The following is a 54773-nucleotide window of genomic DNA, read 5'->3' on the forward strand; positions in this document are numbered from 1 at the left end:
ATGATCTCCTCCTCGTCCGTCAGGCTGGTGCGGTCATACACCGTCAGCTCGCCCAGCTTCTCCAGCTCGCCCCAGCTCAGGTCCCCGGGGTTCTCCGTATAGCCGTCCAAAATCACGATCTTCATGGGTTGTTCCTCCTAACTTGGTTGTCCCCCGGCCGTATAGGGCCGGGGGACGGTGTGGGTCTCTGTCTCAGCACTTCTGCAGCAGATCCATGGAGACGCCGTACTTTCCGGCCAGTTCCTGGAACTCCTTCTCGATGGCGGGGCTGATATCGATGCCCTCTGCCTCCGCCTTCTGGGTAGAGCGGTACTCGATCTCGCCGGGGATCATGATCTCCTGGAACCCCGGGGCCGCCGGGGCGGCCTTCAGCTCATCGTACATGGCGTCAGTCCGGGCCTTGAAGGTCTCCAGATCCACAAAGCGGCCGATGTCGATGGCGCCCATGAAGTAGCCCACGCCGGAGGGCTCCTTGGGGTCCTCGAACATCCGGGGGATCTGCCGGCTGTTGTTGCCGCCGCAGAGGCAGCAGCAGATCACGTCGATGATCAGGGCCAGGGCGTAGCCCTTGGCGCCGCCCAGCGGGGTCAGGGCGCCCTTGTTGGCCACGACGGGATCCGTGGTGGGGCTGCCGTCCGGGGCCAGGGCCCAGTTGTCCGGAATGGACTTGCCCTCTTTCATGGCCAGGGCGATCTTGCCCTTGGCCACGGTGCTGGTGGCCATGTCCAGCACCAGATCCGGGTACTTGCCGGAGGGCACCGCCACCGTCATGGGGTTGGTGCCCAGCATGGCGGTGGCGCCGCCGAAGGGGGCCACCAGGGCGGGCGAATTGCAGATATTGAAGCCGATCATGCCCTCCGCCGCGGCCTGCATGGCGTAGAAGCCGCCGAAGCCGTAGTGGGAGGCGTGATTCACGGTGCAGAAGCTGACGCCGTACTCCTTGGCCCGCCGGATGCACTCCTGCATGGCGGCGGTGCCGATGGTGGAGCCCATGCCGTTGTTTCCATCCATAGAGAAGACCGCGCCGCTGTCCATGGTGATGGTGGGCTGGGCCGTGGCGGAAGTGCAGCCCCGCTCGATGCGGGTCACGTAGCCGCCCAGCCGGGTCATGCCGTGAGAGCGGACGCCCCGCATATCGCTGAGCAGCAGGTTTTTCAGCAGCGTCTCAGCATCCTGGTGGGACATGCCCACCTTTTCCGCCACCTGGATACCGAACTGCCGCAGGGATTCGACTGTGTATTTCATGGGAAAGACCTCCTTCAATCTGCGTTTGGTTTATCTCTGGGGTGCGATGGCCGCCCGGCGGCGCTGCATCTCGCCCCGCCACTCCATGATCTGCTTGGCCGTGACCTTTTCCCCCCGGGCGATGGCGGCCTGGCAGGGCCCCTTCAGGGCCTCCTCGGCATCCATGGCCCGGACGCAGGCCTCCGCCAGCTGTCCGGCGATCTCCTGGGGGATGACGATGGCCCCATGGGCGTCCGCGTGGATCAGATCCCCGGGGCGGACGGTCATGCCGCAGATGTCCACCGCCGTGCCGGCCTCCACCATGTGGATGTAGGCGTGGGAGATCAGCACCTCTTTGGAGAACAGATAGAACCCGACCTTCTTTACCTCTTCGATGTCCCGGACGCCGCCGTCGGTGATGACGCCGATGCAGCCCAGGGCCCGGTGGACCGTGGCCTGCACGTCGCCCCAGAAGGAGCCCACCGGCACCCGGTCCAGATCCTGGATGGCCGCCACCATGGGCAGGTCAAAGTCCTCATACTGGCGGTAATACGCCTCCATCACGGCGCTGTGGGCCGGCGTGGCCGGCTGCCGGGCGGAGATGACGCCGGTGCGGGCGTAGCCCACCATGGCCTTGTCGCTCATGGCGGCGCGCATCCGCAGCTCCGGCCGGGTGAAGCCCTCAGTCCGGCTCCGGACGCCGAAGCCCTCAATGGCGTTGCAGATAGTGGGGGTGTCGAACTGGGCCAGGGCGTCCAGCTGTTCCCGTGTCAGCAGCTCCATCTCAATACGCCCTCTCCAGCTGGTCCAGGATGGTGTGGGAGGTCTGCATCACGTTCTTGGCGCCGCTGACGATGTAGTTGAAGTCGAAGTTCATGCACATGAAGTTGACGCCCCGGCGGGTCCAGTCCCGGATGAACTTCTCGCTGCAGGCGCCGGACACGCCGAAGAGCTTGCCGGTGCCGGCCAGGGCCTCGCCGATCTTGTCGAACTGCTCCAGCACCTCGGGGTCATTGACGGTGTAGGTCCGCTCCGGGGTGTTCATGCTCATGGTGAAGTCGTTGGGGCCCACCACGAAGCCGCTGATGCCAGGCAGCTTGGCGATCTCCGGCAGGTCCTTCACCACATCGATATGCTCGATCTGGACGATGGTGAGGATGTACTTGTCCGTGTCGGCCACGTACGCGTTCTTGTCCCAGATGCCGTAGTTGACCGCCCGGCGGGTGCCCATGCCCCGGATGCCGGCGGGGGGATAGTGGGTGGCGGCGGCAGCCTGCTTGGCCTCTTCCAGGGAACAGACCATAGGCACCACGATGCCGTCTGCGCCCATGTCCAGGATGGCCTTGATGATGACGGGGTCGTTCCAGGGCACCCGGACGATACCGGCGGCACCGGCAGCCCGGCAGGCCATCAGGTGGTTCTGGATGTCCTTGCGGTCGATGGCGCTGTGCTCGCCGTCGATCCAGATAAAGTCAAAGCCGCAGCCGGCGATCATCTCCGTGACGAAGGGACTGTCGAAGCCCACATGGGAACCCAGCGCCAGCTTGCCGGCGGCTACCTTGTCAGTGATCTTGTGTGCGTTATACATGGAAATTCCTCCTTGTTGAACGATATAGGGGTAGAAGAACGGCAGGCCCGGCCGGTTTTCGGCCGGACCTGCCGCCGAGGGGAAAGCTGGTCAGAGTGTCTTACTTGAAGTAGTCGGCGTAGGCCATCATCTTCTCGTTCTCTTCCTGGATGTAGGCGATGGACTCCTCGGTGTCCATGAAGAGCGGGGTCTGGTTGTAGGCGGTCTTGATGGCCTCTGCATATTCAGGCATCTCAGAAACCGTCTTGAAGGCTTCCGCAAACTTCTCAGTGATTGCAGGATCCACGCCCTTCGGGAACAGCACATAATAGGTCAGGTCATAGGACATATTCACGCCCTGCTCCAGGCAGGTAGGAACGTCGGGCAGATAGTCCAGCCGCTCGGAGGTGGTGACGCCCAGATACTTGAAGTCGCCGGAGGTCACATAGTCCTGAACGGTGCCGATGGGGTTGATGATAACATCCACATGGCCGCCCAGCAGAGAGGCGACGCGCTCGGCGGAGGAAGAGGCGTTGACGATGTTCAGCTGGGCATCCTCCTCCACGTTCAGCACGACGGAGGCCCAGTGAGAGGTGGCGCCGGTGTTGGCGGCGATCTTCACGGTCTGCGGATGTGCCTGAGAATATTCAATCAACTCCTCCATGGTGTCATAGGGGGCGTCGGCGCGGACCACAACGGCCTCGCCGGAGCTCTCGCCAACGACAGCGACGACGTCGAATGCCTCGGAGCCGTAGTCGGCGATGCCGGTAGCCTGGTTGATATTCAGGCAGGTGTGATAGAACAGGCAGGTATAACCGTCGGGAGCGGCATTTTTCACTTCCTCGGAGCCCAGGGCGCCGCCGTTGCCGGTGATGTTGGTAACGGCCACGGTCTCTCCCAACACATCCTCCAGATACATTGCATACGTACGAGCATTAAAGTCCGTGTCGCCGCCGGCGCCCATGGGCACGATCATATTGATGGACTTGGTGGGCCAGTCGGTGCCGCCCTCGTCCGTGGAGGCACCGCCGTCATCCGTCGTGTCAGAGCCGCCATTGCAGCCCGCCAGGAGCGTGCACATCATTGCTATGGCAGAGAGAAGGGCAAACAATTTCTTCCAGTTTTTCATTTCGAGACTTCCTTTCTTTTCATGTTTGAACAGCATCTGCCGTGTATCCAAATCAGGAATTGGCGGCGGCCTTGCGATCCTTCAGCTGCTTGCGGACCGTCAGTACGATGGAGATGGCGGCCATCACCAGGAACACGCAGGAAATGGGGGACGTGATGAAGATGCTGGGATCGTTGTTGGAGTACATCAGAGCGCGGCGCAGATTGGTCTCCACTGTCTCGCCCAGCACGAAGCTCATGATCATGGGAGGCAGCGGGATATCCAGCTTGCCCATGGCATAGCCCACCAGGCCGAAGAAGATGATGGACCAGCAGTCGAACATCCGGTTGTTCAGAGCGAAAGCGCCGATGATGCACAGTACGATGATGATGGGCATCAGATAGTACTTGGGCACCTTCAGGACCTTGGCAAACAGCCGCAGGCCGAACATCTGGATAACGATCATCATGACGGAGGCGACGCACATAGAGGCGAAGATACTGTAGACCACGTCGGGGTGAGAAGTGAACAGCAGGGGTCCGGGCTGCACGCCGTGGACGATCAGGCCGCCCAGCAGCATGGCGGTGGCTGCGTCGCCGGGGATGCCCAGGGTCAGCAGGGGGACCATGGCGCCGCCGATGGTGGCGTTGTTGGCAGTCTCGGAGGCCACGACGCCGTCGATGATGCCGGTGCCGAACTTCTCGGGATACTTGGACTTGTTCTTGATGACAGAGTAGGCCAGGATGTTGGAGGTGGCGCCGCCGATGCCGGGCAGGATGCCGATGCCCACGCCGATCAGGGCCGCGATGAGGAAGTTGACCTTCTGGCTCAGGAATTCCTTCAGGGTGAAGCCGAAGCCCTTGCCCTTAAACTGCATCACCTGGCCGGAGCCGGCGATGAGCTGCTTCTTGTTGGCGGCGGTGCTGAGGATCTCTGAGATGGCGTACAGCCCCACCAGGACCGTCAGGATGTCGAAGCCGCCCCGCATGCCGGAGAAGCCGAAGGTATAGCGGTCCACCGCGTCGATGGGAGCCGCGCCCACAGTGACGAACACGATGCCCAGCGCCGCGGAGATCAGGCCCTTGACCAGGGACTTGCCGGACAGGCTGGAGATCAGCGTCAGGGAGAAAATCGCCACGGCAAAATACTCCGCGGGGCCGAACTTCAGAGCGAAGTCCGCGATGATCGGAGAGACAAAGACCAGCACCAGGATGCCGAAGATCGTGCCCAGGAAGGAGAACACCGTGCCGACGCCCAGCGCTTTATAGGCCTGACCTTTTCTGGCAAGGGGGCTTCCGTCGAAGCAGGTGGCCACCGAGGCCGGCGTGCCGGGGATGTTGATGAGGATCGCCGCGATCAGGCCGCCGGACACGGCGCCGATGTAGATGGCGATCAGCAGGGCCATGCCCTTGATGGGGCCCAGGCTGTAGGTCACCGGCAGGAACAGGGCGATGCCGGTCACTGCCGTCAGGCCGGGAACAGAGCCGAAGATGATGCCGACAATCGTTCCCAAAATCATCAGCACCAGGGTTTCCGGCGATGCGATCGCCGCAAGACCGTCAATAAAAAGTTCCATTTATCACGCCCTCCTTTATCCGATGATACCGGTCGGCAGGACCATATCCAGGCCGTACACGAACAGGTAATAGACGCCGACGGCCACCACAACAGAGAGAATGATGATGACCGGCAGCTTCCGCTTCTGCTTCGGCGTCAGCAGCATCATGGTGGCAAACAGGAACAGCGCCGAGGAGATCATGAAGCCCAAAACAGACATGAGCGCCATGTAGACGATCAGGATCAGGAAGATCGCCACCAGGGCCTTGGTGTCGGCGTTCCGGTTGGCGGCATCGTCGTCCCAGTCCTCCACCTTGAATTCGCCGTTCTCATCAGCCGTCTCCGCGGGCGCGGCGGGGGCCTCTGCCGCAGGGGCGCTCTTGCTGGTTCTGGAAGCAAAGACCAGCTGCAAAACGCTCAGAAGGATCAGCAGCACACCCACTACCTTGGGCAGGAACGAGGAGTCCACTACAGAGGACCCACCGTAAGCGTCATAGCTTGGGATCGTGAAAGCCAGCGCGAAATACGCGATGCCGACCACCAGGAAGATGACACCCACCAACATTTCTTTGTTTTGCATGAGTTTTTTCATCCGTTCTCACCTCCGAAATCTGTTTACACCCTCGGTCCCTTGGGCACCACCACCGGCCAGGTGGGCTGCTTGCCGGAGAGTACCTCGTCGATGCCCATGGCAGCGTGCAGGCCCATGCGGTCCGTGGTCTCAATGGTCAGCGCCGCGTTGTGAGGCGTCACCACCACGTTGGGCAGCTGGAACAGCGGGTCCTCCGGGCTGGGAGGCTCGGCGGGATACACGTCCAGCCCCGCGCCGGCGATGGCGTTGTTCTTCAGTGCCTCGATCAGGTCCTCCTCCCGGATCAGGTCGCCCCGGGCCGCATTGATGAGATAGGCCGTGGGCTTCATCATGCCGATCAGCCGAGCGTCCACGCTGTTGCGGGTCTCCGGTGTGGAGGGCATGTGGATGGACACGATATCGCTGCCGGAGAAGATCTCCTCCATGGTCTCACAGCGCCGGACCTCCGGGTCCCACCGGTCCGCCGGCAGGAAGGGGTCATATCCCAGCACCTTCATGCCGAAGCCGTTGATGGCCTTCTTTGCCACCATGTGGCCGATCTTGCCCAGGCCCAGCAGGCCCAGGGTCTTGCCCTCCAGATCCATGCCCTTGACCCGGTTGCGGATCTCGTAATCCCCGTTCCGAATGGCCTTGTCAAAAAGGACCAGCTTTTTGGCGCAGGCCAGGATCAGCATCATGGTGTGCTCCGCCACCGCCACCGTATTGGACAGGGGGCCGTTGGTCACCCAGATGTTCAGGTCTCTCGCCGCGTCCAGATCGATCTTGTCCAGGCCGACGCCGTGCTTGCTGATGACCTTCAGATGAGGCGCCGCCTCCATGATCCCACGTGTGATATGCTCGTTCCGGGCCAGCAGCGCATCGCAGTCTGCAGCGTCTTCCATAATGGTCTGTTCATCGATCCCCCGGCCCATTTTGATGACGTACCCGCGTTCCCGCAGATAGTCCTTTCCCGGCTGGGAAATGTCCGAAGGGATCAGGACCTTCTGTTCCATGTGGTCACATCCTCTCTGTCTGTTTGCCCGTCTATAGAGCAACTTTCGTGCCAATCCCGGCGATCCGGCATATTTTAAAATTCTTTTTTCATATTGCTTAAATTTGGGGAAAGTGTTTTTGAATGTTCGCCGAAAGTATCGTCAAATTCCAGTCAATGTTTTTGGCGGTTTCGTCAAATATTGTTTCAAGTGTTTAAAATATCGTTTAACCCGTTTAATTTTGTTTTATACACAGCGATTTTTCCCTCTTGACGGCCAAAAATGTGTTTGCTATGATCGTTCTATAGAACAGTCAGAAACAGGAGGGGTGTTATGGTTCGGATCGCCATCGTCATTCCATATGCCAGCATGGCGTCGTTGGCACAGGAGGTGTTTCAGGAGCACACCGCTCAGATGCGGCTGCAGCAGCGGGACTCCACAGACTACTCTCTGGAGATCATCGTGGCGCCCACCACCCAGGAGCTGCTGCCTCAGATGCCGGACTGCGACGCCATGATCGTCCGGGGCGCCACCTATCTGGATCTGTGCCGGAACGCGCTCTCCGTCCCGGTGATCGAATTGATCATCAACGGCACGGACATCGTGAACATGCTGCTGCAGCTGCGGCAGAAATACGGCTCGGTGCCGGCGGCTGTCCTGGGCACCCAGAACATGATCCTGGGCGTGGAAAAGCTGGCCCGGCAGCTGAATGTGGATGTGACGCCCTACTGCTTCCCGGAAAACTCCGTGCCGGAGATCCGCAAATGCGTGGAGCAGGCCGCCCGGGACGGCAAGAAAGTCGTCATCGGCGGAAGCACCGGCTGCCGTCTGGCAGAGGAGATGGGCCTGACCTCCATGCTGATCTCCTCCGGGCGGGAGGCCTTCTGGAACGCCATCTCCGAGGCCAAACAGCAGGCCAAGATCAGCATCGTGGAGCGGGAGAAGGCCCTGAGCCTTCAGACCATGCTGGACAACGCCTATGAGGGGCTGGTGGCCATCGACCGCAACCGGCAGATCTCCTTTTTGAATATGGCGGCCATCCAGATCCTCCAGCTCTCCCAGCGGGAGCAGTACCTGGGCAAGCCGGCCTCCACCGTGTTCTCCACACCCACGCTGAATCGGATCGTTTCTGCGGCGGAGAACACGGATGAGATCATCGAATACAAAAACACCCACCTGTCCGTCAAGACCCGCAGCCTGACCATGCACGGCGCTCCCGTGGGCCGGGTCGTCTCTCTGCTGAATGCCGCCCAGATCCAGACCACGGAGGATCAGCTGCGGAAGAAGCTCCACTACAAGGGGCATCAGGCAAAATACTCCTTTGACCACCTGATCACCCGCAGCCCCCGGATGCTGGAGTGTATTCAGGAGGCCAAGGCCTACGCCCTGACGGATTCCAACATCGTGGTGGTGGGCGAGACGGGCACCGGCAAGGAGCTCATCAGCCAGAGCATCCATGCCTTCAGCCACCGGGCCGAGAACAATTTCGTGGCTCTGAACTGCGCGGCCCTGCCGGAAAATCTGCTGGAGAGCGAGCTGTTCGGCTATGTGGAAGGTGCCTTCACCGGTGCCGCCAAGGGCGGAAAGCCCGGCCTGTTCGAGATCGCCCACAACGGCACCATCTTCCTGGACGAGATCTCGGAGATCCCCCTGGGCCTCCAGGGCCGCCTGCTGCGGGTCCTGCAGGAGCGGGAGATCATGCGCCTGGGCGACAACCGCATCATCCCCATCAACATCCGGGTCATCGCGGCCACCAACAAGAATCTGGAGGACCTGGTCCATGCCGGAAAGTTCCGCAGCGATCTGTACTACCGCCTGTACGTGCTGCAGCTGAATCTCCCCGCCCTGCGGGAGCGGCGGGAGGACATCCCCCTGCTGGTGCAGGGCTTCATCCGCCAGTTCCAGGCCCGGGAGGGGCTCACCACGCCGCTGGAGCTGAGCGAGGCCGACTTCCGCCTGCTGCAGGACCGCCCATGGCGCGGCAACATCCGGGAGCTGCGGAACTTCTGTGAGCGGCTGGTGGTCCTCTATCAGCCCGGGACCTCCGTGTCCGACCTTCTGGCCCACCTGCTGGACACCTCCTGCTCTCCGGATCCGGAGCCTCAGGTGGCCATCCCTCTTCCCGGATCCTCCCACGCCAGGATCGACCTTCCCTATGAAACGCTGCGTGCGGTGCTGCAGGAGTGCCGCGGGAACCGGACCCAGGCGGCGGCAAAGCTGGGGATCAGCCGGGGAACGCTCTGGCGCATGCTGAAGAAGTATCAGTCCCAGGATTGAGGCACTGTGCCCGCCGGCTCCGCAGCGGCTGTCCGGCCTCCGCAGCCGCAGGTCCCGCTCCGGGGATGCACTCTCCCGGCAGCTGTCCCCGCAGGCGGGGCGTCCTGATCCTGCGCCCGGGCGGCTCTGTCCGGCGCACATCTGCGGTCCCGGCGGCCGTCCGATTTTTTTCATTTTTTTAGAAAGAATCTCTTGACAATGGAGGCCCCGTTCTGGTATAGTAATTTGTGCCCGTTCGGGTTAGCTATTCGGCGGCATAGCTCAGTTGGCTAGAGCATGCGGTTCATACCCGCAGTGTCCCCGGTTCAAATCCAGGTGCCGCTACCAGAGAATCCCATGAAGCGCTTCGGCGCTTCGTGGTTTCTCCAACCGGCCCGTTGGTCAAGTGGTTAAGACACGGCCCTTTCACGGCTGTAACATGGGTTCGAATCCCGTACGGGTCACCATCCCATAGGACGCCGTCGTGCGGCGTCTTATGGGACCTCAAAAATCACATATCCGTATGGAGGCTTAGCTCAGCTGGTTAGAGCGCCTGCTTCACACGCAGGAGGTCACTGGTTCGAGTCCAGTAGTCTCCACCATCTGAACCCCCTGGAACCGTAAGGTTCCAGGGGGTTTCTCGTTCTTCTGATACACACCAAAGTACACACTTTTATTTTTTGGCGAGGATTGACTTGATGGCCTGTCCCGTGTAATCTGCGGCTTTCTGCAGGTCACCGGCCATGACATGGCCATAAGTACCCTCGGTATCCATGTCCCGGCTGTGGCCAATGACCATTTTCTTCAGGCCCTCCGGCATCTCCTTGTTGATAGAGACATAGGTATGCCGGAGTTCATACAGGGTGGTCTCCGGAATCCCGTTCGCCCGGCAATACCGCTTCCAGGCTCGGATGAAGTTCTTGTTCACCAACGGACCGCCGTCTGGGCCGGGAAACAGATAGGGGGAGATCATGCCTGCTTCCTTCAGCATGGCCCGCTGCGCCTTGACCTCTTCCATGCCGATCTCCGGAAGCTGGAAGGTCCGCTGGGCGTTGTGGTTCTTGCCTTGGGTGATCTCCCTGCGGACATTGATGGAGCGCCGCACAATGACCTTGCTGCCCTTGATATCGGACTTGTCCTCCAGGCCGGTCAGCTCCCCGGGGCGGAGGCCCGTGATGACCGCGAACCGATAGGCATGGATATACCAGTCCTGCACCGGCTTGCCGCGCCAGGTGGTCATATCAGAGCGGAAGAGTGTTATGATGCCGTCCGGTGAGACGATCCGCTTTTCTGGCCGTTTGGCGCCAGCAGGAATCGCCAGCGTCTCCGGGTACAGTCTGGTTTTGCCATGCTGCCGGCACCACTTCAGCCAGCCCATCATGCAGCCCCGGATATCCCGCAGCGTTTTGGCTGAGAGCTTCCTGCTGGCGTATGCCCGGTCGATCACGTCCTGCAAGTCTCCTTCGGTCAGGCGGTTAATCCGGATCAAGCCAATTACAGGCCGGATGTACAGCCGGATGAAGCCGCAATACTGGGAGGCATGGCCGGCTGATTTTGTTCCCTTCAAATACTCTTCATACTGATCCAGCAGTCGGCCAACTTGAACCGTCTCCGCTGAGGTGGGATCTTCCAGCCAGCGGTCGGCCTTGCGCTCCGCCTCCAGCTTCCCTTTTCGGCCGGTGAGCGTGCTCGTGAAGGTCTTTCGCTTTCCGTCTCTCTGGACATTGACCTGCCAGCGGTGATACCGATCCACCCAGTATGCCTCGCTGATACGCATATTACCGTCCCCCCTCCTGTCCGTCCATCTTAAAGGGGGCGGCAGCGCCGGACAAGGGTGCCGCTGTACGAGGCTCCTGGAGGGAAGCAAGATAGATCCTCGTCACATCGTCCCGGCCGTGGCCCAAAAGCTGGGAAACCGCCTTCCTGGCCTCGTAGGGCGTGGCGCCGGCGGCGATCCGCTCCTGGTACCACTCGGCCGCGCAGGTGTGCCGGAGGCCGTGGAAGGTCATGGGCCGGGCTGACCCAGTGTCCTGCGCACCGGGACGATGTGTACGAATAAATGATTGCAGCTGCTGGATGGCTGTATGAGTTTGGACGCCATCCGGGACAAAGAGCTTGTGCCCGCGGGGCGTGGCCTGCAGGGCCAGCTCCAGCCGGCTCACCAGGATAGGATGCAGCGGAACCGTCCGGACAAGGCCGCCCTTGCCCTTGATGGTGATGGCCCCTTCCCGGATGGCTTGCTCCGCCGTGGCGGTGTCAATCCGGAAGCACTCATGGATGCGCAAGCCCGCATACCGGGCCAGATAGAGGATCGTCACGTAGTCCTCCCTGCCCAGGCGCAGTGCCTCCGCCAGCATCCGCTGGAACTCCTCCCGGCTCCAGGTGCGGTCCACGCCGCCGAAGGTGCGCCGCTGCAGCAGAAGATCTCCATTGTCCGGCAGCTGGTGCCGGGGCGCCGCCATCAGGTCATGGAAGAAGCGGATGGCGGCCAGGTCCGTCTTGATGGTGGAGGGGGACTTGCCGCTCTCCTGAAGGAAGGCCACATACGCCACGAGGTGCTTCGGTCCGATATTGGCCAGGCGCTCCAGATGATACCGTTCTGCCAGGAAGCGGCAGAACCGCTGCATGGCCTCATAGTAGCGGGCGCGGGTGCGGTAGCTGCCCGCCCGGTTATGCCGGTACAGGCGGTTCAGCTGGTTGATCAGGTTCAGATAATACTTCGACATACTGCCGTCCTTTCTTCATAAAGGGCGCAGCTCACCCAATGGCGCTGTGGGGCTGTTTCCGGCGAATTTCTGAAAAATCCTCCGGCCGCACAGTGCATCAGGAACCGTCAAAGCCCTGATACAGCTATGTTTTCCCGGCCGAGAGCCGCCAGATCAACAAGCCTGTCTCTGATTGTAATACGTGTTGAGCACGAATGCCGCAGCCCCGCTGGAAGCGGGTGGGAGACGATCTCCCGCGGCGGGCGCGCGCCCTGGGGTGAGGTGCAGATCGCTCTGCCGGCGCCCGGATGTCCGCCCCCGGCAGCGGGGCAGGAATGATGCGGATGGTGGCTGCGGCTCTGCCGAGCGCCGCGCCGGCCGGAAGACTCCCCGGCCCGGAGATGCGATAAAAACTTGTGGTCATGTCTCGGTGTTTCATCATGTTCTCCTTTTGGCGCCTCCAGCGGGAAGATCCCCCTGGACCATGGCGCATACTGGTCTCTTCGGTTTTGGCGCTGCGAGGACGTCACAGGCGGCCTCTCCTTTGTCGGTCATGTTGGTGTGATCAATACAAAAAGGCCCGAAAACTTCTCTCGTTTTCGGACCTTATGATCTATTCAGTTGTCCGTTTGGGGTTTCTGATCTGGCAGGTCTCCGGGCGGCGGGCATACTGCTCCCTCCGGGTGCAAAATCTGACCTACAAAATCTGACCTAACATCGATCTTATCGTAGCACGGCACGGACACGGCGTCCAGTTGCGCTTTTGGCTACACTTCGGCACTCTCCCAATCAACATCCCCCAATGGGGGAAATTTCAAACAGGGACAGGGCAGAATATTCCCCCTGCTCATACGTACAAACCTAACAACGTGTGCAATGCGTCAACCGCGAACGGATCGGCTTCCCATTCCGCCCCCCGCATTTCAGCAGAGTACGCACAAAAATCAATCTACCTCTTTTTTACCAAATTTTCCGGAGTTTTGCAAGCGCAAAACAGTGTCAATTCCATGTCAAAACACTGCCAATTTTTATCAGGCTGTCCGGAGCTGGCAAGGCCAGTGGCGCACTTGTCCCTTGTCTCGTGCCAGTCCTCCCTAACTTACTCCGCCCTAATCGCCCTTCGGCGAGATAAAACAATGATACGCAGATACTATGCCTGCTATACGCAGTGCTCAGATACTTCCTCAATCCGTAAATATTGTACCATGTATTCAGATTGATGTCAAAGTTTGAAATTTTCCACCTGTGTATCAAAATTTTTGTTTGTTTTTTTGAAAATCAGTTGCTCTAATTTGTGCAACTTCTGCATTGAATTCCCGTGTTTATGTATGGTATATTTCCTGTAGGGAAACATATCATTTAACAGAGCTGGAACGTTCCGCAATCGGGGCAGGGTGTAAAATGCCGCAAGGCACACCTGGGAGGAAAGGTTCCAGCTCTGTTATTTTTTTCTCTCGCAAGTCATGTATACGTGCCTGTAAACCATCTTAACCGGCTCCATTGTAAGATACTCCCGCAACTCGCTTTCTGTGTGGATTGGAAACAGGGGAAGAATGTATTTCAGGCTTTTTGATGCAAGAACACTTAAGGCCCTGCGTTTTCCATTTTTGCAGAGTGGCTGTATCCTTTTATGAGCCAGAGCAGCCTTAACACAAAGAGGGCAGAGAGTTTTAAAATAGAGCATATCTTCGAGAGTTTCATATTGTTCAAAATGTTCTCTTATTGCACCGCACAGAAGATCTGCAATTTGAATCAACAGAAAATTTGCATCTTTTGAGTCACGAAAGACAATCTGCTCGGTATAGTGCCTTTTTCTCTGGCTTTTTATGTGGTCAAAGACATCTGCTAATGGGACTTCTTCTGTGTTCTTCATTCGGTCGATTGCAATTAGAATCTTTGAGTCTTCTTCCAGGCAATATTTATCCAGAGACCGAAGGGCCATCAAATGACAGAGAATCGAAAGATGTTTATTCCCTTGATACTTCGCCTGGTCAACTTCCTTTTTGAACACAATCTGACAGGACAACTGTCCTTTTGCATCTCTCAGCAGTCCGAGGGCCTCAGCCCCTCTGCGGTGCCGCCTGATCCTTGAATATTTCACTTCGTCTTTTTCATTGCAACCGACAATCGCCTTAATCTGCTTCAGAATTTCAAGATTGTGGGCGATATCTTCTTTCTTCACCAAAAAGGCAGCGGCGGCATAGCAAATCGTCGCTCCCCGCTCAAAGGCAAAGCCATCATCTCCAGAGGCGTCTACATACATTACGTAATCAAATTGATTAGGATCAACTTTCACAATAAGCCACCCGCTTATTTATTTCCTTTTGTGTCCGAATCGGACACATTTTTTTTACTCTCTTCTGCCACCAAGTACTCCAGGAAGGTCATGATCTTGTCCTGGCTCTCCGGGGATAGGCCGTTGAACCGCATCACCAGGTAACGTTGCGGCGGGCCTCCCAGGCCGGGATCGGCCTCACCAAGCAATTCACTGACGGTTGTTCCGAGATAACTTGCCAATCGCTCGAATTTGTCAATAGATGGCTGTCGGCCGCGCTTAACATCCGGTAAAAAACTAGTACCAACGCCACTCTCTTTACAAGCAGCTGTCGGGCTTACGCCTTTTAACGTCGCAAAGTGTTTTACATTTTGCACAAATATTTCAACATTCATGGGCGACCACACCTATTCTGAATTTGGGCAGTTTATGCAAAAATGCGCAATATCGAGTTTTTATATTGACAATGCGCAATATCGAGTTTATTATTTACCCATAGGCAAGAAACCGCAGGGCAACAGAGGTCCCCAAATATAACGGGAGCCAAACCCCTGTCGGCCTCCGTGGAAAAACAAATAAACTACAAGGCAATTTTATCACGGAGAGGTGTATGTTTCAAGCATTTCAGGAAGGAGGTTTCTAATGGCAAACAACATCAAGCAGCTGCGGGAGGCCGCCGGCATGACCCAGGCGGAACTGGCCGCCAAAATGCAGCTCACCACGCCCTCGGTCACCAAGTGGGAGCTGGGCCGGGCCAATCCCACTTACGACAATCTCATCCAGCTGGCGGAGATCTTCGGAGTCTCCCTGGATGAGGTGGCCGGGCGCCAGACCAGCGCTTGAATCTATTTGTACCATATCGCAAAAAGGAGGAAAACACCATGCCGGAGGACTACAGCAATATCTATAAAATCGCTCGTCGAGCGGCTGGTTTTACCCAAGAATCAGCCGCCGAGCAACTGGAAATCTCTGTTGACAGTGTGCGGGCATATGAGACTTCCCAGCGTCTGCCGCCCAGTGAGATTGTAGAGCGGATGGTCGTCTGCTTTCACGCTCCCCAACTCGCCTACCAACATTTGCACGAGACGAACGCCCTCATATCACGGGTGATCCCACAGTTGGAGCAGCGAAGCATCCTGGAGGTTGCCATCCGGATCTACAACCGGATGCGGTATTTTTCCCAAAATGCCTGCTTGGAGCGCCTGTTGACTATTGCGGAAGATGGGCGGATCGATGACACTGAACGGCCGGAGTTCGATGAGATCATCGAGGAGCTGCGGAGCATCATCCAGTCTGGCCTGGAGCTGGAAATCTTCTGCTCGCCTGATCCAGCCACGAAAAAAGACCGCCCCACGGGTGGAGCCGTGAGACGGTCTGGGTTCCGGGCTTGCGCCGAGAACGATTGCAAATTTATTTAGCCACGCCGAAAGGAGGAAACCATGTATCGGTACTTATCAGGAAGACTGCGGCAGCTGGGGCTGAAGCAGAGTGACCTGGGCTATGCCCTGGGAATCGGTGCGACCGCTGTCAGCCATCGCATGACTGGCCGCACACCATGGGGCATTGACGAGATGTATAAGGTCTTGGAGTTGTGCCAGGCCCAGCCGGAAGAGCTACATATCTACTTCCCTCCCCCGACTTCGCAGCGCCCGTACAGGAGGGCTGCGTCATGAGGCAGTGTACAAAAGAAGACCGCCCCGCGGGTGGAGCCGCGAGACGGTCGGGGTTCTGGGCTTGCGCCGAGAACGATTGCAAATCTATTATAGCAAATTCCTGCCGGATTGCAAGCCCCAGTTTCTCCAGGAAAGGGGTGACTCTCCCATGATCATCTGGGGACTTGTGCTGATCGGCATTTGCACGCTCACCAGCGGGCTGTTCCGGCTGGTGGACAAGATCGAGGGGAGGCGGTAAACGTGGCCACATGGAAAGTGCTGGATCTGCGGCAGCGAAAGACCTACGGCCCCCATGACGGGGAACTGATCGTGCTGCACATGATCCCGAAGAGCGCCTGGGGACGGTCCGAGCGGTATCTCACCGGCCGCCTCCGGACTGAGGCAGGCAGGACCTGGATGCTCAGCGGTGGGAGCGTGGCCTCCCCCGCTGAGCTGCGGAAACACTATGACCTCCGGTGGCTCCGGCTGCCGGAGGACACCATCTGAGAGGAGGACAGCTATGCGGAGGCATCCCAAGAAGGGTGGACAGTTCGCCATCATTTGGGTGGATCTGCTGTATGAGGACGCGGTACCGGCCACCGGGAAACTGCTCTTCGGCGAGATATACCGGCTCTCCGGGCCGGACGGCTGGTGCGATGCCAGCAATCAAGACTTCATGGATCTTCTGGGGTGCAGCGAGACGACTGTCCGCAATCTGCTCAAGGCCCTGGAGGACGTGGGGCAGATCCGGGTGGTCACCCGGCCCCGCCGGGAAGGCTCCGGCGGCACGGAGCGGTGGATCTTCTGCGGTCGGAAACTGGCCCCTCCGGAGGCCCAGGAGGTACCCGCAAAAAATTGCGGGTACCCCGGGGAGGGTACCCGCAGAAATTTGAGGGGGGTACCCGCAGAAACTTGCGGGTCCACATCTATAAGTAATTATAATAATACCCCCTATAGTCCCCCAAAGGGGGATGACCCTGACCTTTCGAGGTCATTTGACCTGTTTTGGGACAAGTACCCCAAGAAGGTCAAAAAGAAAAAGGCGCGGGAGCTCTGGCAGAAACTGCGGCCAGATGCCGGCCTGGTGTCCGTGATCCTGGACGCCTTGGAGAAGCAGAAACGCAGTGACCGCTGGCAGCGGGATGGAGGCCAGTACATACCGGACCCCACCACCTGGCTCAACGGCCGCCGGTGGGAGGACGAACTGCCGCCAGGGCCTGATTCCCGGCCGCCCAGAAGGGAGGCATATGGATGGGAGTGAACAGGGACAATGCAGCACGTCGAGAGCATGCATTGGATGCGGAGCAAGCGGTGCTGGGTTCGTTCCTGATCGACACCGGCATCCAACAGCAGCTGTTTGCGCGGGTGCGGCCGGAGGATTTTTTGAGCCCGGCCAATCGGAAGATCTACACCACGGCTCGGGCGCTGTTCAGGGCCGGGGAGCCGGTGGACGGCGTCACGGTCCGGGATAAACTGGGCCAGGATTATACGCGCCCGCTGATGGAGCTGATGGAGATCACCCCCACCAGCGCCAATTGGGAGGTCTACGCCGCCAAGATGCGGGACCAGGCGGATCACCAGCGGCTGCGGGACCTTGCAGAGCATGTGCTGGAGCAGCCGAATCTGGAGAGCTGCCGCCCTTATGTGGCGGACATGAGCCAAGTCCTGTCCGCAGGACCGGAGGCAGACAGCTGGACCATGCGGCAGATGGCAGACGATTTTTTCAACAGCCAGGACCCGAACGTGCCGAAGCCGAAGTACATCACCTATGGCCTGGACGTACTGGACAATGGCAGCTACACGGAGCTGGGAGATGTGGTCATCATCGGCGGGTACCCGTCGGACGGCAAAACAGCCCTGGCGTTGTCCTTGGCCTATCACATGGCGGCAGAATACAAGGTCGGTTTTTTTAGCCTGGAGACGGACAAGCGCAAGATCCGGGACCGGCTGATGGCCCATATCGGGCAGATATCCTTGGGGGACATCAAGCGGCGCCGCCTGACGGACCCAGACTGGGTGGCTCTGGCGGCCAAGGGCACCGAGATGGCCAAGCGGGATCTGATTGTGGTCCAGGCCGCCGGTATGACGGCCCCGGAGATCCAGAGTGTGGCGCAGGCCTATGGCTTCCAGGTCATCCTGATCGACTACATCCAGCTGGTGACACCGGAGACAGACCGGCGGGCGCCCCGCAGTGAGCAGGTGGCGGAGGTGTCTCGGAGCTTTCATACATTCGCCCAGCGGACAGGTACCCTGGTGGTGGAGCTGGCACAACTCACCCGGCCAGAAAAAGGGGCATGGCGGCCGCCCACCATGCAGGACCTGAAGGAGAGCGGGCAGCTGGAGCAGGATGCGGATATGATCGTGCTGCTCTACCGGCCTGACCCAGAGGACAAAACACTGGACCAGAACGAAACCCGGAGCCTTAAAATCGGAAAGAACAAGGAGGGACGCCGGGGCACCTGGCTCCTGGCCTTTGACGGAGACCGGCAGACATTTGAACTTTTGGGTGCTGACGGCAAACCCCGCCGGCGTCCCAGCGACCGGAAACGTCGGAAGCGGGACGAGGGGCCGGTTGGGCAGGTGGACTTCTGGGCCGATGGCGGAGAATTCAGGGACACGCCGTGGGGCCAGGAGGAGGCGAATGCAAAATGAGAGTCGGAGACGTGCTATATATCAGGCCGAATTTTTACACGGAATACATGGGCGGAAATGATGGCCCCCGGCCGGCCCGGGTGGTCTACATCCACCCGCTGGTGCGGTTTTACGTGGCGGAGTTCCGGAGCGATCTGGGGCTCCCCTGGCGGGAGACATTTTACCCATACACACGGCGGATCGCGGACATCGTGGACCGGTCCGCGCCGTATCTGCCGCATGAAAAGGAGCTGTTTTGAGTGAGGACGATTGCAATCATGAACAACAAGGGCGGCGTCGGCAAGACCGTCACCGCCATCAACCTAGCGGATATCCTGGTGCGGGACTACCGCCAGCGGGTGATCCTGGTGGACTGCGACGGGCAGATGAACCTGACCAGGTTTTTTGTCCCGGACTTTGACCCGGATGCGGAGTACACCATGGTGTCCCTGCTGGAGGGGGACGGGGAGGCGCTGTGGAGCGACAACCTGCTGCAGGTGAGCAAGGATCTGTGGCTGATTCCCGGTAGCCCGGAGCTGTACACGGAGGATCTGGAGGCCGTCATGGAGGGCCAGGATCAGGTCAAGACCCGCCGGGTAGCGAACTTCGTGGACTGCGCCCGGAAAGACGACGGGGCGGACTTCATCATCTTCGACTGCCCGCCGGGCTTCACGGCGGCCAGCCTGGCGGCTCTGCTGGCCAGCGACGAGGTGGTCATCCCCATGGAGCTGGATGGATTTTCGGTCACCGGCATGGTGACCATGCGGCAGCAGCTGGCGCTGCTGAAGCGCAGCGGCCTGCGGGTTCCCAGGGCCTTCGTGCTGATCAACCGATGGCGGGCCACGGAGTTTGTCAGCGAAGTGGAGACTCAGCTGCGGGAGATGTCCGAGCACGTCAAGATCCCCGTCTATCAGCAGGTGATCCGCAAGAGCGAAAAGGTGCCGGAGAGCACGGTGACCGGGTCCCCGCTGTCTGTGTACAGCCCCCGGAGCGCCGCCGGCGTGGACTTCCGGCGCTGGGTCCGGGAGCTGTGGGGAGGTATGGGCCATGAGCAAGTTTGACCTGAGCCGGATCGTGGGGGCCGCCGATGTGTCCGAATCGGACACGGAGCTGCGGGAGATCTTCCTGGACAAGATCCGGGAGAACCCGGAGAACTTCTACCCGCCCCTGCCGGAGGACGAGGCGGAGGCCCTGCGGGAGTCCATCCAGGCCAACGGTCTGCTGGAGCCCCTGCTGGTGGTGCCGGACGGCGCTATATACCGCCTGGTGTCCGGCCACAACCGGCTCCGGGCTCTGCGGGACCTCCGGGCCAACGCCTTTGGCATGGACTACAAGACGGCCCTGTGCCGGGTGCTGCAGCCCATGGACGCGGACCACGAGATCACCGCTATCATCGAGGCCAACCGGCAGCGGAGAAAGACTCCGGCGGTGCTGCAGCAGGAGGCGGAGGCTCTCACGGAGGTCTACGTCCGGCGGAAGCAGGCCGGAGAAGATCTCCCAGGCCGTATCCGGGATCGGGTGGCGGAGGCCATGCAGGTGAGCGCCACGAAACTGGCCAACCTCAACGCCATCAAAAACGGCATCCGGGAGCCTGTATTTGCATCGGCATGGGCAAGCGGGAACATTTCAGAGGCCTGCGCCCTGGAAATTGCTCGGATGGATGCAGAAAGCCAGCACCAGCTGGCAGTCTGGCTGGAAGATGAGCGGGAGCCGTGTGCGCTGAGCCTGGTGCGGGAGTTTAACGCAATCTCCCACAAACTGGACCATGACTGCAAGCTGGCCGGGATGCCTTGCCCCAATGCGCGGGCCATGTATAAGGCGTTTGTACGGCATGGCACCTGGGAAGGTTGTTGCGGTTGCTGCTCCTGTTGCCTACGGCGGGATACCTGCTCCATCTGCTGCCAGTATGTGGAGCGGAAGGCCCAGGCGCCGGTGGACGAGCCGACGCCGGAGCCCGCGCCGCCCATCAGTGAGCCTAAGCCCGGCATCGACTGGCAGCGGGAGCGTGAGGCGTTCGGAGCCCGCCTGCGGAAGGCTCGGGAGGAAACCGGCCTGGACCGGGCGGCATTTGCGGAAAGGATCGGAGCCTACAAGGCTACATACTCCGCCTGGGAAAATGGCTCTCTGCCCGGAAGTAGCCAGTTCCCAGACCTGGCCCGGGCGCTGGGGGTCAGCACGGACTATCTGTACGGCCTGACGGACGATCCCACACCGCCAGGCGAACGGGCGCCCCAGCCAGAGGGTCAGTTGACCATTGCCGGGTGGATGCCGGGCAGCTGCAGCCCGTCAGAGCCGGGGGAGTTTGCAGTGCTGGTAGACCTGGGGGCTGATGGATATTATCGGGCGTTCATGGCCTGGGATGGTGCCGATTGGGAGATGCTGCCGTCCCGTCAAAAGCCGGAGCTGCCCATCGGCTGGTGGCTCCGTTTACCACCGGAGCCGGAGAAAGGAGAAACAGTATGATCAATTTTGTCAACGACCCTGAACATGATCGATTTACAGCTGCGGCATCCGGAAGTCTGGGCGAGATCGTGTCAGAAATCGGACTCTGTATAAACATCGCCTATAATCTGATCCGGTCCAGAAACCCCGCTGCGGGACAACATTTTCAGGGCGCTTTGCGCTTTATGCTCCGCCCTGAAAGCCCTGTATGGGAAAAGGAGGACGTGCAAGACCATCAAGAAGGGGGCAAGTTCGTGCACGTGGTGGATTTGGACAAGGAGGTTCCCCATGAGTGAGCAGGCATTTGAGCGGAAAAAGGACTTTGTCAACCATGCTCTGAGCCGCTGCGTGGCGGCCATGTACCCCAACGTGTGCCGGGTGGCCTACCACATCCGGGACACCGACGAGGGCCTGCGGGAGACCGCCATGATCCACCTGGCCGGGGGCTATTCCCGGCGGGTGGATGTGACGGGGCTGGACCTGCCGGCCACGCTGGACGCCGTGCTGGCGGTGTTCCGGGAGGCGGCGTAATGGCCCGCTACACTGGCCGCGAAAAGCGGCAGAAGCTCCTGCTGCGCCTGGCAATGGCGGCATGGGTGATCGTTCTGTGCATGGTCCTATGCCTCTGGGTGAGGGGGTGATCCTGTGCACATGACGGACGACGAGATCCGCAGCTCCATGCGCAAGGCCAAAAATCCCACAGAGCAGGTCAAGGTCCTGGCGGAGCTGAACGCCTGCAGCGAGGCGGAGGTCCGCGCCAAACTGGAGGAGCTGGGCATTGCGGTCCCTGCCAAAAAGCCCAAGGTCTGGAAATTCGACACAGGCCGGGCCCGCCAGCTGCTGGCGGAAGGCAGGACAGACCTTGAGGCCGCAGAGATGCTGGGGATCAGCAAGCAGACCTTTGGGGACTGGCGCCGGTCCATGAAGCTCCGGGTGAATCCGGAGCCCCGCCGCCCGGCGAAGGTAAAGCAGGCCGCGCCGGGCCCGGCCCCGGCTGTGCCGGCCTCCGGGGAGCCCGGCACAATGACCGCTGCACGCATGGCGCAGATCTTCACCCAACTGGCCAAATGGCATCCCGACGCCGCCGTGTCCTTCAGCGGGCAGGACATCCGGCGGGTGGAGCTTGTGAGTACCTACGAGGGCGCCGGCGAGCCGGTGCTCTGCGTACGGATCGAGTGAGGTGACAACATGACAACCATGGATTTTAGTACCACGCTGAACGCTCTCCGGAAACTGCGCGTTGAGACTGGAAGTCTTGCCTGCCTAGGATGCGGGTACGAGCACAACTGCTCCACACATGGGTGTGCCATCCTGCGTAATGCCATAGAGCACATGGAGGCGGCTCTTTCGAACTATGATAGCCTCTCTGCTCTGGTGGACCATCTGGAGACGGAGCTGAAAAGTGAGATCCTATCAGCGGCCGAACTCCGGGCCAGGCTGGCGAACGAGTGGGTGAGCGTGGAGGAGAGGTTGCCAACGGACGAGCGTCCGGTTTTGGTATTCGTCGGTTATGCAGACACCATGACGGGATTTATTACCACTTCGTCCTATTTTTGCTTTGACGTAAATCCGCATTGGCAGTGGGATGGATTGGTCCGGGATGAGCAGCGGACTCTTTTCTGGATGTCCCTTCCCGCACCGCCTGACCGCCGCCCGCCGGAGGGGGAGGAGGACCATCATGACTGACCTGATTTGTTCCATGGCCTGCACGCACCGCACAAAGCGCCCCCTGCGGAAGCGGCGGAAGAAGGACGGAAGCCCGTGCTATGGGTGCACTCTGAAATATGTAACGATTTCCAGGGCGTTTGATATTGACGGCGACATTTGCGCCGTAGCTGGGGAAGAAAACATGGAACACTGCAATTTCTATGATCCAACAGATGAGAGTGAAGGAGATGGCACACCACATGACGTATTATAAAGCTTTCCGCACGCTTCCGCCGGAGCAGCTGGCCCGCCTGCTCCTCTGTCCAAACCAGACCGCCCGCCGGCTTAATCCAATCCCTTGTACCCAGGGTAAACCGGAGCACACCTCATGCGATCAGTGTATCGCGGCATTTTTGCTGACGGAGGTCGACCCTCGTGATGCTGCTCAGTGATAATGACCTCGCCACCATCCAGACTGCCCTGGACTCCCGGCTGGAGATCGAGATGACCCGGTCCCTCGGGGATCTCCGCATCAAAGTCTCCACGTCCAGGGCTCCGCCTGTTTGGCGTCCCTGGATTATGCTGGCCAGAGTGGAGATCTGGACCGGCCATACTTACAGCACCCAGTGGTGTGTGTCATGTGAGGAGGTACGGATGGCGTGCAAGAGTGGATCTGCGTCCGCCAGCGGGCAGGGCCGCTGGTGAAGGAGTGCCGGGCGCTGCGGCCGCGGCTCCTGCGGACAGACAGTCCCGAGGATCGGCGGGACAAAAACGAGATCGTCCGGTCAAAGCATACAGCGGTTTGCAGGACCCAGGTGGATCGCCTGGAACTGCGACTGGCGACTTTTGGCTTCCATGGAAGCCACTACACGCTGACCTGTGACGACTTCCACTTGCCGGACAGATATGACGGGATGCGAAAAATGTTCCGGGCGGCCAGGTCGCGGATGCAGCGATGGCACGGTGGGACCTTTGACTGGATCGGCTGCATTGAGGGCAAGCACGGGGATCATCGGCTCCACGTGCACCTGGTGCTGCGGGATGAGGACTTCTCCCCGGCAGAGGTTCGGCACCTGTGGACGGCCGGCGACGTGGATGACGAGCCGGTCCTGTTGCGGGAGGGCGGATACCGGCGGCTGGCCAAGTACTTCAACAAGGAGCGGCCGGACGGGTTCGTGATCCCGCTGGGCAAGCACCCGTGGAGCTGCAGCCGGGGGCTGAAGGCCCGGATCCCTGAGCCGGAGCGGTGGCGGGATGACAGCGGGCTGATCGAGGTTCCGGACAACGTGATCTGGTGCCGGAAGGGATCCCACGAGAATGACTTCGGAGCCTACTACTATGCGAGCTATATCCTGCCGGATGGGCCGCAGTTTGGCGGCCGGTTTTTTGTTTAGAATCTGTCGCGCGCGTGCGCGCGTCTATCTTGAAATCTAGTGGAACGATAGGCACACATTGGAGAAAGTGAGGAAAAGCCGTTGCAAACCAGCAGCGAACGTGTTAAACTAAGCGCAAAGGATGGATGGCTGCTCTGCCCTCGGTGCGGTCGCGGAAAGGTCCTGCGGCTCAATCCAGAGACCAGAGCCAGGAGCTTGACGGTGTACTGCAAGCTCTGCGGGAAAGAGTCCATCGTAAATATCGACGAGTGCCTGTGCCATAGAGCCTGTGCCACATGATCCGCAAAGGGCGGACGTGTTGGCGCAGGCTTTTTGTTTTGCCCGGAGGTGATAGCCCATGGCACAAAAGCCGCTGCGCCCATGCCGGCATCCTGGGTGTACGGCCCTGGTCCCCGACGGCTACTGCGACCGCCACCGGCCAAAGGATAACCGCAGCAACGAAGCCAAGTCCTGGCACTGGATGTACCTGACACCAGAGTGGACGGAAGACCTGCGGCCCGGCCAGCTCCTTCGTGAGCCGTTTTGCCGGGAGTGTGCTCGGCACGGAGACCGGACACCGGCCACGGAAGTGGATCACATCCAACCGCACCGTGGAGACTGGGCAGTGTTCATGGATCGTGGCAATCTTCAGAGCCTTTGCCATTCCTGCCACAGTCGCAAGACGATGGCTGAAATGCGGCAAAAGCGAGATGCTTTGTGTGCCCGCTGGCGGCGATGACCGGCAGAACGCTTGGGCGCACGGGCGGGACGGGCGTGCGGGCGCGGCGCTTCCTTGCAACCCTCCCCCGGTCAAAAAAAGTTCGGGCGGAGTGGCGTAAGACCGCAGGCCGCCCTTCACGCGAGAATTTTTCCCCACCGGGATTTTCGGGGGTTTCGGGCGTGTCCGAATCGGACACGCACCACAGAGAGCGAGGGAGTATATGGTTCGGCTGGAATGCGGCCTGCGGGGTGCCCGCAAGTATTGCACCTCATACCCAGGCTGGTGCTGCAGGGAGTGCCCGCTGTGGGCATCCTGCGACCGAGCCTGCTGGAATTCCCCGGAGTCTTGCGGTTACTCCGCGCCCCACGACACTTGTCAGTATCACGCACCAACCAAGATTGTCTTGAAGGAGGGACCTATCCATGGCGGGCAGACGGCAGCCCACGGCTCTTTTGGAGGCCAACGGGCGAAAACATCTGACGGAGGCGGAGGCTGACGCCCGGCGGGATCAGGAGGTCTATGTGGCGTCCCCGGAGGCGGCAGTCCCTCCCCGCTGGCTACCGAAGAAACTGCACAAGGAGTTCCGGGAGATCGGGGAGATCCTGCTGGCGGCGGGCCTGTACTCCGAGCTGGATCGGGACGTGCTGGGGCAGTACTTCCTGGCCCGGGAGCGGTGGCTCCGGGCGGACAAGCTGGCATCCCAAGCCATCCGGGACAAGGACGAGACCTTGGCCCAGAAGTGGGCCAGCACCCAGAATACCTACTTTCGTCAGGCCCGCCAGTGTGCGGAGTCCATGGGGCTCTCCGTTACGGCCCGGTGCCGGATCGTGGTACCCCAGGCCCTTCAGAACGCCGGGAGGGCCGGCCCGGAGGACGGTGCCGATGAGTTCACGCGGAAGCTCCGGGCCCGGCAGGCGGCGGCGCTGGAAGCGGCGGAATGACCGCCGTGACAGCGGCTGCGGAAATCATCCGGGACAAAGCAGCCGGTCAGTTTGCCTGTGACTTCGTTTCCCGCCTCCCCACCACTGACAGCGGCAAGCCCTTCCAGCTTTATGCCTGGCAGCGGGATGCCATCATGGACTTCTACGGCACCATGGAGAATGACCCGGACACCGGGGAACGGCTGCGGAAGTACTGGTATCTCTACCTGGAGATCCCCAAGAAAAACGGCAAGAGCGAGCTGGCGGCGGCCCTTGGCCTCTACCACCTGTTTGCGGATGGAGAGCTCAATGCGGAAGTTTATGTGTGCGCTGCCGATAAAGAGAACGCCAGCATCGTGTACAACGCTGCGGTGTTTATGCTCACCACCGCTCCCTGGACCGCCAAGATGGTGGCCCGGGGAGAGCTGAAGATCATCGAGAGCCGCAAGCGCATCGAATACCGCCAGCGGGTCCGCACCGGCAACGGGGGCTACAAGTGGATCGTGGTGGGCGTGATGGCAGTGTTGTCCGCCGAGGCATACAGCAAGCACGGCTACAAGCCCAGCTGCGTGATCTTCGACGAGCTCCACGCCCAGCCCAACCGGGATCTGTGGGACGTCATGACCGCCGGCGCCGGCTCTGGCCGGAAGCAGCCGGTGTGGATCGTGCTGACCACGGCAGGCGATGACCCGGACCGAACCTCCATTGGCTGGGAGATCCACCAGAAGGCCGTGGCCATCCGGGACGCCCGGCGGCTTCGCAGCATCCTGGCCGAGGGCGGAGATCCCCGGCAGGTGCTGTCCCTGCGCCACGTGGACGAGGAAGATCTCCTGCAGGCCGAGGACGATCTGCTGGCCCAGGATATGCCCAACTGGCTGCCCATCCTCTACGGCCTGACCGCCCTGTACGGCGACGACCCGGACGACCTGGCGGCCGTGGATATCTGGGACGAAAAGCTCTGGTTCCTGTGCAACCCCTCCCTGGGCAAGCACCTGAGCCTGCGGAACATCCGGCTGGAGGCCATGGAGGCCCGCCGCAGCGAGGCCGGCGAGAAGCTCTTCCGCTGGCTCCGCCTGAACCAGTGGATCAGTGTCAAGGCGGTCAGCTGGATCTCCCTGACATTGTACGACAAGACCCAGTGGGGCCCCAGCAAACGGGCGGAACGGGCCGCCTGGCTGGAACGGCTGAAAGGGAAGCTCTGTTACGGTGGCGTGGATCTGTCCACCAGCAAGGACCTGACGGCCTTCGTGCTGCTGTTCCCGCCCCAGCCCGGGTTGGAGACGGCCGTGCTGCTCCCCTACATCTGGCGCCCCGGCGGGACGGTGGAGGAGGCGGAGCGGCGGGACCACGTGCCCTATCGGGACTGGGCCCGTGCCGGTTTTCTGCAGCTGTGCGATGGCGACATCATCAACTACAGCGACGTGGAGGAGGCCATCCGGCAGGCCCGGGAGGACTATGACCTGCGGATGGTAGGATTTGACCCCTATTTGAGCCGGACGATCACCCAGCGGCTGGAACCCATCGTCTCGGTCATGGAGATTCCGCAGGACTTGCGGAATATGTCTCCGGCCATGAAGGAGATGGACGATCTGATGACCCGGCACCAGCTGCTGCACGTGCACAACACGTGCTTCCGGTGGACGTTTGGCAATGTCCGGTGCTATGTGGACGGGAACGCGAACGTAAAGCCGCTGAAGAACAAATCCGCCGGCCGCATTGACCCTACCGTGGCGTCGATCATTGCAGTGGCCGTGTGGATGATCATGCGGAACCAGAAGCCGGATCTGGCGGAGGCCATGGCCCGGCCTGGGTACAGCTTATAAGCGTGTCCGAATCGGACACAGGAAGGAGAAGCCTGTGGAAAAACTGCGGAAGGGATTGGCCAGATACGCCGGTGACCTGGTGCTGGTGGCCGGTGCGGCCGCCATCACCGTGGGCGCCGGGATGATCTATCTGCCGGCGGGCCTGATCGCCGGCGGGGTCCTGGCCATTGCCGGCGTGATCCTCAACAGCCTGGGCGGAGGTGATGAACCGTGAGTATGTGCAAGGGGCTGCGGGCGGCAGTCCGGTCCCCCACCAGGCGGAAAGCCCTGACGGCGGCGGACCTGGTCTCCTGGGGGTACAGCGAAGGAGCGGAGGCCCCGGAGACCTATGCCAGGAAACTGAGTGCCGTGGACCGGTGCATGAGCATCCTGGCCGGGTCCATGGCCAAGCTGCCCAACTACATCTTCGACGCAAAGACCCGGGAGCGGGTGGACCATCCCCTCCTGCACCTGTTGAACGTCCGGCCCAATGAGGCCATGACCCCCAGCATCCGCAAAGAGGTGCTTGAAAACAGCCGGAACGAGGGCGGAAACGGCTACGATTGGATCCTGCGAGACCCCAGGACCGGACGGATCACAGAGCTGATCCCCGTCCCCTGGTATTTGGTGGAGCCCTGGAGGGATCTGTCCGGCCGCATCTGGTACACGGTGACTCATCCAGTCACCGGAGAGCCCATGGTGCTCCCCCAGGAGGATATCTGCCACTACAAGGGCGCCACCCGGGATGGACTCAAGGGCATCTCCGCGCTGCGGCGGGCTGCCGATACGCTGGCATCCGCCAGAGCATCCCAGCAGTACGAGCGCAGCTACTACGAGAGCGGCGGTCAGCCCTCCGGCATCCTGCGGACGGAGTCGGACCTGGGTGGCTATGCCAAGGGCGCTGACGGCAAGGTCCTCACCCGCTCGGATGGCTCCGCCGTGAGCCTGAAGGACCAACTGCGCAGCGAGTGGGAAAAGATCCACGCAGGGCCCAAAAACGGCCACCGGGTGGCCATCCTGGACCTGGGCCTGGACTACAAGCCCATCGCCGCCAGTAACCAGGAGGCTCAGTTTGTGGAGAGCAAGGAGGTGTCCATCCGAGACATCGCCCGGTACTTCGGTATCCCCCTCTACAAGCTGGGGGAGGGCAAAGAGGCATACAGCTCCAACGAGCAGAACGCCATCGAGTATGTCACGGGGACGCTCCACCCCATCGTCACCCAGTACGAAGAGGAGCAGACCTGGAAGCTGCTCACTGACCGGGAGATCGGCCGGGGACTGGAAATCCGGATCAACCTGATGGCGGAGCTGCGGGGCGACACCGCGGCCCGGGGGAATTGGTACCAGACCATGCTGCAAAACGGCCCGTTCAGCGTCAACGATGTGCGGGCCCTGGAGGATCTGCCGGACATCCCTGGCGGGGACGAGCACCGGGCCAGCCTAAACTATGTGCCCCTGTCCATGTGGGCGGAGCTGAGCCGGCTGCGGGCGGAGACCCGACCGCCGGCGGAGTAAGGAGGAAATCGTGGAGCAGATTTTGAAGGCAGCCCGCCTGGAAAAGGCGGAACTGAACGATGAGGACCTGGCGCTGATCAACCGGCAGACGCTACGGCCACTGACCGCCGGGGAAGTGTTTACCTTCCGCCTGGCGGCCTGCGACAACCAGGTGGACCGGGACTTTGAGCGGTTCACCGAGGCCACCCTGGCAGAGATGGCGGAGCGGTTTGTGGGCCTGCCGGTCCTGCGGGATCATCGGTGGAGCTCCGAGACGCAAACCGCACGGGTCTACGCCGGCAGCGTGGAATCGTCTGGAGACGGCACGCAGCGGCTGGTCCTGCGGTGCTATATGCCCCGGACGGAGCAGACGGCGCCCATCATCGCGGCTATTGAGAGCGGCATTCTGCGGGAGTGCAGCGTGGGACTGGCAGTAAAGCGGGCGCTGTGCTCCATCTGCGGAGCTAATCAGCGGGAGACTCTTTGCAAGCACATCCAGGGCCTGGAGTACGATGGCCAGGTGTGCCACATGGACCTGGATGGCGTGGCGGACGCCTATGAGATCTCCCTGGTGGCCGTTCCGGCCCAGCCGGAGGCCGGCGTCATCAAGAGCAAACGCTACGGCGGCCAGGAGCCGCCCCCGGAAAGTCATCCCTCGGGCGGGGCGCCCGGAGAAGATACGGCCTGGCAGGACGAAGCCCTGCTGGAGCTGGAAAAAAATCGTTTCTGACATAGGAGGACTAGAGACATGAGCATGAGACGGAAGCTGACCGAAAAGCTCCAGGAGCGCACCGCCCTGCTGGAGAAGGCCGAGGGCCTGCTGAAAGAGGGCAAGCGGGAGGACTACCGGGCCGAGATGGAAAAGGTCCGGAACATGAACGCCGATATCGACGACCTGAAGGGCCTGATCGCCGAGCAGGACCGGAAGTTTATGGAGAAGGCCCCGGACCTGGCCGAGGAGAAGGACAAGGCGGAGGAGCGGGGCAATGCCCTGATGAAGGGCCAGGAGGTGAAGTTCACCGCCCTGGAAGTGAGCAAGGCCCTGTTCCTGCCCCGGGCTGCGGCGGAGAAGTCCGTGACGCTGGCCACCGGCACCCTGGCCCAGCCCACCGGGGCCGGCACCAACATCCGGGACCCCCTGGGCAACGGCGTGGGGGCCATCATCGACCAGGTGTATGTCCAGGATCTGACAGGCATGTCCAGCTATCTGGAGCCCTATGTGATCTCTGAATTTGACGCCACCGGCGGCGACGTGGCCACCAATGCCGGCAAGGCCCGGACGGCCTCTGGCGATCCCACCTTCGGCGTGGCCAAGATCGCCCCCTATGAGCTGACCACCACCAGCTACGTGGACAAGAACATCTCCCGCCTGACTCCCGGCAACTACTATGCAAAAGTATTTGCCATGGCTATGCGGGCCATGCGCCGGGACACCGTGAAGATGATCTTCAACGGAGACGGCCAGGCCAGCAACAACGATATGTATGGCATCAAGACAGCCACCAACATGGCGGGCAGCGCCATCTACGCCACGCTGAATGTGGATGCGGTGGACGCAGATCTGCTGACCGATCTGATGTTTGCCTACGGCGGCGATGAGGAGTTGGGCGGCAACTGCCGGCTGTATCTGAACAAGAAGGACCTGCAGGCCCTGGGCAAGCTCCGGGGCACCAATGAGAAGCGTCGGCTGTTTGACATCGTGCCCGATGCCGGCAACCCCAACACCGGCATCATCCGGGACGGCGGCGTCATCGTCCCCTACTCCATCTCCAGCAGCCTGACGGCTCTGTCCACCGCCGATGCCTCCAGTGCCGCCGTGCCGACGATGGTGTACGGAGATCCCACGAACTATGAGCTGGGTCTGTTCGGGGAATACACGGTCCGGGTGGACGAGAGCGTGAAGGCCGTGGAGCGGATGCTGACCATCCTGGGCGACGCCATGGTAGGCGGCAATCTGATCGTGGACAAGGGCTTCGTGGTGGCCACGGTGCCCCAGAGCACCTAAGCCCCATGGCCTTGGATGAGACCGTCAAGGCCAGGTTGATGGCCTACTGCCGGATCGACGCCCTGGAAGAGGGGGAAGACACCCTCCTGGAGGGATTGTATCAAGCAGCTGTCAACTACATGGCCGATGCCGGCATCGGGGAGCCCCAGGAGGGGACTCCCCGCCGGGCCCAGTATGACCTATGCGTCAACCACTTGGTCCTGGACGGCTATGACCGGCGGGGTGCCACGGTCAGCGGGTCAGCCTTGGAGGACAATCCCGTCTTCCGGCGGATGATCGTGCAGCTGAAACTGACGGAGCCGGTGTCCGAATCGGACACATAAGAGGCCGCCCCGGCCGAGACGGGACGGCGAGGAAGGAGGTTCGCTATGACAAGGGCTGCGGCGGGTGATCTGCGGGAGCGGGTGGCCGTGCTGGAGCTGACCAGCACAGCCGATAAAAGCGCATATACCTGGTCGGAGGTCCGGCGGATCTGGGCAGATGCCGTCCTGGACACCCGCAGCAATCTCTTTTCCTCCGTTGGGATCGGCGCCCGGGGCGTGACCTTCACCGTGCGGGCCTCCTCCCTTCTCAGCCTTGCCAATGCTTTTCTGTGGCGCGGCCATCACTGCTTTTTGACGTCCATAATCCCTCTGGAGGGCCAGCGGGGTTATATGGAGGTCAAGGCAGCCCTCTGTGAGCCGGTGACCCTGACGGCAAAGCCCCAGGCCCGGACCGGGCGGGACGCGCTGAACCGCCCCACGGCGGTGGAGATCCCGTTCTTTACCTTTCCGGGTGTCCTGACCGAGAAGTACCGGGCAAACGAGGCGGAGGACGTCTATCGGGTCACGACACTGCGGCGGGTTCTGGTGACGCCGAAGGCCATCCAGCTCCGGCCCAGCGACCTGGTGGAGGCGGAGGGAGAGACGCCCTATATCATCCGCCAGGCGCTGGACCTGGACCCCTGGAAAAACGAGTATGAGCTCGAACGGATGGAGGATGCGTGATGATCAATGTCCAAATGAGCGGTCTGGATGAGATCATCGACCGGCTCCAGGAATCCCCCGAGGTGTTTCGGGACGCTAGGTCCCGGGAGCTGGAGGACATCGGGCAGCAGCTGCTGCCCAGAGTCCGGGCTGGGATCGGCGGCACCGGCCGCATCCAGAACCTGCAGGACGTTTACATGGGCAGCGGCAAGGGCTATGTGGCTGTCCGTCCGAAAGCCGGCGTCTTTTTGACAACCCCCGGTGGAAAACAGTACGCAGCCGGCGCCGTGACCAACGCCATCGAGGTCGGCCATGCGACACGTACACCTTCCGGGCGTTCTGCTCGATATCGACCTCGAATCAGCGTTGCCCGAGTGCCCGGGAAATATATGTACCAGGACACAGATCCGGACGCCGAGCGCCTGGCCCAGGATGCCGGTGAACGTGTCACCCGGGAGATCGTACAGAGACTGGAGGGCGAATGATGGAGCTGCAGGACATCCTGGATGCCATCAACAAAAAACTCGTAGAAAAATGGCCAAAGCGGACCGTCTACATCGATGTCTGCCCGGTGGATTTTGCTCGCCCGTCCTTCTGGCTGACAGTGGAGCAGTACACCCAGACAGACGCAAACCGATACCTCGTGAAGCGGGAAGCCCGGCTGAAGCTCACCATCTACGACGAGAAGGATGAGCACTACGAGAGCAGCTGGCAGAGGCTGTTCAAGGACGCCGCAGATGCGACGGTCTTGCTGACCCCGCCGCTGAAGGCAGCCGGGCGGACCGTGTCGCTGCAGATCAAGGCCCTGCCCCGGGACCCGGACGCCGCGTATCTGCAGCTGACCACATCGTGGCTGGACAACCGGCCGGCGGCAGACACCGGAACGGAGCCGCCGACCGCAAAGACCGCGCAGGTGCGCGTGGAAATGACAAATCGTTGATAGGAGTGATTTTATGGGACTTCCCCAGCTGACCTTTGAGCTGAAAAAGGCCGCGGACACCGTGATGGCCCGCACCACCCAGGGGATCATCGGCATGATCCTCAAGGACACCAAGGCCCTCGGCGTCCATGTGATCTACCAGGAAAGCGACATCCCAACGGACTTGGGGGCCGACAACATCGCCTACATCAAGCGGGCGCTGACCGGGTACATCAACCGGCCCAGCTGTATCTATCTGGCGGTGGTGGACTCCACCAGCGGCACCGTGTCCGGCGGCTTTGCGGACCTGGGCCAGTACAGCTATGACTATCTGGTGGGACCGCCGGACATCGCCTCTCCGGACACCACATCCCTGGCCACCCTGGTGACAAATCAGCGGAAGAACCGCTATATCGGCAAGCTGGTGCTGCCCAGTACCGCCAGCGACAATGAAGGGATTATCAACTTCACCTCCACCAACATCAAGGTTGGCAGCACCACCTATGACGCGGGAGACTACGCCTCCCGGATCGCCGGCGTGCTGGCCGGAACGCCCGTTTCCTGCAGCGCCACCAACGCGCCGCTGCCGGAGGTGACCGGCGTGGACGCCGTGGAGGACCCGGACGACGCCATCGACGGCGGCGAGCTGATCCTTGTCAACGACGGCCGGCAGGTCAAGCTGAGCCGGGCGGTGACGAGCCTCGTCACCCTGGGGGACAAGCCGGCGGCTCTGAAGAAGATCAAGATGGTGGCGGCGGTGGACCTGATCCGCTACTACGCCCTCACCACCATCGAGGACAACTATCTGGGCAAGTGCGCCAATACCTACGACAACAAGTGCATCCTGCTGACCGCTCTGCGGGGCTATCTGCAGACCCTGGAAAATGGTGACGTGCTGCTGGAGAAGAGCAGCGGCGCGGAGCTGGACGCCACGGCCATCCGGGAATTCCTGATCAACCAGGCCACGGAGGCAGGCGATACGGACGAGGTCAACCGGATCAAGGCCCTGGACGACGCCGCTGTCATCAAGGAGGACACCGGCAGCTATGTGTTCATCAAGATCTATGGCTATGTCCTGGATGCCATGGAGGACTTTGCGGTGGTGCTGGAGGTCTCCAACGGCCTCATGGCTGCGTGATTTAAGGAGGAAACGATATGGCTGAAGTTTTGGACGCCGCTCTGGTACGGAGCGGTACCTGGGGCCAGCTGTGGCTGGACGGGGAGCTGGTGGCTGAGTGCTACGGCTGCCAGATCAAGCTGAACAAGACCAAGGAGGATGTGGCCCGCTGCCGCACTCTGGTTGCCGGCAAGAAGATGACCGCGATTGCCGGCACCGGAACGGTCCGGATCTACAACGCCACCTCGCGCCTAATCCGGGCGGAGGGCCAGGCGCTGAAGAACGGCCAGGACCTGCGGCATACACTGATCTCCAACCTGGAAGACCCCGACAACCCCAACAACCAGCGGATCTCCGTCACCGGTGTGTCGTTCGATGACCTGACGCTGGCGGACTGGGAGGCCGCCCGACTGGGACAGATCGAGGCACCGTTTACTTTTGAGGACTTTGACATCCTCGACAGCTGACAGGAGGACGCATGGAAAAGGAACTGATCAATCAGGAGGAAGCGGTGGATCCCACTATCCTGGACCTGCTGTTGGGCAAGAACGTCGTCGCAGTGAACAAGCAGCTGCCCACCGCCCAGTATGAGGTGCCCCGCCTGAGCGCAGCCGCCGGGAAGCCGGTGTTGTTTACGCTCCGGGCGCTGCCCTACGGCCAGGTGCAGGAAATGAAGCGCCTGACCGACGAGTCCGACATCCAGATCCTGCTGGCCGGCTGTGTAGAGCCGGATCTGAAGGCCCCGGCCCTGCAGGAGAAATTCAAGGGCGTGACGCCGGCGGAGACCATCAAGGCCCTGCTGCTTCCCGGTGAGATTGCGGATCTGTCCGCGGCGGTGGAGCAGCTGACCGGGTACCGCCGCAACACCATCCGCGAAGTAAAAAACGGCTGAGGGAGGCATCGGACCCGGAGCTGGGTCTCGTGTACTATCTGTACGCCGTCCACGGCATCCTCCCGGGGGATTACTACCGGCGGAGCCAGGGCGAGCGGGACCTGATCTGGGCCTTTGCCTCCTACGAGGCCAACCAGCGGCAAGGGCCGAAAGGCCCGAAGCCGAAAACCATTCGAATTCCCAGCCGGGCCAAAAGGAAGTGAGAGCGTATGCCGGAAGCCTCCATCGTCGTATCGTTCCGAGATCAGTACACCGCTGGCGTCCGGAATATGGCCAACAACACCCGGGCCTTTTCCCAGGAGGCGCAGCAGATGATCAACCGCCTCCGGGATCTGGGTACCCGGCAGGATGAACTGGTCCGGAAGCAGGCGCAGCTGCGCACCAGCACAGACGCCGCCCGGCGGGCCATGCAGCAGGCCCAGCGGGCCTATGCGGAAAATGCCAGTGAGATCAACCGCACCAATCTGGAGCAGGCGACGGAGCAGTACCAAAACCTGCAGGAGCAGCTGCGGATGTTCGGGGATGAAAGCCGCCGGGTCCGCCGGGAGGCCTCCCAGCTGCAAGGGGATCTCTCCCGTCTGCAGAACCGGGCGGGGAGCGGCGGAAACGGAGGATCTGGCGGTCTTGCTGGCGCCAGATCGATGCTGACACAGCTGGGGAAATCCGGGATGATCAATATGGCCGGCCAGGCGGTCAGCCAGTGGGCAAATACCCTGGTCGGTTCTGCGTTGGGGTCCACCGCCGGGTCGGTGTTCTCCAGCGCATTGTCCGGAGCCGCCAGCGGCGCCGCCATGGGGTCCCTGATCGCACCCGGTGTCGGTACAGCTGTGGGCGCGGCCATCGGCGGCGGCATCGGCCTGCTGACCGGCGGCGCGCAGGTCTATGAGAAGCAGGATGACGCCTACAAGAGCTGGTATGCCGGACTTTACGAAAACGCCAGCGGCGTCACGGACACCAGCCTTTCCTCCGGTACCACCGTGGCCGGCAGCCGGGAGCAGACCCAGATGGCCTTTGCCCAGCGCCTGGGCGGTGACGAGGCCGCCACGGCGTATCTGGAGCAGGTGAAGGAGATGGCCAAGTCCACCAACTACACCTACGACGAGATCACCGGGTACTCCAAGCTGCTGCTGAACAGCTACGGAGCCGATGAGACGCTGGGCGTGCTCATGTCCCTGTCTGACGCCACGGCCGGTCTGAACCTCAATAGCTCCGACATCAATATGTTTATCAGCGGCTTGTCCCGGATGCGGACCACCGGGAAAGCCACGCAGGAATACCTCAACTATTTCAGCGAGCGGGGCGTGGACGTCTACCAGGCTCTGGCGGACGCCACCGGCGCCAGCAAGAGCAGCATCGGGGACATGGTGACCAACGGGGATATCTCCGGCGGCACCGCGGCACAGGCCATCCTGGACTACATCGACAAGACCTATGGCGGGCTGTCTGAAAAGCTGGCCACCACATACGACGCCATGGTAGACAACCTGGGCGACGTGATGACCGACATCGACGCCTCCATGGGCGAAGCCTACAACGAAGAGCGCGGCAAGAGCATCGCCCAGCAGATCGAGACCTATGGCGGCGAGCTGGGAACGGCGCTGCAGGAGGCCAACCAGGCCATCGGAGCCGGCCGGGCCGCCCTGGAGAACCTGGCGGACAGCTACACTGAGGAGGCCCTGGGCGCCGTCCTGACGGGCAAGGAGACCACCCTGCAGTGGTCCGATGAGAATACCCAGCGGCTGAAGGAACTGAGTTCCCTGTATCAGTCCGCCATGGAGGACTATAAGGACGGGAATACCCAGGCAGGTGCCCTGGTGGAATCCTACCTGGAGGAAGCCCGAGCGCTGGCGGAGGCACAGTACGACTCCAGCGAGGCTGCCATGAGTGTAGCCGACACGGAGAAGGACCTGATTACCGCCATCAATGAGAATACCTCCGCCCTGCGGGGCTGGCGCGGCGGCTATGACACCAGCCAGGCGTTGACCAAAGGCCGGGCCGCCGGCGCTATCGCCGGGGACCCACAGGCGATGGGGGATGTCAGCTACAACGCGGAGCTGGGGACCGGATCGGCGTCGACCATCGTCCGGCAGAAGGCCGGCCGGGCCGGCAAGTTCGCCACCGGCATCGACTATGTACCATACGACAACTTCCCCGCTCTGCTCCACCAGGGAGAGCGGGTGCAGACGGCGGAGGAAGCCCGGAGTGACCGAGGGAATCGGCCCATCGTGATCTCCGGCAACAGCTTCACCGTCCGGGAAGAGGCGGACATTGACCGGGTGGCCTCCGCCCTCCTGGAGAAGATCGAACTGGCGGAAAGGCGGGGGTGAGCGGTGCAGATCTGCTTTATCAAGGACGGAACCTCTCTCACCCTGCCGGTGACGCCAGCGGGCTATACCTGGGCGGTGGGACGGAACATCGAGACCATCAACATCTCCCAGCTGGGGGACGTGTACCGGCCCGGAGGCCGGAGCCGGTTTGCGGGTGATCCCCTGGAATGCCTGCTGCCGGCCCAGGAATATCCCTGGATGGAGGCCGGCGCCGTGGCGGACCCCCAGTACTACCTGGATATCCTGACAGCCTGGGCGGCTGCTGATGAGCCGGTGCGCTACATCGTCTCCGGTACGGAGATCAATACCCTGGTGTACATCGAGAGCGTGGAGTACCGGGAGCAGGACGGCACCGGGGACGTGTACGCCTCCATCCGGCTCCGGGAGTACACGGACCTGGAGGCCCGGGAAGTGGAGCTGGCCGGCGTCCCGGAGACCAATACGGGTAACGCCTCCCGGCCCGCAGAGAGCGCCGGCGAGAGTCAGTCCTACACCATCGTCCGGGGAGACACCCTGTCGGCCATCTGCCGGCGGTACTACGGCAAGTACTCGGCCACCTACTACAACGCCCTGGCCAAGTTCAACGGGATCAAAAATCCCCATCTGATCTACCCCGGCACCACCATCACCATCCCGCCGGAGTCTGTGCTGCTGGGAGGCTGATATGAAACTGTATCTGACCAAGCACAAGGGCGGCCAGAGCCGGGATATCACCTCTCTGGCCGTCAGCTGGACGTGGAGCGGGGACAAGGCCTCCATCACCCGGCAGCTGGAGCTGGAGGTCGCCTTCGTGGCCGACAGTGACCTGCCGGTGCCGGAGATCGGAGACCTGGTGACCATGGAGGACACGGAGCGGCTGTTTGTGGGCGTCGTCCTCAAGCGCAGCTTGGGCAGCGAGGACCACACCATGTCGGCCACCGCCTTTGACTATGGCATCTATCTGCAGAAGAATGACTGCACCGCCAAGTTCACGGGCGCCACGCCGGAGGAGATCACCCGTTCCCTATGCGCGGAGAAGGGCATCCCCGTGGCCTCCCTACCCACCACCGGCATCCAGCTCCGGCGGAAGTTCGCCGGGGTGAAGATCAACCAGGCTGTCACCACCGTGTGGTCCCTGGCTGCGGAGAAAAACGGGAAGCGGTATGCCATCCGCTACACCCCCTCCGGCCTGCTGGTCAAGGAGCGGACGGTCAGTGGAGAGAGCCTGGTGCTGAAGGCGGCGGGCAACCTGATGGACGCCACCACCACGGAGGATGCCAGCAACGTGGTCAACTCCGTGGCCATCTACGACAAAAACGGCAATTTCCTGCAGCGGCTGGGGGACACGGAGTCCCAGGGCCTGATCGGTGTCATGGAGGCCCATATCACCCAGCGGGACGGCGCCGACGCGGTGAGCGAGGCCAACCATCAGCTGGAGGACGGGAAGCAGACACGCACTGTCACGGCCAACGTGCTGGGAGACCTCTCCCTGATCACCGGGGAGACCGTGGTGGCCCGGGAGGCCCGGACTGGGCTGGAGGGCATCTTCTGGATCGATGCCGACGTCCACACCTGGAAGAACAATAATTACTACGCAAAGCTGACCTTGAACTGCCGGAATGTGGCGGCCACGGCCAGCGCGGGGAGTGAGATCGAATGAACGACGATGCCAGAGACCCCTATGTGGGGCTGAATGACTATTTCGGCCGGAAAGCCGCCGGCGCGGTGCCGGCCTGGTACGCGGTGGGCAGGGTCATCAGCACCACCCCGCTGAAGATCCGGGCGGACGGCCTGGATCTGGACATCGAGGACCTGTACATCGCCCAGCACCTGACCGCCGGCTGGGTCGAGCAGCTGACGGAGCTGGCCTGGCCGGTGACTTCCACGCTGCCCCAGAAGATTTTTTCCGGGCAATGTAAATGCGGCCTGTCTTCCGGCGACGCCTGGGTTACCCGGCCAGAGGAAGAGGTGGAGGGAGAGACCGCCGAGGCCGCGCCGGTGACCCATGGCGCGCTGCTGAAGGCCGGGGATCTGGTGCTGCTTCTGCGCTCCATGGACGGGCAGACCTACTACCTGATTGAGAGGCTGGTGAAAGCGTACTATGAGCCTGTTCCCGCTGATTGATGCCCCTGACACCGGAACGGCGGCCTCGGGAACCCTGCCCCTGGCCCGGGAGGTGGCCTGGGACTTTGCCCGGGATCAGCCCATCTGGCGATCCGGCAAGCCCCTCTATGTCACCGGCGCCGACGCCGTCCTGGTGTGGGCCTGGAACTGCATCCACACGGAGCGGTTTACCCACGACGTGTTTACCAGCGACTACGGCCAGGACCTGGCCGGGCTGATCGGCAAGCCCTACGGCGATGAGGTGCGGCAGTCCGAGGCCGTCCGGAAGCTCCGGGAGGCCTTATTGATCAACCCCTACATCACCAGTGTGGACCAGGTGAGCGCCACATTCGAGGGGAGCTGGCTCCATGTCAACTTTTCCCTCCATACCATCTACGGGGAGGTGAGCGTCCGTGACGCAGCCATCGGTATTTGAGGACCGCACGCCCGAGGTCATCAAGGCGGAGATCCTGACGGCTCTGACAGAGAGCGGCGTGGAGATCGACACCCGGGAGGGCAGCTATACCAACATCCTGCTCAGTCAGGTGGCTTACGCCCTGTGGCAGCACTCCCAGCTCCTGGCGGGCCTGCTGCCCATCGTGTTTCCCGGCCCGGACAGCGGGGAGTACCTGGACAAGCACGCCGCCCAGCTGGGCATGGTTCGCCAGCCCGGCACCAAGGCCCGGGCGGAAGTGACCTTTGTGGGTACCGACGGCACTGTGATCGCCGCGGGGACCGCGGTGTATGCCCCGGACAGCGGCCTGCGGTACCTGACCCTGGAGGCGGCCACCATCGCCGACGAGACGGCGGTGGCCACGGTGGAGGCGGAGAGCATCGGCGCGGACTACAACGTCCCCGCAGGCTCCATCACCTCCATGGCGGTCAATGTTCCCGGCGTGGATGACCTGGCCAACCTGGAGGCGGCTGCCGGCGGCTCCGACCCGGAGAGCGATGTGGATCTCTATACCCGCATCCATGACCGGCTGAGCCTGCCTATCACCTCCGGCAACCCCAACCATTACATCCAGTGGGCCAAGGAAGTGGCCGGCGTCAGCTATGCCAGCTGCATCCCGCTCTGGGCCGGGAACGGCACCGTCAAGGTGGTCATCGCCGGGGCAGACAAGGGGCCGGTGGATGAGGACATCCGGGCGGCCTGCGCCGCCCACATCGAGGAGGAGCGCCCCATCGGCGCCACGGTGACGGTGGTCAGCGTGACGGAGAGCGAGATCGCCCTGACGGCGGCGGTGACGCTGGTGGAGGGCAGCTCCACCACGGACGTGACCAACCAGCTGACGGCGGCCGTGTCGGCGCTCCTGACGGGACAGACTTTCGGCCAGGCGGTCACCATTCCCTACAGCCGCTTCCTGGCCTGCCTGCTGCAGTGCGAGGGTGTGGCGGACTACAGCACGTTCACGGTGTCCGGCGGGACGGCGGCGGTGCAGATCGCGGCCGAGACAGTCCCGGTGGTGGGCAGCGTGTCCGTCACCGAGACAGCATAAGGAGGTGGCCACATGAGCAGCTTGCCGCCCCGGCAGCGGGTACCGGATCGGTATTACCGGCATCCCCAGACGGCGGCCATCCTGGAAGCCCTGGAGGACGAAAGCGACCTGTCCGCGGGGCAGGTGGACGACCTGCTGGATCAGTTTTTCGTGGAGACCGCCACCTGGTCCCTGTACCTTTGGGAGGAAAAGTACGGGATCACCGTGGATGAGAGCAAACCGCTGGCGGACCGTCGGGCGGCGGTGCGGGACAAGATGACCGCCGCCGGCAATACCACGGCGGAGATGGTGCGCCAGCTGGCCATGGCCATGACCGGGTACGAGGCCCGGGTGGTAGTCAACTCGGCGGATTACAGCTTTTCGCTGGAGTTTCTGGGGGAGTCCAACACTCTGGCGGATATCGACGTCAGCCAGGTGCAGAACATGGTGGAGCAGATCAAGCCGGCTCATCTGCGGTTTATCATCAGCGGCCTGACCTGGGCGGATGTGGAGAGCGTGCTGCTCACCTGGCAGTGGTTTGAGGACAACCCCACCACCTGGGAGCAGTTCGAGAGCAAGTTCTGCGTCCACGCCAAGGAATGACCCTCTGCCCCGGGTCAGCGCCGACCACCCAATCCCCAGCCCCGTACCTTATGCCCATGCAGGGAGCGCCAAACGGCCGTCTTCCGGTTGCCCTACGGACAACCATCCGGGCTGGGACACCCCTGCACAGCAGGGCCGAGAGGGGTATCCCCTTTTTGGCCGGCGCTGACCTGGGACAGAGGAGTCATCACAATGGATTACGCAGCATACGAGGCGGACCGCAAAAAGCTGGCCGCCAGGATCGTGGCCGTCCGGCAGATCATCCAAGACACCACGGACCCCCAGGAGCGCATCCGCCAGACGGAGCGGCTGCGCATCCTCCAGGGGATGTATAGGGACACTCTGGACAACCTGGAGCGGCTGCGGCCGCCCCAGGAGAAACACCGGAAGGAGCGGCACCGAAAGATCTCTTTGGACGCCTTCTCCTGGGACTTCCTGGAGCGGACCAAAACCACCTTTGCCGACCTGGAGGGGACCACCTGGCAGGCGGCGGAAGCGGGCGGCCTGACGGCCAAGCAGGCTGCCGCCCTGCAGAAAGTCCTCCAGCGGGCGGTGGAGAAGCTCAGTGACCGGCAGCATACCTATTTCTTCGCCCACATGGAGGGGCAGACTATCGCCCAGATCGCTGAAAGTCACGGCGTCAATCCCAGTACGGTCAGCCGGACGGTCGCCCGGGCGGAGAAGATCTTGTTCCACACCATCTGTGCTCACGCTTTCGTGGGAGAGTGCATTTCCCAGGACGGTGTGGACCTGCTGCGGCTGGCCACCCGGGCCAATCTGCTCACCCTCCGCCAGCGGGAAATGCTGTACTTCCTGCTGACCGACGGGGTCAGCATCCGGGAGATCAGTGAGATCGTCCACCGTGACCGGAGCACCGTCTGCCGGAGCAACGCCGCGGTCCTGCGAGGCTTTGCAGGCGTCTGCCTGGACATGGCGGAGGCCGTCCCCCGGAAGATCGCCCGGGCGGACTGGCCCGGCGGCTCCGAGGCAGAGATCGCCGCCATGCTGGGCCTGCCCAAGGGGTTTTACTATCGGTTCGTCTGTAGGGATGAGCGGGTGGGCCCCTACACCCGGTATGAGTATGAGATTTTGGCCCGCCGGGGCATGACGGTGCGGGAGGCCGCGGCAGACCTGGGGATCTCCCCCGGGACCGTCAAGCGATATTGGCAGCGGTACCCGGACGCGGATCTCTCCCAGTTGCACAGACCCGTGCCCTATTCGCCGTCTGCGCCACGATATGTAGAGGGGACACCCTCTATCCGAAAGGCGCTGTCCACACTGTCGAGCAACGGGAACACCATCGGGGACGCCGTGTCGGCGGAAACGTATCGCAAGATGCTGCGGATCAGCGGGGGTGAGGCGTGATGCTGTATGTCCATAAGGAGAGCCGCGGAGTGCTGCAGGCAGCCAACCGGCCGCCGGGCCTCTCCCCTGTGGAGTGGTGGGAGGTGCGGGAGCGCACCGCCCTGGGGCGGAAGATCCTAAAATACTACCCCTGCTTTGACGCCGTGACAAACGAGGACGGAGCCCTGCTGGATATCACCCGCTGGGGCAAGCGTCGGATCAAGCGCCTGGATCGGGGCGGGCCTGCGGATCCCAAGCGGGACTGGCGGCACCGCCACGATAAAACATCCAGATATTACAGGAGGAAATGCGAATGAGTTTTTTCACAAAGAGCTGGAAATTTGACGGGGTCCAGGCGGCCTTTGTCATGCGGGGCAGCCAGAACGGCCGGTACCTGGTGAAATTTGAGCGGGAGTTTGCTTCATTGGAGGACATCGAGGGGATCAACTGGACAAAGCCCGCCATTGAGCACACCAATCCCCAGTGTCCGGACGAGTTCGGCTTGCCGGTGGGCTATGGGTTTACCGTTGCAGGGATCACCTACGACAGCAAGACCAAGAGCTACACCGTGGAGCTGCAGGTGGCGGATCAGTTCCTGGGGGACGTGACTCCCTACCAGGAGCAGATCGCACAGCTGGAGAGCGAGGCGGCCGAGAAGGATGCTGCCATCGCTGAGAAGGAAGCTGCCATCAAGGCCCTGGAGGCTGGCGGTACCGCCGAGGCCGTGAAGGCCGATCTGCAGGCCGCTTATACGGAGGGGGTGGAGAGCAATGGCTGATATCGTCACCATGGCCAAAGACGAGTTGCGGGCCAAGGGCAAGGCAGACGCCGCGGCGCTGGCCGCCCGGGCCGCGTCCGGCGAGGCAAATGACCAGGAGCTGTTGGACAATCAGTCTATGATCCCCACCTGGCGCTCCAGGGACTTCTCCCAGGTACCTGTTGGAACGCCTTACCAGTGGGAGGGCGTGATTTACAAACTGCTACAGCAGCACGATGCCACTGGAAATGAGAGCTGGACCCCGGACACGGTGCCGGCCCTGTGGGCGGCAGTCTCCAAGCCCGGCGAGACCGGCACTGCGGACAATCCCATCACGGCCGCCCGGGGGATGGAATACCAGTATGGCCTCTACTACCTCGACCCGGAGGACAGTCAGCTCTATCTCTGCACCAGGACCGGTGAGGCGGAGGGCGGCAAGGTCATCCTCCAGTACCTGCCCCATGAGCTGATCGGGCAGTATTTTGAGGAGGCGGGCCAGTGACATCGGAGGTCATCTGTGCGCTGATCGCCGCGGTGGCCACCGTGGTAGCAGCCCTGGCGGAGCACCGGAGCCGGCAGAGCGCCAAACGGTCGGAGATCCGGGCGGCCCGGCGGGAGAAGGAGAGCCGGCTGGCCATGGATCTGATGTACGCCAACTGCTCCTTGTCCCTGACCACCGCCAAGAAGCTGGCGGGAATGCACACCAACGGCGACGTGGAAGAGGCCATGGAGGCCGCCAGAGCCGCCCAGGAGGCATATCAGGACTTCGCCCGGGACGAGGCGGCTCACCAATTTTCTAAGGTTTAATACCCGGCCGATGGCCGGCATTTTGAAAGGAGTACATAAAACAATGAAGGATCTGGAAAAAACTCTGCTTGACTACACCAAAGGCGAGAAGACCCTGGAGGAGACCAACGAGGCCCTGAAGGAGATGGGCAGCAACCTGACGCTGAACCCCGCCCGGAACCTCTTCTCCGCGCAGGAGCTGATGGAGACCCATGTGGGCGAGACGCCGGACGAAGCCAACGGCTGGGGCATCATGGACCACGGCGTTGGCTGCCTGGAGAAAGTCCATGTAGTGGACGGGCGCACCGTGGATGTGAACATGGGCGATGAGATCGCCTTCGTCTACATGGCGGGCAAGCGCTACCGCCTGCGGGGCGACGTGCTGATCGAGGAGGACTGAGATGGAACTGCTGAAAAAGCGGCTGGCGAACCTGCTGGCTGTTAAGAGCATCGTGACGATTGTACTCACCTGCGTCTTTGCCTATCTGACCTGTACCGGCGGTGTGACCGCCGAACAGTTCCTGACGGTGTTCACCGTGGTGATCGCCTTCTACTTCGGCACTCAGGCGGAGAAGCGGCAGCAGGCCGCTGTGTCCGAATCGGACACGCAGCAGACGGATCAGGCGGCGTGACATGAGGTATATCGTAACAGCCCAGAGCGGCCTCAACATCCGGACGGGGCCGGGCACGAACTACGACAAGACCGGCGGGTACTCCTACGGCGCTGTGGTGGCCGTGGAGGCCACCCGGAATGGCTGGGGACAGACAGATCGGGGCTGGGTGTCCATGGACTACCTGCGGCCTGTGGAGGCCGCCGACGAGGGCCTGGTGACCGACACGGGGCTGCGGATCATCCAGGACATCCTGCCCTCCGGCGCCAAAAACCGGCCGGGCGGCAGCAATCCGGACACCTATATCACCATCCATGAGACCGGCAACTTTGCCAAAGGCGCCGACGCTGCGGCCCACGCGGCATATCTGCGGGGCAGCTCCGCCCAGGCGGCTCCGGTGAGCTGGCACTACACGGTGGACGACCACAGCATCTACCAGCACCTGCCGGATGACGAGCGGGCCTACCACGCCGGGGACGGCGGCAGCGGCCCGGGCAACGCCTCTTCCATTGGCATCGAGATCTGCGTGGACGCCGGCGGGAATTTTGAGCAGGCTAAGGCCAACGCGGCGGCGCTGGTGCGGCTGCTGATGGCCAGGCACGGCATCCAGCTGGACCACGTGGTCCAGCACAACCGCTGGACCGGCAAGGACTGCCCCAAGACGATCCGGGCCACAGCGGGCGCCTGGGAGGCCTTCCTGGCCCTCTGCGGCGGTCAGGGGTCCCAGGGCTCGGACCCGGAGCTGGAGGCCGCTGTGGACGCGCTGGCGGGCGCAGAGATCATCAATAGCCCGGCGCGATGGAAGGCACTGGACTACACGGCTAACACGGTGCGGCTGCTGCTGATCAAGATGGGGAAGTATGTCCAAGGCGATTGACGGCAGCTGTTGTACACACTTTTATACACACTTCGAGTTGACGACATGTAAATTCAAGTCACAAAACGTGTTCAATAATTTCTAAAGTCACAATAAGTACAAACAAATTTACCTGCAAAAAAATAATGTCACTGGTTCGAGTCCAGTAGTCTCCACCATAAAAAGGCCACACCTGATGGGTGTGGCCTTTTTATGGTATCCGTGGAAATTTGAAATGCTCGGCGGAAGTGAATTCCGCCTCCGCCAAGGTTTTGCCTGCGGCGAAACGCTTGTACGGCGCAAACGCGCCGCCCTGCCATACGGCCTCCGTCTCTTTCGTGAGCACAAGGCATCCATCCCCCTGGAACCGCAAGATTCCAGGGGGTTTTTGTTCCCGGCACACGCCGCGCTCCCCTTCCCATACCGGCGAGGGGAGCTCTCTGTCCTCCGGCCGGGCCGGACGGAACGCGTTTCCGCCACGCCTTCAGGGAACTTTACAATTGTGTAAGGTTCGCTGTTTTGGCCGTTTCTATCGGTAAGATGATATCAGCGGGCGCACAGGCGGCTGCCGGCGCTCCCCGGCACACGAGAAGCGGACGTCCGGGGTCCGGGCGGATGGAAACGGAGGAAGTATGCGCAGAAGGAAACGGGTCATATGCTGGCTGCTCTGTCTGCTGGCAGCGGCCAGCGTGCTCATCGGCTGCGACGGCAGAGGAGCCGATACGGAACTCGACATCAGCGACTGGCAGTCGTGGCGGATCGGCACGCCGCTGGCCTGGAGTTCGGACTACTATCTGTCCGAGCAGGTCCGCATCCCCCACCTTTATCTTTACGACAGCATCGGCGACTGCATCATGGCTCTGCGGTTTGGATATGTGGACGCCATTGCCGTGGATGCCCTGTACGCCTACAGCATGGTGGCGGAGTATTCCGATCTGGTGATCCAGAACGAGCCCATCGGAGAGGACTCCCTGGTGGCCTACATCACCAACGCCCGCCGGGACATTCTGGAACAGATGAACGCATACATCCCCAAGCTGAAGGCCAGCGAGACCTACGCGGACATGGTGGAGCGGGCCAACGCCGAGGAGTTCGTCCCCAACACGGATATCCCCCAGGCGGAGGACGGGGAGGTGCTGCGGGTGGCCATCAACACCGGCGGCAGCGGCTATCCCTATACCTACTACGACTTTGTCACAGAGGAGCCCCAGGGCGTGGACATCGAGTTCATCAAGCACTTTGCCGCAGAATACGGCTACACCATCGAATGGTTCGACAGCAGCTGGGACGCCTGTTCCCTGGCCATCGCCAATGGGGAGGTAGACGTCTTTGTGTACGCCATCTCCAGCTACTATGCCGGAGAGGTGGAGGCCATGGGGACCTGTCTGCACTCAGATTCCTATTTTGATCTGGACCTGGTGCTGGTGACCCAGGAAGAAACATGAAACAGGAGGGAACACGCCATGGCACTGATCGAATACTTGCAGAAATCCATTTACATGAACCTGATCTATGAGGACCGGTATCAGCTGATCCTGTCCGGTCTGTGGGTCACGCTGCTGCTGACTGTCGTCTCCTTTGTCCTGGGCACCGTGCTGGGCATGGCCTTCTGCGCCGGCAAGGGGAGCCGGAACCGGGTGATCCGGGGATTCAGCAACGGCATCACCGCCCTGATGGTGAAGCTGCCGCCTCTGGTGCTGCTGATGATCTTCGCCTACCTGATCCTGGCGGACACCAGCTTCAGCGCCGAGGTGATCTCCATCATCACCTTCACCCTCAAATGCGCTTCCCACTTGTCAGAGATGTTCCGCTCCGCAGTGGACTCTGTGGCTGTCGGGGAGATCGAGGCGGCGCGGACCCTGGGCTATTCCAGATGGCAGGCCTTCTTTCAGGTCGTGTTTCCCCAGGCCCGCCACCAGGTGATGCCCCTGTACAAGACCCAGTTCGTGCTGACCATGCAGGACACCTCCGTGGTGAGCCTTCTTGCGGTGCAGGACATGACCCGGGCAGTCACCGTCATCACCTCCCGCACCATGGATCCCATCATCTCCCTGGTGATCACCTCTGTGGTCTATCTTCTGCTGGGCTTTGTCGCCAACCGCATGCTGAGCCTGACGGACCGGAACAAACACCTGGAATGCAAGGAGGTGGTCTGATGTCCGTGATCCATATCGAGGGCCTTTCCAAAAGCTTCGGCAGCAACCTGGTCTTTCAGGATATCCATGTGGACATTGAACAGGGCGACTGCATCTCGGTGATCGGCCCCTCCGGCTGCGGGAAGAGCACGTTCCTGCGCTGCATCAATCTGCTGGAGCGGCCCACCGCGGGAAGCGTGTACATCGACGGGCAGGAGATCACCGCAAAAGGCGCCCCCCTGGACCAGATCCGCCGGAAGATGGGCATGGTGTACCAGACCTTCAACCTGTTTTCCCACAAGACGGTGCTGGAGAATGTGATGATGGCCCCCATGCAGCTCCAGGGCCTTTCCAAAAAGGAAGCCTTTGATCTGGCCATGGAATGCCTCACCCAGGTGGGCATGGCGGAGCGGGCAGACTACATGCCCTCGCAGCTCTCCGGCGGGCAGAAGCAGCGCGCCGCCATTGCCCGCTGCGTCGCCATGAAGCCGGAGATCATCCTCTTTGACGAGCCCACCTCCGCCCTGGACCCCACCATGGTGGACGAAGTGCTGGCGGTCATCCGCCGCCTGGTGAATCGGGGGATGACCTGCGTCATCGTCACCCACGAGATGAATTTCGCCAAGGCCATCAGCTCCCAGGTAATCTACATGGACGAGAAGGGGATCTACGAGATGGGGCCCCCGGCCCAGATCTTCGACGCCCCGAAGCGGGAGCGGACAAAGGCCTTCATCAACCGGCTGAAGACCTTCCAGCAGACCATCACCGACCGGAAGTTCGACATCTACGGTCTCAACGGCGCCGTCGTGGAGTTCTGCAGAAGGCAGTTCGCCACGGAAAAGCAGATCTACCGGGTGCAGCTGGTGTTGGAGGAGCTGCTGATCAACATCATGCTCCCCCAGATGAAGGGGGAGCGGATCGCCATCGACGTGACTGTGGAATACAGCATGAAGGACAGCGTCCTGTCGGTCTTCGCCGCCGCAGATCAGGAGTTCTCTCTGGAGGAGCAGGGCGGAGACGACCTCTCCCTGTCCATGCTCAAGGCCGTCAGCACCGACATCGTCCGCGAGGCAAACGGCGTCAGGCTGTTCCTGTAAACGGTCCGTCCCTCCCTCCTGCGGGGCTCCGCAGTTGAAAAGGCCGGGGCGAACAGATATAATGGTGAAAAATGCCGGAGCCGCGCTTCCTCCGGGACGTCTCCGGTCCGGGGAAGCGCATTCCGGAGAGGCAGGCGGAAAGGAGGCAGGGCAGGATGCTGGCAGAAAAGAGCCGCGGCCGCAATCTGCAGCGGCTGCTCCCGGCGGCAGCCGTGCTGCTGGTCATACTGGCCGTGCATCTGTTTCTCGAACGGGGGCCGGACCATGTCGTTGAGATCCGCCCGGTGGACGGTATGCTGGATATCACCGGAGTCGACTTGTCCCACGAGGTCGCCAACGTGGACAACAGCTGGGACTTTTACCCCAACGCCCTGTACACCTCTGCAGACTTTGCCGCCGGCGTCGGCAGGCCGGTCCCTGAGGCGGGCGATCCCGATGCGGGCAGTGAGCCCCGGTACGGTACGTACCGCCTCATCATCAAAGCCCGGCCGGAGCAGTACTACGCCATCTGCTCCTATTCCATCGACTACAGCACCCGGGTCTTCGTCAACGGCACAGAGGTGGCCAGCTTCGGCACCGTGGCGGACAATGCCGCCGCGCACGTGCCCCAGGTGGGCTCCATGACCATCCCCCTATACTCCGGGGCGTCCGGAGAGGTCGAGGTCATCTATCAGTTTTCCAACTTCGTCCACCGGGACGGCGGCTTCATCCAGCCCACCTATCTGTCCACGCCCCAGAACATCGAGGCCTTCAAGGCAGACAACGACCTGGCTTCCCTGAGTCTCAGCAGCGGGCTGCTGGTGCTGTTTCTGTACTTTCTTCTGTGCGCCGCGCTGCAGCGGCGGGGCACTTTTCTGCTGCTGGCCGTCTGCTGTCTGATGATGGCTCTCCGGGACCAGAACTTTCTGGTGGTCCATGCGCTGCCGCCCGGCACCTCCTGGTATCTGACTTACCGGATCTTCATGACCGTGACCGCTCTGCTGCCGGGAATGGTGCTCCTGCTGCTGGGGAGCCTGTATCCCGGCACCGTGAAAAAGCGCCTCACCATTCTGCACGCAGCCGCTATGGGGATCGCTGCGGCGCTCACCGTCGTTCTGCCCACCTTCTGGCTGGTGACGGTGTGCACGGCGGCCTGGATCTGCGCGATCCCGTATCTGTTCTGTCTGATCTGGGGCATCACGCGGCATTATCTGCGGCGGAAGTCGTTCCAGCTCGTGGATGCGCTTGCGGCGGGCGGCGCGGCCATGCTCATCCTCTCCATCCTGATGGAGGCGGCCTATGTCAACAACAGCTCGGCGGTCAGCCACTATGGGATCATGCCCAGGGGGATGCTGATCTTCGACCTGCTCATTGCGGCTTCCATCAGCCTGCGGGCCAGGGAGCAGGAGGCGGCCCTGTCCGAGAGCCGCAGCCGCAGCGAGCTGCTGGAGCGGATGAACGCCATGAACCTGGACTTCCTGCACCAGGTCGCGCACGAGCTGAAAACGCCCCTGACCGTCATCTCCGGCTACGCCCAGCTGACCGGCCTGCAGATGTCCACCGGCCATATCAGCAGCGAGACGCCGGAAAACCTGAAGGTCATCCGCAGCGAGGCCCTGCGGCTGGCAGATATGGTGACCAAGCTGCTGGAGTATTCCTACGGCAAAACCAGTGAGGCCCAATTCGCCACGGTCGAGGTGGGCCCGCTTCTGGAGAGCGTCCGGGCCATCTGCACCCCCATGTGCCTGAAAAACAGCAACCGTCTGGACCTCTCCGGCGGGACCTGCGCAGATGTATGCGGCAGCTGGGAGCTGCTGCTGCAGGTCTTTATCAATCTGGTGATCAATGCCAACCGCCACACCCAGGACGGCGTCATCACCATCAGCGCGTCGGACCGGGAGCGCCGGGAACACGTGGTGTTCCGGGTGGAGGATACCGGGAGCGGGATCGACAGCGCGCAGCTGCCCCACATCTTCGAAAAGGGCTACAGCGGCGACGGGGGGAGCGGCCTGGGCCTGTCCATCTGCCGGGAGGCGGTGGAAGCCCACGGCGGGATCCTGGAAGTGGAGCGCACCGGTCCCGATGGGACCGTCTTCATGTTCACCGTTCGGAAAAAGGAGGCAGCGCCATGAGCACGATTCTCCTGGTGGAAGACAACCCCCACATCATGAAGATCAACGCCGAGGCACTGAGCATGTACGGCTATGAGATCCTGCAGGCCGCCACTGCCCGGGAATGCCGCCAGGCCCTGCGCTGGCATCCGGTGGATCTGGTGGTGCTGGACATCATGCTGCCCGACGGCGACGGCGTGGAGCTGTGCCGGGAGCTGAAGGAGCAGTATCACACACCCATTCTGTTCCTCAGCGCCCTGGGAGAGAGCCGGGACGTGGTGGAGGGCCTGCGGGCCGGGGGCGACGACTATCTGGCCAAGCCCTATGACCTGGAGGTGCTGGCAGCCCGGATCGAGGCGCGGCTGCGGCAGGAGCGGGCCAAGAGCCGCCACATCAGCTACGGCAGCCTGCGGCTGGACATCTTTGCCGGCTGCGCGTATCTGGGAAGCGCCAATCTGCAGCTGACCCAGAAGGAGTTCGCCGTGCTGCTCCTTCTGGTCCGCAACGCGGGGCGCACCGTCTCCAAGCAGGAGGTCCTGATGGAGGCCTGGAACACCACCGCGGAAGACGACAGCCGGGCCCTCTGGACACTGATCTCCCGGCTGCGCCGGAAGCTCAACAGCCAGGAGTCCCGGATCGAGATCTCCTCCAAGCGGGGAGACGGCTATACGCTGGAGCAGATCTGACTCCCGGACGGCCAGCATCCCATTTCTGCGGGAGCTGCCGGCGGCGGATACGCGGCCTGCCGGTGCGGACGGCCAAAAAAGCAAGCGGGCGCTTTCTCAAGAGAAAGCGCCCGCTCTTTTTCCGGTGGTTCAGCTGCAGAGGGCTCGCCGGCGGAGCCTATCCGTTTTTCCGCAGGGTGAGGATGTTCTGCCCGTCCCGGTATTCGTATTGGATGTCGTCCATCAGCCGCTTCGCCATCAGGATGCCCAGGCCGCCGATCTGCCGCCGCTCCGCATCCAGCGTCACATCCGGGTCCGGCCGGTCCAGGGGGTTGAAGGGCCGCCCCCGGTCGGCAAAGCCCACGACGATCCGGAAGGGGTCACCGCCCGCCTCGCAGCGGATGCTGGCCTCCCCCGCCTCCGGGTGGTAGGCATAGCGGGCGATGTTGACAAAGATCTCCTCCACCGCCATGTCCACCTGGGTCATCAGCTTCAGGGGGCAGCCGGCCTGTTCCATCTGTCCGTCCACAAAGCGCAGGACGGTGTCCAGGCTGTCCAGGGCCGCCGCGACAGTGATCTCAGCCATGTTCATCCCTCCCGGTGGTTTTGTTGATCCGCAGCAGCAGCATGGTGATGTCGTCCGCCTGTTCCGCTCCGGCGGCAAAGGCGGCAATGTCCCGGCGCAGCAGATCCAGCTGCTCTGCCAGGGGACGGCCCTCCAGATCCCTCCCGCGGAAGAAGGCCCGGAGCCGTGCCTCAGAGTACAGGGCGTCCGCCGGGTCCAGCGCCTCGGTGACGCCGTCGGTGTAGCAGAAGATGCTGTCCCCGGGGCAGAGGACGATCTCCTGCTGCTGGTAGCGCACACCCTCCAGCCCCGCCAGAACGAAGCCGCGTTTGCTGGGCAGCCAGTCATACGGCCGTCCCCCCAGGGCGGCCAGGGGCGGGTTATGTCCGGCGTTGACATAGGTGAATCGCCCGGTGGAGATCTCCAGAACGCCGAGGAACGCGGTGACGAACATCCCCGCCTCGTTATTCTCGCACAGCTGGCGATTCACCGTCTCGAAGACCTGGTCAGGCGCCATGCCGGTCTGCGTGTGGTTCTTGATGAGGGTCTTGACGATCACCATGAACAGCGCCGCCGGCACGCCCTTCCCCGACACATCGGCGATGACCACCGCCAGATGGTCCTGGTCCACCAGGAAGAAGTCGTAGAAGTCGCCGCCCACCTCTCTGGCGGGGGTCATGGTGGCGTAGATGTCGAACTCGTCCCGCTCCGGGAAGGGCGGAAAGATCCGGGGCAGCATGTCCGCCTGGATCTGCGTGGCCACGTTCAGCTCTGTGCCGATGCGCTCCTTCTCCGCGGTGACGGCAGTGAGGTTTTCCACGTACTGCACGATGTCCGTCTCCATCCTGCCGATGGCGCGGGCCAGCGTGCCGATCTCGTCCTTCTTCCGGATCTGCTCCAGCAGGTCCAGCCGGGCCACATTGTCCTCGGCAAAGCGCCGGGCCTCTCCGGCGATGGTGAGGATGGGCGAGACCACCTCCCGGCGGAGGAAGCCGATATAGACCACCAGGAACAGGACTACTGCCAGCACCGTGATCCCCATGACATTCCACACGTAGGTCTGCCGGGCGTTTTCCAGGGCCGTCATGGCCTTTTCCACCCCCAGGAAAGCCACGATCTCCCCGGCGGAGTCCTTCACCGGGATCCCCGCGGTGGTGTGGGCGCCGGAGGCCTGGGTGTAGGAGTAGAAGTAGACCGCGCTGCGCTCTCCGGTGGTCATGATCTGCTCCACCTCGTCCTGGTAGGCCGGGTCCATATCCTGAGCGGTGTAGCCCAGCGCATAGCGGGTGAAGCCGCTGTCCGGGTGCACGGCATCAAAGATATAGGTGCTGGTGGTGTAGTCGTTGGAGAGGCGAGTCACATAGATGAGGTAGCTGTTGGTGGAGACTACCAGGGCGTCCAGCCGGTCCTGGATCTCCAGATAGGCCGCATCGATCTCTCCGGTCTCCAGATAGTGCTCCAGCCGGTCCGGATCCAGGTAGCTTTTGGCGGTCTCCGCGATCTCATAGGCGGAGCGGTTGTACTCATCCTCCAGCACAGTAGTAAACTCTCGGTAGCCCATGTAGCTGATGGCGGCGCACAGCAGCACGCTCAGCAGCAGCACGCTGGTGATGAGCTTTATGGAGAGTCCGGAGATCTTCTCTTTCATGCTTCCCCCATCTTCTCAGATCCATCCGCAGCCGCGGCAAAAAAGCGCCGGCTCTCCGCATCCCGCAGGATCTGCACAGGCTTGTACTGGGCCATGGTCCGGCCGCAGCTGGCCAAGACCTCCTCATAACGCCGGAAGCTGCCGGGCGGCAGGAATCGGACGCAGGCCGGAGCGATGTCCCCCATGGCACGGCATCCCCGATAACCCAGGCTCGCCTCCTGCAGGCACCGGTCCAGCAGCGCCCCGGCGTTCTCCAGCCGGGGGCTCTCCAGATAGAACAGATATCTGCCCGGCCGGAGGGAATAGTCCTCCTGGGCACAGAAAGCGGCAATGGGGAGGCCTGTACGTGCACGGAACCGCTCCATGGCGTCCCGCAGCTGCTCGGTGTTCAGCTTCTCATCCGCCACATTCAGAGCCTGGTTGAGCCGGTAGCAAAAGCGGACCACCGGGGCCTGCCCGAAAAAGCCCACCACCTCCAGCACGTCCTGCATCCGGTAGCGGTAGAGACCGGAGTGGTTGGTAAAGACCAGCTCGTATCGCCTCCCCACCTCCACCTGTTCGATGGTCCGGGGCGGCCCCGTCTCCGCCGGAACAGGCAGAAACTCAAAGAATCCCGCCTCCGGCAGCAGGATGTAGGCATCCGGGACGCCCACCCCCGCCGCGATGCTGAGGAAGCCCTCCGATGCGCCGTAGATGAAGTGGTGGATGGGCACGGAACCGGCATATCGCTCCATGGCCCGGGTGTAAACGGGAAAGCTTTCCCCGCCGATCCCCAGGATGTACCGGATATCCGGCCAGATCCGCCGCACCATGCCATCCGGGCAGAGATCCGCCCGGATGAGCCGCAGTTCTTCCGCCCGCAGGGGGTCCGGGGGCAGCCAGCGGCGGAGCTTT

General features: G+C 62.0%; 65 protein-coding genes, 3 tRNA genes and 2 pseudogenes (1 of these 70 running past the window's edge). 55 read left to right on the plus strand and 15 right to left on the minus strand.

Annotated elements, in window-relative coordinates; translation table 11 throughout:
• The 8 genes and pseudogenes from H9X91_RS14430 to H9X91_RS08995 all read right to left on the minus strand — a co-directional run.
• A pseudogene (locus H9X91_RS14430) lies at window positions 1-125 on the minus strand (D-2-hydroxyacid dehydrogenase); the annotation flags it as partial.
• Window positions 126-192: 67 nt separating this feature from the next.
• A complete protein-coding gene (locus tag H9X91_RS08965; protein WP_204804458.1) occupies window positions 193-1245 on the minus strand; it encodes an Ldh family oxidoreductase in 1053 nt (350 codons plus the stop codon).
• A gap of 30 nt (window positions 1246-1275) precedes the next feature.
• Window positions 1276-2007, minus strand: a complete 732-nt coding sequence (locus H9X91_RS08970; protein ID WP_204804460.1) for an RraA family protein — start codon at window positions 2005-2007, stop codon at window positions 1276-1278.
• A gap of 1 nt (window position 2008) precedes the next feature.
• Window positions 2009-2812, minus strand: coding sequence for an HpcH/HpaI aldolase family protein (locus H9X91_RS08975; RefSeq protein ID WP_204804462.1), 804 nt, complete (start codon window positions 2810-2812; stop codon window positions 2009-2011).
• Between the two features lie 100 nt (window positions 2813-2912).
• Window positions 2913-3920 (minus strand): tripartite tricarboxylate transporter substrate binding protein, encoded by a 1008-nt coding sequence (locus tag H9X91_RS08980; RefSeq protein ID WP_204804464.1) that lies wholly within the window; start codon window positions 3918-3920, stop codon window positions 2913-2915.
• A gap of 52 nt (window positions 3921-3972) precedes the next feature.
• Window positions 3973-5475 carry a tripartite tricarboxylate transporter permease gene (locus H9X91_RS08985; RefSeq protein ID WP_204804466.1) on the minus strand — a complete coding sequence of 501 codons (1503 nt, stop codon included), beginning with the start codon at window positions 5473-5475 and terminating at the stop codon, window positions 3973-3975.
• Window positions 5476-5490: 15 nt separating this feature from the next.
• Window positions 5491-6036 (minus strand): tripartite tricarboxylate transporter TctB family protein, encoded by a 546-nt coding sequence (locus H9X91_RS08990; RefSeq protein WP_204804468.1) that lies wholly within the window; start codon window positions 6034-6036, stop codon window positions 5491-5493.
• A gap of 35 nt (window positions 6037-6071) precedes the next feature.
• A complete protein-coding gene (locus H9X91_RS08995) occupies window positions 6072-7040 on the minus strand; it encodes a hydroxyacid dehydrogenase (RefSeq protein ID WP_204804470.1) in 969 nt (322 codons plus the stop codon).
• Between the two features lie 312 nt (window positions 7041-7352).
• On the opposite strand from H9X91_RS08995, the gene H9X91_RS09000 reads away from it, so the two are divergent.
• The 4 genes from H9X91_RS09000 (at window position 7353) to H9X91_RS09015 (ending at window position 9877) form a co-directional block, all read left to right on the plus strand.
• Window positions 7353-9296 carry a sigma 54-interacting transcriptional regulator gene (locus tag H9X91_RS09000; RefSeq protein ID WP_204804472.1) on the plus strand — a complete coding sequence of 648 codons (1944 nt, stop codon included), beginning with the start codon at window positions 7353-7355 and terminating at the stop codon, window positions 9294-9296.
• 250 nt (window positions 9297-9546) lie between these two features.
• Window positions 9547-9623, plus strand: a tRNA-Met gene (locus tag H9X91_RS09005).
• Between the two features lie 44 nt (window positions 9624-9667).
• Window positions 9668-9742, plus strand: a tRNA-Glu gene (locus H9X91_RS09010).
• Window positions 9743-9800: 58 nt separating this feature from the next.
• A tRNA-Val gene (locus H9X91_RS09015) sits at window positions 9801-9877 on the plus strand.
• Between the two features lie 71 nt (window positions 9878-9948).
• Here H9X91_RS09015 and H9X91_RS09020 read toward each other — a convergent pair.
• The 4 genes from H9X91_RS09020 to H9X91_RS09035 all read right to left on the minus strand — a co-directional run bounded on the left by H9X91_RS09020 (window position 9949) and on the right by H9X91_RS09035 (window position 14650).
• Entirely contained in the window at window positions 9949-11052 is a 1104-nt protein-coding gene (locus H9X91_RS09020) for a tyrosine-type recombinase/integrase (protein ID WP_204804474.1), read from the minus strand.
• 1 nt (window position 11053) lies between these two features.
• Window positions 11054-12001 (minus strand): tyrosine-type recombinase/integrase, encoded by a 948-nt coding sequence (locus H9X91_RS09025; protein WP_204804476.1) that lies wholly within the window; start codon window positions 11999-12001, stop codon window positions 11054-11056.
• A gap of 1420 nt (window positions 12002-13421) precedes the next feature.
• Window positions 13422-14276: a DUF3800 domain-containing protein gene (locus H9X91_RS09030; protein WP_204804478.1), complete on the minus strand. Its 855-nt coding sequence runs from the start codon at window positions 14274-14276 to the stop codon at window positions 13422-13424.
• Window positions 14277-14290: 14 nt separating this feature from the next.
• On the minus strand, window positions 14291-14650 hold the full coding sequence (locus H9X91_RS09035) for a helix-turn-helix domain-containing protein (RefSeq protein ID WP_204804480.1): 360 nt from the start codon (window positions 14648-14650) through the stop codon (window positions 14291-14293).
• A 247-nt stretch (window positions 14651-14897) separates the two neighbouring features.
• Here H9X91_RS09035 and H9X91_RS09040 point away from each other — a divergent pair, with 247 nt between their 5' ends.
• The 51 genes and pseudogenes from H9X91_RS09040 to H9X91_RS09290 all read left to right on the plus strand — a co-directional run bounded on the left by H9X91_RS09040 (window position 14898) and on the right by H9X91_RS09290 (window position 51687).
• Window positions 14898-15098: a helix-turn-helix transcriptional regulator gene (locus H9X91_RS09040; RefSeq protein ID WP_204804482.1), complete on the plus strand. Its 201-nt coding sequence runs from the start codon at window positions 14898-14900 to the stop codon at window positions 15096-15098.
• Window positions 15099-15136: 38 nt separating this feature from the next.
• Window positions 15137-15673: a helix-turn-helix domain-containing protein gene (locus tag H9X91_RS09045; RefSeq protein ID WP_204804484.1), complete on the plus strand. Its 537-nt coding sequence runs from the start codon at window positions 15137-15139 to the stop codon at window positions 15671-15673.
• 495 nt (window positions 15674-16168) lie between these two features.
• Window positions 16169-16414, plus strand: a complete 246-nt coding sequence (locus H9X91_RS09050; RefSeq protein WP_204804486.1) for a hypothetical protein — start codon at window positions 16169-16171, stop codon at window positions 16412-16414.
• Between the two features lie 13 nt (window positions 16415-16427).
• Window positions 16428-17168, plus strand: coding sequence for a helix-turn-helix domain-containing protein (locus H9X91_RS09055; RefSeq protein WP_204804488.1), 741 nt, complete (start codon window positions 16428-16430; stop codon window positions 17166-17168).
• The gene (locus H9X91_RS09060; protein ID WP_204804490.1) at window positions 17159-18559 is read left to right on the plus strand and encodes a replicative DNA helicase; all 1401 of its coding nucleotides are present in this window, start codon (window positions 17159-17161) and stop codon (window positions 18557-18559) included. The genes H9X91_RS09055 and H9X91_RS09060 overlap by 10 nt, the downstream gene beginning before the upstream one ends.
• Window positions 18556-18798, plus strand: coding sequence for a hypothetical protein (locus H9X91_RS09065; RefSeq protein WP_204804491.1), 243 nt, complete (start codon window positions 18556-18558; stop codon window positions 18796-18798). Before H9X91_RS09060 ends, H9X91_RS09065 begins: the two co-directional genes overlap by 4 nt.
• The gene (locus H9X91_RS09070) at window positions 18799-19599 is read left to right on the plus strand and encodes an AAA family ATPase (RefSeq protein ID WP_204804492.1); all 801 of its coding nucleotides are present in this window, start codon (window positions 18799-18801) and stop codon (window positions 19597-19599) included.
• Window positions 19586-21001, plus strand: a complete 1416-nt coding sequence (locus H9X91_RS09075; protein WP_204804493.1) for a Spo0J and HipB domain-containing protein — start codon at window positions 19586-19588, stop codon at window positions 20999-21001. The genes H9X91_RS09070 and H9X91_RS09075 overlap by 14 nt, the downstream gene beginning before the upstream one ends.
• On the plus strand, window positions 20998-21276 hold the full coding sequence (locus H9X91_RS09080; protein ID WP_204804494.1) for a hypothetical protein: 279 nt from the start codon (window positions 20998-21000) through the stop codon (window positions 21274-21276). The genes H9X91_RS09075 and H9X91_RS09080 overlap by 4 nt, the downstream gene beginning before the upstream one ends.
• Window positions 21269-21511, plus strand: coding sequence for a hypothetical protein (locus H9X91_RS09085; RefSeq protein WP_204804495.1), 243 nt, complete (start codon window positions 21269-21271; stop codon window positions 21509-21511). The genes H9X91_RS09080 and H9X91_RS09085 overlap by 8 nt, the downstream gene beginning before the upstream one ends.
• A 114-nt stretch (window positions 21512-21625) precedes the next feature.
• Window positions 21626-22159: a hypothetical protein gene (locus H9X91_RS09090; protein ID WP_204804496.1), complete on the plus strand. Its 534-nt coding sequence runs from the start codon at window positions 21626-21628 to the stop codon at window positions 22157-22159.
• Window positions 22160-22168: 9 nt separating this feature from the next.
• Window positions 22169-22666 (plus strand): DUF551 domain-containing protein, encoded by a 498-nt coding sequence (locus H9X91_RS09095; protein WP_204804498.1) that lies wholly within the window; start codon window positions 22169-22171, stop codon window positions 22664-22666.
• Complete coding sequence (locus tag H9X91_RS09100) at window positions 22659-22901, plus strand: hypothetical protein (RefSeq protein ID WP_204804500.1); 243 nt, start codon at window positions 22659-22661, stop codon at window positions 22899-22901. The genes H9X91_RS09095 and H9X91_RS09100 overlap by 8 nt, the downstream gene beginning before the upstream one ends.
• 164 nt (window positions 22902-23065) lie before the next feature.
• The gene (locus H9X91_RS09105) at window positions 23066-23332 is read left to right on the plus strand and encodes a hypothetical protein (RefSeq protein WP_204804502.1); all 267 of its coding nucleotides are present in this window, start codon (window positions 23066-23068) and stop codon (window positions 23330-23332) included.
• Window positions 23287-24021 (plus strand): rolling circle replication-associated protein, encoded by a 735-nt coding sequence (locus tag H9X91_RS09110; RefSeq protein ID WP_204804503.1) that lies wholly within the window; start codon window positions 23287-23289, stop codon window positions 24019-24021. Before H9X91_RS09105 ends, H9X91_RS09110 begins: the two co-directional genes overlap by 46 nt.
• An 81-nt stretch (window positions 24022-24102) precedes the next feature.
• Window positions 24103-24300, plus strand: a complete 198-nt coding sequence (locus H9X91_RS09115) for a cysteine-rich KTR domain-containing protein (protein WP_204804504.1) — start codon at window positions 24103-24105, stop codon at window positions 24298-24300.
• Window positions 24301-24481: 181 nt separating this feature from the next.
• Window positions 24482-24739, plus strand: coding sequence for an HNH endonuclease signature motif containing protein (locus tag H9X91_RS09120; RefSeq protein ID WP_243414509.1), 258 nt, complete (start codon window positions 24482-24484; stop codon window positions 24737-24739).
• A gap of 404 nt (window positions 24740-25143) precedes the next feature.
• Entirely contained in the window at window positions 25144-25662 is a 519-nt protein-coding gene (locus H9X91_RS09125; RefSeq protein WP_204804506.1) for a P27 family phage terminase small subunit, read from the plus strand.
• A complete protein-coding gene (locus H9X91_RS09130) occupies window positions 25659-27464 on the plus strand; it encodes a terminase large subunit (protein ID WP_204804507.1) in 1806 nt (601 codons plus the stop codon). The genes H9X91_RS09125 and H9X91_RS09130 overlap by 4 nt, the downstream gene beginning before the upstream one ends.
• A gap of 34 nt (window positions 27465-27498) precedes the next feature.
• Complete coding sequence (locus tag H9X91_RS09135; protein ID WP_204804508.1) at window positions 27499-27678, plus strand: hypothetical protein; 180 nt, start codon at window positions 27499-27501, stop codon at window positions 27676-27678.
• Between the two features lie 2 nt (window positions 27679-27680).
• Window positions 27681-28958: a phage portal protein gene (locus tag H9X91_RS09140; protein WP_243414510.1), complete on the plus strand. Its 1278-nt coding sequence runs from the start codon at window positions 27681-27683 to the stop codon at window positions 28956-28958.
• Window positions 28959-28968: 10 nt separating this feature from the next.
• Complete coding sequence (locus tag H9X91_RS09145) at window positions 28969-29667, plus strand: hypothetical protein (RefSeq protein ID WP_204804512.1); 699 nt, start codon at window positions 28969-28971, stop codon at window positions 29665-29667.
• Window positions 29668-29685: 18 nt separating this feature from the next.
• Window positions 29686-30942 carry a phage major capsid protein gene (locus H9X91_RS09150; RefSeq protein ID WP_204804514.1) on the plus strand — a complete coding sequence of 419 codons (1257 nt, stop codon included), beginning with the start codon at window positions 29686-29688 and terminating at the stop codon, window positions 30940-30942.
• Between the two features lie 5 nt (window positions 30943-30947).
• On the plus strand, window positions 30948-31265 hold the full coding sequence (locus H9X91_RS09155) for a head-tail connector protein (RefSeq protein WP_204804517.1): 318 nt from the start codon (window positions 30948-30950) through the stop codon (window positions 31263-31265).
• Between the two features lie 45 nt (window positions 31266-31310).
• Entirely contained in the window at window positions 31311-31928 is a 618-nt protein-coding gene (locus tag H9X91_RS09160; protein ID WP_204804519.1) for a head-tail adaptor protein, read from the plus strand.
• A complete protein-coding gene (locus tag H9X91_RS09165; RefSeq protein ID WP_204804521.1) occupies window positions 31928-32392 on the plus strand; it encodes a hypothetical protein in 465 nt (154 codons plus the stop codon). The genes H9X91_RS09160 and H9X91_RS09165 overlap by 1 nt, the downstream gene beginning before the upstream one ends.
• Window positions 32392-32847 carry a phage tail terminator family protein gene (locus H9X91_RS09170; protein ID WP_204804522.1) on the plus strand — a complete coding sequence of 152 codons (456 nt, stop codon included), beginning with the start codon at window positions 32392-32394 and terminating at the stop codon, window positions 32845-32847. Before H9X91_RS09165 ends, H9X91_RS09170 begins: the two co-directional genes overlap by 1 nt.
• Before the next feature lie 13 nt (window positions 32848-32860).
• Window positions 32861-33964 carry a phage tail sheath subtilisin-like domain-containing protein gene (locus H9X91_RS09175; RefSeq protein ID WP_204804523.1) on the plus strand — a complete coding sequence of 368 codons (1104 nt, stop codon included), beginning with the start codon at window positions 32861-32863 and terminating at the stop codon, window positions 33962-33964.
• A 17-nt stretch (window positions 33965-33981) separates the two neighbouring features.
• Window positions 33982-34410, plus strand: a complete 429-nt coding sequence (locus H9X91_RS09180; RefSeq protein WP_243414504.1) for a phage tail tube protein — start codon at window positions 33982-33984, stop codon at window positions 34408-34410.
• 11 nt (window positions 34411-34421) lie between these two features.
• Window positions 34422-34835: a phage tail assembly chaperone gene (locus tag H9X91_RS09185; protein ID WP_204804524.1), complete on the plus strand. Its 414-nt coding sequence runs from the start codon at window positions 34422-34424 to the stop codon at window positions 34833-34835.
• A 29-nt stretch (window positions 34836-34864) separates the two neighbouring features.
• Entirely contained in the window at window positions 34865-35038 is a 174-nt protein-coding gene (locus H9X91_RS09190; protein ID WP_204804525.1) for a hypothetical protein, read from the plus strand.
• 6 nt (window positions 35039-35044) lie between these two features.
• Complete coding sequence (locus H9X91_RS09195) at window positions 35045-37162, plus strand: tape measure protein (protein ID WP_204804526.1); 2118 nt, start codon at window positions 35045-35047, stop codon at window positions 37160-37162.
• Window positions 37163-37165: 3 nt separating this feature from the next.
• On the plus strand, window positions 37166-37825 hold the full coding sequence (locus tag H9X91_RS09200) for a LysM peptidoglycan-binding domain-containing protein (protein ID WP_204804527.1): 660 nt from the start codon (window positions 37166-37168) through the stop codon (window positions 37823-37825).
• A gap of 1 nt (window position 37826) precedes the next feature.
• Window positions 37827-38801 carry an XkdQ/YqbQ family protein gene (locus H9X91_RS09205; protein WP_204804528.1) on the plus strand — a complete coding sequence of 325 codons (975 nt, stop codon included), beginning with the start codon at window positions 37827-37829 and terminating at the stop codon, window positions 38799-38801.
• Window positions 38798-39265, plus strand: coding sequence for a DUF2577 family protein (locus H9X91_RS09210; protein WP_204804530.1), 468 nt, complete (start codon window positions 38798-38800; stop codon window positions 39263-39265). The genes H9X91_RS09205 and H9X91_RS09210 overlap by 4 nt, the downstream gene beginning before the upstream one ends.
• A complete protein-coding gene (locus H9X91_RS09215; RefSeq protein WP_204804531.1) occupies window positions 39243-39680 on the plus strand; it encodes a DUF2634 domain-containing protein in 438 nt (145 codons plus the stop codon). Before H9X91_RS09210 ends, H9X91_RS09215 begins: the two co-directional genes overlap by 23 nt.
• A complete protein-coding gene (locus tag H9X91_RS09220) occupies window positions 39658-40743 on the plus strand; it encodes a baseplate J/gp47 family protein (protein ID WP_204804532.1) in 1086 nt (361 codons plus the stop codon). The genes H9X91_RS09215 and H9X91_RS09220 overlap by 23 nt, the downstream gene beginning before the upstream one ends.
• A 12-nt stretch (window positions 40744-40755) precedes the next feature.
• Entirely contained in the window at window positions 40756-41325 is a 570-nt protein-coding gene (locus tag H9X91_RS09225) for a putative phage tail protein (RefSeq protein WP_204804533.1), read from the plus strand.
• Window positions 41326-41517: 192 nt separating this feature from the next.
• The gene (locus H9X91_RS09230) at window positions 41518-42690 is read left to right on the plus strand and encodes a sigma factor-like helix-turn-helix DNA-binding protein (RefSeq protein ID WP_204804534.1); all 1173 of its coding nucleotides are present in this window, start codon (window positions 41518-41520) and stop codon (window positions 42688-42690) included.
• Entirely contained in the window at window positions 42690-42986 is a 297-nt protein-coding gene (locus H9X91_RS09235; protein WP_204804535.1) for a hypothetical protein, read from the plus strand. Before H9X91_RS09230 ends, H9X91_RS09235 begins: the two co-directional genes overlap by 1 nt.
• Window positions 42983-43447: a hypothetical protein gene (locus H9X91_RS09240; protein WP_204804536.1), complete on the plus strand. Its 465-nt coding sequence runs from the start codon at window positions 42983-42985 to the stop codon at window positions 43445-43447. Before H9X91_RS09235 ends, H9X91_RS09240 begins: the two co-directional genes overlap by 4 nt.
• A complete protein-coding gene (locus tag H9X91_RS09245) occupies window positions 43440-43928 on the plus strand; it encodes a carbohydrate-binding protein (protein WP_204804537.1) in 489 nt (162 codons plus the stop codon). The genes H9X91_RS09240 and H9X91_RS09245 overlap by 8 nt, the downstream gene beginning before the upstream one ends.
• Window positions 43925-44233: a hypothetical protein gene (locus tag H9X91_RS09250; RefSeq protein WP_204804539.1), complete on the plus strand. Its 309-nt coding sequence runs from the start codon at window positions 43925-43927 to the stop codon at window positions 44231-44233. The genes H9X91_RS09245 and H9X91_RS09250 overlap by 4 nt, the downstream gene beginning before the upstream one ends.
• A gap of 43 nt (window positions 44234-44276) precedes the next feature.
• Entirely contained in the window at window positions 44277-44612 is a 336-nt protein-coding gene (locus H9X91_RS09255) for a hypothetical protein (RefSeq protein ID WP_204804541.1), read from the plus strand.
• Between the two features lies 1 nt (window position 44613).
• The gene (locus tag H9X91_RS09260) at window positions 44614-44844 is read left to right on the plus strand and encodes a hypothetical protein (RefSeq protein ID WP_338111969.1); all 231 of its coding nucleotides are present in this window, start codon (window positions 44614-44616) and stop codon (window positions 44842-44844) included.
• Window position 44845: 1 nt separating this feature from the next.
• A complete protein-coding gene (locus H9X91_RS09265) occupies window positions 44846-45700 on the plus strand; it encodes an N-acetylmuramoyl-L-alanine amidase (protein ID WP_204804543.1) in 855 nt (284 codons plus the stop codon).
• A 611-nt stretch (window positions 45701-46311) separates the two neighbouring features.
• Window positions 46312-47124: a transporter substrate-binding domain-containing protein gene (locus H9X91_RS09270; protein ID WP_204804544.1), complete on the plus strand. Its 813-nt coding sequence runs from the start codon at window positions 46312-46314 to the stop codon at window positions 47122-47124.
• An 18-nt stretch (window positions 47125-47142) separates the two neighbouring features.
• Window positions 47143-47835, plus strand: a complete 693-nt coding sequence (locus H9X91_RS09275) for an amino acid ABC transporter permease (RefSeq protein ID WP_204804545.1) — start codon at window positions 47143-47145, stop codon at window positions 47833-47835.
• A 5-nt stretch (window positions 47836-47840) separates the two neighbouring features.
• Window positions 47841-48557: pseudogene (locus tag H9X91_RS09280) on the plus strand (amino acid ABC transporter ATP-binding protein); the annotation flags it as partial.
• Between the two features lie 509 nt (window positions 48558-49066).
• On the plus strand, window positions 49067-51022 hold the full coding sequence (locus H9X91_RS09285; RefSeq protein ID WP_204804546.1) for a sensor histidine kinase: 1956 nt from the start codon (window positions 49067-49069) through the stop codon (window positions 51020-51022).
• Window positions 51019-51687: a response regulator transcription factor gene (locus H9X91_RS09290; protein WP_204804547.1), complete on the plus strand. Its 669-nt coding sequence runs from the start codon at window positions 51019-51021 to the stop codon at window positions 51685-51687. Before H9X91_RS09285 ends, H9X91_RS09290 begins: the two co-directional genes overlap by 4 nt.
• A gap of 157 nt (window positions 51688-51844) precedes the next feature.
• On the opposite strand, the gene H9X91_RS09295 is transcribed toward H9X91_RS09290, so the two are convergent.
• The 3 genes in view from H9X91_RS09295 to H9X91_RS09305 are tightly spaced (each overlapping or abutting the next) and all read right to left on the minus strand, a layout consistent with a single transcriptional unit that may run on beyond the window.
• Window positions 51845-52252, minus strand: coding sequence for an ATP-binding protein (locus tag H9X91_RS09295; RefSeq protein WP_204804548.1), 408 nt, complete (start codon window positions 52250-52252; stop codon window positions 51845-51847).
• Entirely contained in the window at window positions 52245-53879 is a 1635-nt protein-coding gene (locus tag H9X91_RS09300; RefSeq protein ID WP_204804549.1) for a PP2C family protein-serine/threonine phosphatase, read from the minus strand. The genes H9X91_RS09295 and H9X91_RS09300 overlap by 8 nt, the downstream gene beginning before the upstream one ends.
• Window positions 53876-54773 carry the 3' portion of a GH3 auxin-responsive promoter family protein gene (locus tag H9X91_RS09305; protein WP_204804551.1) on the minus strand. It continues 773 nt past the right edge of the window, so only the last 898 of its 1671 coding nucleotides appear in the window; its start codon lies beyond the right edge, outside the window; it ends in the stop codon at window positions 53876-53878. Before H9X91_RS09305 ends, H9X91_RS09300 begins: the two co-directional genes overlap by 4 nt.

The organism is Oscillibacter valericigenes (assembly GCF_016902445.1).
In the GTDB taxonomy this organism is placed as follows: domain Bacteria; phylum Bacillota; class Clostridia; order Oscillospirales; family Oscillospiraceae; genus Oscillibacter; species Oscillibacter avistercoris.

Bases quoted from the DNA above. Each gene is read 5' to 3' on its own strand.
- H9X91_RS08965 (WP_204804458.1), bottom strand. From the start codon at position 1,245: ATGAAATACACAGTCGAATCCCTGCGGCAGTTCGGTATCCAGGTGGCG.
- H9X91_RS08970 (WP_204804460.1), bottom strand. From the start codon at position 2,007: ATGGAGCTGCTGACACGGGAACAGCTGGACGCCCTGGCCCAGTTCGAC.
- H9X91_RS08975 (WP_204804462.1), bottom strand. From the start codon at position 2,812: ATGTATAACGCACACAAGATCACTGACAAGGTAGCCGCCGGCAAGCTG.
- H9X91_RS08980 (WP_204804464.1), bottom strand. From the start codon at position 3,920: ATGAAAAACTGGAAGAAATTGTTTGCCCTTCTCTCTGCCATAGCAATG.
- H9X91_RS08985 (WP_204804466.1), bottom strand. From the start codon at position 5,475: ATGGAACTTTTTATTGACGGTCTTGCGGCGATCGCATCGCCGGAAACC.
- H9X91_RS08990 (WP_204804468.1), bottom strand. From the start codon at position 6,036: ATGCAAAACAAAGAAATGTTGGTGGGTGTCATCTTCCTGGTGGTCGGC.
- H9X91_RS08995 (WP_204804470.1), bottom strand. From the start codon at position 7,040: ATGGAACAGAAGGTCCTGATCCCTTCGGACATTTCCCAGCCGGGAAAG.
- H9X91_RS09000 (WP_204804472.1), top strand. From the start codon at position 7,353: ATGGTTCGGATCGCCATCGTCATTCCATATGCCAGCATGGCGTCGTTG.
- H9X91_RS09020 (WP_204804474.1), bottom strand. From the start codon at position 11,052: ATGCGTATCAGCGAGGCATACTGGGTGGATCGGTATCACCGCTGGCAG.
- H9X91_RS09025 (WP_204804476.1), bottom strand. From the start codon at position 12,001: ATGTCGAAGTATTATCTGAACCTGATCAACCAGCTGAACCGCCTGTAC.
- H9X91_RS09035 (WP_204804480.1), bottom strand. From the start codon at position 14,650: ATGAATGTTGAAATATTTGTGCAAAATGTAAAACACTTTGCGACGTTA.
- H9X91_RS09040 (WP_204804482.1), top strand. From the start codon at position 14,898: ATGGCAAACAACATCAAGCAGCTGCGGGAGGCCGCCGGCATGACCCAG.
- H9X91_RS09045 (WP_204804484.1), top strand. From the start codon at position 15,137: ATGCCGGAGGACTACAGCAATATCTATAAAATCGCTCGTCGAGCGGCT.
- H9X91_RS09055 (WP_204804488.1), top strand. From the start codon at position 16,428: ATGCGGAGGCATCCCAAGAAGGGTGGACAGTTCGCCATCATTTGGGTG.
- H9X91_RS09060 (WP_204804490.1), top strand. From the start codon at position 17,159: ATGGGAGTGAACAGGGACAATGCAGCACGTCGAGAGCATGCATTGGAT.
- H9X91_RS09065 (WP_204804491.1), top strand. From the start codon at position 18,556: ATGAGAGTCGGAGACGTGCTATATATCAGGCCGAATTTTTACACGGAA.
- H9X91_RS09075 (WP_204804493.1), top strand. From the start codon at position 19,586: ATGAGCAAGTTTGACCTGAGCCGGATCGTGGGGGCCGCCGATGTGTCC.
- H9X91_RS09080 (WP_204804494.1), top strand. From the start codon at position 20,998: ATGATCAATTTTGTCAACGACCCTGAACATGATCGATTTACAGCTGCG.
- H9X91_RS09085 (WP_204804495.1), top strand. From the start codon at position 21,269: ATGAGTGAGCAGGCATTTGAGCGGAAAAAGGACTTTGTCAACCATGCT.
- H9X91_RS09095 (WP_204804498.1), top strand. From the start codon at position 22,169: ATGACAACCATGGATTTTAGTACCACGCTGAACGCTCTCCGGAAACTG.
- H9X91_RS09100 (WP_204804500.1), top strand. From the start codon at position 22,659: ATGACTGACCTGATTTGTTCCATGGCCTGCACGCACCGCACAAAGCGC.
- H9X91_RS09105 (WP_204804502.1), top strand. From the start codon at position 23,066: ATGCTGCTCAGTGATAATGACCTCGCCACCATCCAGACTGCCCTGGAC.
- H9X91_RS09120 (WP_243414509.1), top strand. From the start codon at position 24,482: ATGTACCTGACACCAGAGTGGACGGAAGACCTGCGGCCCGGCCAGCTC.
- H9X91_RS09125 (WP_204804506.1), top strand. From the start codon at position 25,144: ATGGCGGGCAGACGGCAGCCCACGGCTCTTTTGGAGGCCAACGGGCGA.
- H9X91_RS09130 (WP_204804507.1), top strand. From the start codon at position 25,659: ATGACCGCCGTGACAGCGGCTGCGGAAATCATCCGGGACAAAGCAGCC.
- H9X91_RS09140 (WP_243414510.1), top strand. From the start codon at position 27,681: ATGTGCAAGGGGCTGCGGGCGGCAGTCCGGTCCCCCACCAGGCGGAAA.
- H9X91_RS09150 (WP_204804514.1), top strand. From the start codon at position 29,686: ATGAGCATGAGACGGAAGCTGACCGAAAAGCTCCAGGAGCGCACCGCC.
- H9X91_RS09155 (WP_204804517.1), top strand. From the start codon at position 30,948: ATGGCCTTGGATGAGACCGTCAAGGCCAGGTTGATGGCCTACTGCCGG.
- H9X91_RS09160 (WP_204804519.1), top strand. From the start codon at position 31,311: ATGACAAGGGCTGCGGCGGGTGATCTGCGGGAGCGGGTGGCCGTGCTG.
- H9X91_RS09165 (WP_204804521.1), top strand. From the start codon at position 31,928: ATGATCAATGTCCAAATGAGCGGTCTGGATGAGATCATCGACCGGCTC.
- H9X91_RS09170 (WP_204804522.1), top strand. From the start codon at position 32,392: ATGGAGCTGCAGGACATCCTGGATGCCATCAACAAAAAACTCGTAGAA.
- H9X91_RS09175 (WP_204804523.1), top strand. From the start codon at position 32,861: ATGGGACTTCCCCAGCTGACCTTTGAGCTGAAAAAGGCCGCGGACACC.
- H9X91_RS09180 (WP_243414504.1), top strand. From the start codon at position 33,982: ATGGCTGAAGTTTTGGACGCCGCTCTGGTACGGAGCGGTACCTGGGGC.
- H9X91_RS09185 (WP_204804524.1), top strand. From the start codon at position 34,422: ATGGAAAAGGAACTGATCAATCAGGAGGAAGCGGTGGATCCCACTATC.
- H9X91_RS09195 (WP_204804526.1), top strand. From the start codon at position 35,045: ATGCCGGAAGCCTCCATCGTCGTATCGTTCCGAGATCAGTACACCGCT.
- H9X91_RS09205 (WP_204804528.1), top strand. From the start codon at position 37,827: ATGAAACTGTATCTGACCAAGCACAAGGGCGGCCAGAGCCGGGATATC.
- H9X91_RS09210 (WP_204804530.1), top strand. From the start codon at position 38,798: ATGAACGACGATGCCAGAGACCCCTATGTGGGGCTGAATGACTATTTC.
- H9X91_RS09215 (WP_204804531.1), top strand. From the start codon at position 39,243: ATGAGCCTGTTCCCGCTGATTGATGCCCCTGACACCGGAACGGCGGCC.
- H9X91_RS09225 (WP_204804533.1), top strand. From the start codon at position 40,756: ATGAGCAGCTTGCCGCCCCGGCAGCGGGTACCGGATCGGTATTACCGG.
- H9X91_RS09230 (WP_204804534.1), top strand. From the start codon at position 41,518: ATGGATTACGCAGCATACGAGGCGGACCGCAAAAAGCTGGCCGCCAGG.
- H9X91_RS09235 (WP_204804535.1), top strand. From the start codon at position 42,690: ATGCTGTATGTCCATAAGGAGAGCCGCGGAGTGCTGCAGGCAGCCAAC.
- H9X91_RS09240 (WP_204804536.1), top strand. From the start codon at position 42,983: ATGAGTTTTTTCACAAAGAGCTGGAAATTTGACGGGGTCCAGGCGGCC.
- H9X91_RS09245 (WP_204804537.1), top strand. From the start codon at position 43,440: ATGGCTGATATCGTCACCATGGCCAAAGACGAGTTGCGGGCCAAGGGC.
- H9X91_RS09255 (WP_204804541.1), top strand. From the start codon at position 44,277: ATGAAGGATCTGGAAAAAACTCTGCTTGACTACACCAAAGGCGAGAAG.
- H9X91_RS09260 (WP_338111969.1), top strand. From the start codon at position 44,614: ATGGAACTGCTGAAAAAGCGGCTGGCGAACCTGCTGGCTGTTAAGAGC.
- H9X91_RS09265 (WP_204804543.1), top strand. From the start codon at position 44,846: ATGAGGTATATCGTAACAGCCCAGAGCGGCCTCAACATCCGGACGGGG.
- H9X91_RS09270 (WP_204804544.1), top strand. From the start codon at position 46,312: ATGCGCAGAAGGAAACGGGTCATATGCTGGCTGCTCTGTCTGCTGGCA.
- H9X91_RS09275 (WP_204804545.1), top strand. From the start codon at position 47,143: ATGGCACTGATCGAATACTTGCAGAAATCCATTTACATGAACCTGATC.
- H9X91_RS09285 (WP_204804546.1), top strand. From the start codon at position 49,067: ATGCTGGCAGAAAAGAGCCGCGGCCGCAATCTGCAGCGGCTGCTCCCG.
- H9X91_RS09290 (WP_204804547.1), top strand. From the start codon at position 51,019: ATGAGCACGATTCTCCTGGTGGAAGACAACCCCCACATCATGAAGATC.
- H9X91_RS09295 (WP_204804548.1), bottom strand. From the start codon at position 52,252: ATGGCTGAGATCACTGTCGCGGCGGCCCTGGACAGCCTGGACACCGTC.
- H9X91_RS09300 (WP_204804549.1), bottom strand. From the start codon at position 53,879: ATGAAAGAGAAGATCTCCGGACTCTCCATAAAGCTCATCACCAGCGTG.